Origin of the sequence: Amycolatopsis sp. NPDC051903, from assembly GCF_044452505.1 — a bacterium.
In the GTDB taxonomy this organism is placed as follows: Bacteria; Actinomycetota; Actinomycetes; order Mycobacteriales; family Pseudonocardiaceae; genus Amycolatopsis.
This window is the reverse complement of sequence record NZ_JBITBT010000014.1, coordinates 113,625-167,930: the sequence shown is the minus strand read 5'-3', so window position 1 is coordinate 167,930 and position 54,306 is coordinate 113,625. Positions and strand designations below refer to the sequence as shown.

General features: G+C 72.3%; 60 protein-coding genes (2 of these 60 running past the window's edge). 38 read left to right on the top strand and 22 right to left on the bottom strand.

All coding sequences use genetic code 11. The features are described 5' to 3' along the window. The 8 genes from ACIA77_RS27425 to ACIA77_RS27390 all read left to right on the top strand — a co-directional run. Window positions 1-183: the final stretch of a hypothetical protein gene (locus ACIA77_RS27425; RefSeq protein WP_395888853.1), read on the top strand. The gene continues 240 nt to the left of window position 1, outside the view; the window shows 183 of its 423 coding nt (coding positions 241-423); the start codon falls outside the window, past its left edge; its stop codon occupies window positions 181-183. Further along, entirely contained in the window at window positions 152-775 is a 624-nt protein-coding gene (locus ACIA77_RS27420; protein WP_395888852.1) for an HD domain-containing protein, read from the top strand. The genes ACIA77_RS27425 and ACIA77_RS27420 overlap by 32 nt, the downstream gene beginning before the upstream one ends. Window positions 776-862: 87 nt before the next feature. Beyond that, on the top strand, window positions 863-1,354 hold the full coding sequence (locus tag ACIA77_RS27415) for a DUF1269 domain-containing protein (RefSeq protein ID WP_395888851.1): 492 nt from the start codon (window positions 863-865) through the stop codon (window positions 1,352-1,354). 21 nt (window positions 1,355-1,375) lie between these two features. Beyond that, the gene (locus ACIA77_RS27410; RefSeq protein WP_395888850.1) at window positions 1,376-2,680 is read left to right on the top strand and encodes a hypothetical protein; all 1,305 of its coding nucleotides are present in this window, start codon (window positions 1,376-1,378) and stop codon (window positions 2,678-2,680) included. A 12-nt stretch (window positions 2,681-2,692) separates the two neighbouring features. Continuing rightward, window positions 2,693-3,145, top strand: coding sequence for a hypothetical protein (locus ACIA77_RS27405; RefSeq protein ID WP_395888849.1), 453 nt, complete (start codon window positions 2,693-2,695; stop codon window positions 3,143-3,145). Continuing rightward, on the top strand, window positions 3,129-3,590 hold the full coding sequence (locus tag ACIA77_RS27400) for an RDD family protein (protein WP_395888848.1): 462 nt from the start codon (window positions 3,129-3,131) through the stop codon (window positions 3,588-3,590). The genes ACIA77_RS27405 and ACIA77_RS27400 overlap by 17 nt, the downstream gene beginning before the upstream one ends. A gap of 117 nt (window positions 3,591-3,707) precedes the next feature. After that, window positions 3,708-4,442 carry an SDR family oxidoreductase gene (locus ACIA77_RS27395; protein WP_395888847.1) on the top strand — a complete coding sequence of 245 codons (735 nt, stop codon included), beginning with the start codon at window positions 3,708-3,710 and terminating at the stop codon, window positions 4,440-4,442. After that, a complete protein-coding gene (locus tag ACIA77_RS27390) occupies window positions 4,439-5,434 on the top strand; it encodes an RNA polymerase subunit sigma-70 (protein WP_395888846.1) in 996 nt (331 codons plus the stop codon). The genes ACIA77_RS27395 and ACIA77_RS27390 overlap by 4 nt, the downstream gene beginning before the upstream one ends. A 47-nt stretch (window positions 5,435-5,481) precedes the next feature. On the opposite strand, the gene ACIA77_RS27385 is transcribed toward ACIA77_RS27390, so the two are convergent. After that, a complete protein-coding gene (locus ACIA77_RS27385) occupies window positions 5,482-5,850 on the bottom strand; it encodes a YciI family protein (protein ID WP_395888845.1) in 369 nt (122 codons plus the stop codon). Window positions 5,851-6,068: 218 nt separating this feature from the next. On the opposite strand from ACIA77_RS27385, the gene lexA reads away from it, so the two are divergent. After that, on the top strand, window positions 6,069-6,725 hold the full coding sequence (lexA, locus tag ACIA77_RS27380; RefSeq protein WP_395888844.1) for a transcriptional repressor LexA: 657 nt from the start codon (window positions 6,069-6,071) through the stop codon (window positions 6,723-6,725). 57 nt (window positions 6,726-6,782) lie between these two features. Here the strand turns inward: lexA and ACIA77_RS27375 are convergent, their stop codons facing one another. Beyond that, on the bottom strand, window positions 6,783-7,532 hold the full coding sequence (locus ACIA77_RS27375; protein ID WP_395888843.1) for an SDR family NAD(P)-dependent oxidoreductase: 750 nt from the start codon (window positions 7,530-7,532) through the stop codon (window positions 6,783-6,785). 15 nt (window positions 7,533-7,547) lie between these two features. After that, window positions 7,548-9,848, bottom strand: a complete 2,301-nt coding sequence (locus ACIA77_RS27370; RefSeq protein WP_395888842.1) for a glycosyl hydrolase family 95 catalytic domain-containing protein — start codon at window positions 9,846-9,848, stop codon at window positions 7,548-7,550. A 261-nt stretch (window positions 9,849-10,109) separates the two neighbouring features. On the opposite strand from ACIA77_RS27370, the gene ACIA77_RS27365 reads away from it, so the two are divergent. Then, on the top strand, window positions 10,110-11,099 hold the full coding sequence (locus ACIA77_RS27365; protein WP_395888841.1) for a LacI family DNA-binding transcriptional regulator: 990 nt from the start codon (window positions 10,110-10,112) through the stop codon (window positions 11,097-11,099). Between the two features lie 172 nt (window positions 11,100-11,271). Further along, window positions 11,272-11,664 (top strand): Lsr2 family protein, encoded by a 393-nt coding sequence (locus ACIA77_RS27360; protein ID WP_395888840.1) that lies wholly within the window; start codon window positions 11,272-11,274, stop codon window positions 11,662-11,664. A 132-nt stretch (window positions 11,665-11,796) separates the two neighbouring features. Here the strand turns inward: ACIA77_RS27360 and ACIA77_RS27355 are convergent, their stop codons facing one another. Next, a complete protein-coding gene (locus ACIA77_RS27355; RefSeq protein ID WP_395888899.1) occupies window positions 11,797-12,366 on the bottom strand; it encodes a TIGR03086 family metal-binding protein in 570 nt (189 codons plus the stop codon). 126 nt (window positions 12,367-12,492) lie between these two features. Here ACIA77_RS27355 and ACIA77_RS27350 point away from each other — a divergent pair, with 126 nt between their 5' ends. The 12 genes from ACIA77_RS27350 (at window position 12,493) to ACIA77_RS27295 (ending at window position 23,285) form a co-directional block, all read left to right on the top strand. Further along, on the top strand, window positions 12,493-12,837 hold the full coding sequence (locus ACIA77_RS27350; RefSeq protein ID WP_395888839.1) for a cupin domain-containing protein: 345 nt from the start codon (window positions 12,493-12,495) through the stop codon (window positions 12,835-12,837). A gap of 304 nt (window positions 12,838-13,141) precedes the next feature. Continuing rightward, on the top strand, window positions 13,142-14,113 hold the full coding sequence (locus ACIA77_RS27345; RefSeq protein ID WP_395888838.1) for a dihydroorotate dehydrogenase: 972 nt from the start codon (window positions 13,142-13,144) through the stop codon (window positions 14,111-14,113). A 49-nt stretch (window positions 14,114-14,162) separates the two neighbouring features. Next, entirely contained in the window at window positions 14,163-15,410 is a 1,248-nt protein-coding gene (locus ACIA77_RS27340; RefSeq protein ID WP_395888837.1) for an MFS transporter, read from the top strand. Between the two features lie 14 nt (window positions 15,411-15,424). Next, window positions 15,425-16,222 carry an IclR family transcriptional regulator gene (locus tag ACIA77_RS27335; RefSeq protein WP_395888836.1) on the top strand — a complete coding sequence of 266 codons (798 nt, stop codon included), beginning with the start codon at window positions 15,425-15,427 and terminating at the stop codon, window positions 16,220-16,222. Further along, a complete protein-coding gene (locus tag ACIA77_RS27330) occupies window positions 16,219-16,656 on the top strand; it encodes a hypothetical protein (RefSeq protein WP_395888835.1) in 438 nt (145 codons plus the stop codon). Before ACIA77_RS27335 ends, ACIA77_RS27330 begins: the two co-directional genes overlap by 4 nt. A 29-nt stretch (window positions 16,657-16,685) precedes the next feature. Beyond that, window positions 16,686-17,159 (top strand): hypothetical protein, encoded by a 474-nt coding sequence (locus tag ACIA77_RS27325; RefSeq protein WP_395888834.1) that lies wholly within the window; start codon window positions 16,686-16,688, stop codon window positions 17,157-17,159. Beyond that, window positions 17,156-18,451 (top strand): Zn-dependent hydrolase, encoded by a 1,296-nt coding sequence (locus ACIA77_RS27320; protein WP_395888833.1) that lies wholly within the window; start codon window positions 17,156-17,158, stop codon window positions 18,449-18,451. Before ACIA77_RS27325 ends, ACIA77_RS27320 begins: the two co-directional genes overlap by 4 nt. Beyond that, window positions 18,448-19,305 (top strand): dihydroorotate oxidase electron transfer subunit, encoded by an 858-nt coding sequence (locus ACIA77_RS27315; RefSeq protein ID WP_395888832.1) that lies wholly within the window; start codon window positions 18,448-18,450, stop codon window positions 19,303-19,305. Before ACIA77_RS27320 ends, ACIA77_RS27315 begins: the two co-directional genes overlap by 4 nt. After that, window positions 19,302-20,597: a dihydroorotase gene (locus ACIA77_RS27310; protein WP_395888831.1), complete on the top strand. Its 1,296-nt coding sequence runs from the start codon at window positions 19,302-19,304 to the stop codon at window positions 20,595-20,597. Before ACIA77_RS27315 ends, ACIA77_RS27310 begins: the two co-directional genes overlap by 4 nt. Beyond that, window positions 20,594-21,982 carry an aspartate ammonia-lyase gene (locus ACIA77_RS27305; protein WP_395888830.1) on the top strand — a complete coding sequence of 463 codons (1,389 nt, stop codon included), beginning with the start codon at window positions 20,594-20,596 and terminating at the stop codon, window positions 21,980-21,982. The genes ACIA77_RS27310 and ACIA77_RS27305 overlap by 4 nt, the downstream gene beginning before the upstream one ends. A gap of 76 nt (window positions 21,983-22,058) precedes the next feature. Beyond that, window positions 22,059-22,286 carry a three-helix bundle dimerization domain-containing protein gene (locus ACIA77_RS27300; protein WP_395888829.1) on the top strand — a complete coding sequence of 76 codons (228 nt, stop codon included), beginning with the start codon at window positions 22,059-22,061 and terminating at the stop codon, window positions 22,284-22,286. A gap of 99 nt (window positions 22,287-22,385) precedes the next feature. Next, window positions 22,386-23,285, top strand: a complete 900-nt coding sequence (locus ACIA77_RS27295; RefSeq protein ID WP_395888828.1) for a MurR/RpiR family transcriptional regulator — start codon at window positions 22,386-22,388, stop codon at window positions 23,283-23,285. Here ACIA77_RS27295 and proC read toward each other — a convergent pair. Together proC and ACIA77_RS27285 are read right to left on the bottom strand one after the other, a co-directional pair. Further along, the gene (gene proC, locus ACIA77_RS27290; protein WP_395888827.1) at window positions 23,282-24,088 is read right to left on the bottom strand and encodes a pyrroline-5-carboxylate reductase; all 807 of its coding nucleotides are present in this window, start codon (window positions 24,086-24,088) and stop codon (window positions 23,282-23,284) included. The two genes, ACIA77_RS27295 and proC, sit on opposite strands and share 4 nt — an antisense overlap. Continuing rightward, on the bottom strand, window positions 24,085-25,074 hold the full coding sequence (locus ACIA77_RS27285) for a proline racemase family protein (protein ID WP_395888826.1): 990 nt from the start codon (window positions 25,072-25,074) through the stop codon (window positions 24,085-24,087). Before ACIA77_RS27285 ends, proC begins: the two co-directional genes overlap by 4 nt. Window positions 25,075-25,220: 146 nt before the next feature. Here ACIA77_RS27285 and ACIA77_RS27280 point away from each other — a divergent pair, with 146 nt between their 5' ends. The 10 genes from ACIA77_RS27280 to ACIA77_RS27235 all read left to right on the top strand — a co-directional run bounded on the left by ACIA77_RS27280 (window position 25,221) and on the right by ACIA77_RS27235 (window position 34,253). Beyond that, complete coding sequence (locus tag ACIA77_RS27280; RefSeq protein ID WP_395888825.1) at window positions 25,221-26,462, top strand: carboxypeptidase-like regulatory domain-containing protein; 1,242 nt, start codon at window positions 25,221-25,223, stop codon at window positions 26,460-26,462. Between the two features lie 73 nt (window positions 26,463-26,535). Further along, on the top strand, window positions 26,536-26,982 hold the full coding sequence (locus ACIA77_RS27275) for a MarR family winged helix-turn-helix transcriptional regulator (RefSeq protein WP_395888824.1): 447 nt from the start codon (window positions 26,536-26,538) through the stop codon (window positions 26,980-26,982). A 102-nt stretch (window positions 26,983-27,084) separates the two neighbouring features. Beyond that, window positions 27,085-27,723 (top strand): HD domain-containing protein, encoded by a 639-nt coding sequence (locus tag ACIA77_RS27270; protein WP_395888823.1) that lies wholly within the window; start codon window positions 27,085-27,087, stop codon window positions 27,721-27,723. Window positions 27,724-28,459: 736 nt separating this feature from the next. Further along, window positions 28,460-28,717: a hypothetical protein gene (locus ACIA77_RS27265; protein WP_395888822.1), complete on the top strand. Its 258-nt coding sequence runs from the start codon at window positions 28,460-28,462 to the stop codon at window positions 28,715-28,717. Window positions 28,718-29,029: 312 nt separating this feature from the next. Further along, window positions 29,030-29,446 carry a hypothetical protein gene (locus ACIA77_RS27260; RefSeq protein ID WP_395888821.1) on the top strand — a complete coding sequence of 139 codons (417 nt, stop codon included), beginning with the start codon at window positions 29,030-29,032 and terminating at the stop codon, window positions 29,444-29,446. A 74-nt stretch (window positions 29,447-29,520) separates the two neighbouring features. Further along, window positions 29,521-30,351, top strand: a complete 831-nt coding sequence (locus ACIA77_RS27255; RefSeq protein WP_395888820.1) for a peptidoglycan-binding protein — start codon at window positions 29,521-29,523, stop codon at window positions 30,349-30,351. Window positions 30,352-30,465: 114 nt separating this feature from the next. Beyond that, entirely contained in the window at window positions 30,466-31,293 is an 828-nt protein-coding gene (locus tag ACIA77_RS27250; protein ID WP_395888819.1) for an LLM class flavin-dependent oxidoreductase, read from the top strand. 110 nt (window positions 31,294-31,403) lie between these two features. Next, a complete protein-coding gene (locus ACIA77_RS27245; RefSeq protein WP_395888818.1) occupies window positions 31,404-32,072 on the top strand; it encodes a hypothetical protein in 669 nt (222 codons plus the stop codon). Between the two features lie 5 nt (window positions 32,073-32,077). Beyond that, window positions 32,078-32,965 carry a hypothetical protein gene (locus ACIA77_RS27240; RefSeq protein ID WP_395888817.1) on the top strand — a complete coding sequence of 296 codons (888 nt, stop codon included), beginning with the start codon at window positions 32,078-32,080 and terminating at the stop codon, window positions 32,963-32,965. 67 nt (window positions 32,966-33,032) lie between these two features. Next, window positions 33,033-34,253, top strand: a complete 1,221-nt coding sequence (locus tag ACIA77_RS27235; RefSeq protein WP_395888816.1) for a TetR/AcrR family transcriptional regulator — start codon at window positions 33,033-33,035, stop codon at window positions 34,251-34,253. Between the two features lie 118 nt (window positions 34,254-34,371). On the opposite strand, the gene ACIA77_RS27230 is transcribed toward ACIA77_RS27235, so the two are convergent. From ACIA77_RS27230 to ACIA77_RS27215, 4 genes are read right to left on the bottom strand one after another with little or no spacing between them, the layout of a single operon-like run. After that, complete coding sequence (locus ACIA77_RS27230) at window positions 34,372-35,145, bottom strand: enoyl-CoA hydratase/isomerase family protein (RefSeq protein ID WP_395888815.1); 774 nt, start codon at window positions 35,143-35,145, stop codon at window positions 34,372-34,374. Continuing rightward, entirely contained in the window at window positions 35,142-36,647 is a 1,506-nt protein-coding gene (locus ACIA77_RS27225) for a class I adenylate-forming enzyme family protein (RefSeq protein WP_395888814.1), read from the bottom strand. Before ACIA77_RS27225 ends, ACIA77_RS27230 begins: the two co-directional genes overlap by 4 nt. Continuing rightward, window positions 36,648-37,796 (bottom strand): acyl-CoA dehydrogenase family protein, encoded by a 1,149-nt coding sequence (locus ACIA77_RS27220; RefSeq protein WP_395888813.1) that lies wholly within the window; start codon window positions 37,794-37,796, stop codon window positions 36,648-36,650. A gap of 25 nt (window positions 37,797-37,821) precedes the next feature. Further along, window positions 37,822-39,096 carry an MFS transporter gene (locus ACIA77_RS27215; RefSeq protein WP_395888812.1) on the bottom strand — a complete coding sequence of 425 codons (1,275 nt, stop codon included), beginning with the start codon at window positions 39,094-39,096 and terminating at the stop codon, window positions 37,822-37,824. A gap of 202 nt (window positions 39,097-39,298) precedes the next feature. On the opposite strand from ACIA77_RS27215, the gene ACIA77_RS27210 reads away from it, so the two are divergent. Beyond that, on the top strand, window positions 39,299-39,622 hold the full coding sequence (locus ACIA77_RS27210) for an STAS domain-containing protein (RefSeq protein WP_395888811.1): 324 nt from the start codon (window positions 39,299-39,301) through the stop codon (window positions 39,620-39,622). Here ACIA77_RS27210 and ACIA77_RS27205 read toward each other — a convergent pair. Together ACIA77_RS27205 and ACIA77_RS27200 are read right to left on the bottom strand one after the other, a co-directional pair. After that, window positions 39,619-39,927: a protease inhibitor I42 family protein gene (locus tag ACIA77_RS27205; protein WP_395888810.1), complete on the bottom strand. Its 309-nt coding sequence runs from the start codon at window positions 39,925-39,927 to the stop codon at window positions 39,619-39,621. The two genes, ACIA77_RS27210 and ACIA77_RS27205, sit on opposite strands and share 4 nt — an antisense overlap. Window positions 39,928-40,100: 173 nt before the next feature. Next, a complete protein-coding gene (locus tag ACIA77_RS27200) occupies window positions 40,101-41,147 on the bottom strand; it encodes a PAS domain S-box protein (protein WP_395888809.1) in 1,047 nt (348 codons plus the stop codon). Between the two features lie 104 nt (window positions 41,148-41,251). Here ACIA77_RS27200 and ACIA77_RS27195 point away from each other — a divergent pair, with 104 nt between their 5' ends. Beyond that, on the top strand, window positions 41,252-42,277 hold the full coding sequence (locus ACIA77_RS27195) for an NADPH:quinone reductase (protein ID WP_395888808.1): 1,026 nt from the start codon (window positions 41,252-41,254) through the stop codon (window positions 42,275-42,277). Between the two features lie 7 nt (window positions 42,278-42,284). On the opposite strand, the gene ACIA77_RS27190 is transcribed toward ACIA77_RS27195, so the two are convergent. Beyond that, window positions 42,285-43,199 carry an SDR family NAD(P)-dependent oxidoreductase gene (locus ACIA77_RS27190; protein ID WP_395888807.1) on the bottom strand — a complete coding sequence of 305 codons (915 nt, stop codon included), beginning with the start codon at window positions 43,197-43,199 and terminating at the stop codon, window positions 42,285-42,287. A 55-nt stretch (window positions 43,200-43,254) separates the two neighbouring features. Between ACIA77_RS27190 and ACIA77_RS27185 the strand changes: the two genes are divergently transcribed. Together ACIA77_RS27185 and ACIA77_RS27180 are read left to right on the top strand one after the other, a co-directional pair. Beyond that, complete coding sequence (locus ACIA77_RS27185; protein WP_395888806.1) at window positions 43,255-43,833, top strand: TetR/AcrR family transcriptional regulator; 579 nt, start codon at window positions 43,255-43,257, stop codon at window positions 43,831-43,833. A gap of 117 nt (window positions 43,834-43,950) precedes the next feature. Next, on the top strand, window positions 43,951-44,328 hold the full coding sequence (locus tag ACIA77_RS27180) for a DoxX family protein (protein ID WP_395888805.1): 378 nt from the start codon (window positions 43,951-43,953) through the stop codon (window positions 44,326-44,328). Window positions 44,329-44,414: 86 nt separating this feature from the next. On the opposite strand, the gene groL is transcribed toward ACIA77_RS27180, so the two are convergent. The 9 genes from groL to ACIA77_RS27135 form a co-directional block, all read right to left on the bottom strand. After that, window positions 44,415-46,106: a chaperonin GroEL gene (groL, locus tag ACIA77_RS27175; RefSeq protein WP_395888804.1), complete on the bottom strand. Its 1,692-nt coding sequence runs from the start codon at window positions 46,104-46,106 to the stop codon at window positions 44,415-44,417. A 45-nt stretch (window positions 46,107-46,151) separates the two neighbouring features. Continuing rightward, window positions 46,152-47,177, bottom strand: a complete 1,026-nt coding sequence (locus ACIA77_RS27170) for an NAD(P)-dependent alcohol dehydrogenase (RefSeq protein WP_395888803.1) — start codon at window positions 47,175-47,177, stop codon at window positions 46,152-46,154. Continuing rightward, window positions 47,174-47,911 carry a metal-sulfur cluster assembly factor gene (locus ACIA77_RS27165; RefSeq protein WP_395888802.1) on the bottom strand — a complete coding sequence of 246 codons (738 nt, stop codon included), beginning with the start codon at window positions 47,909-47,911 and terminating at the stop codon, window positions 47,174-47,176. The genes ACIA77_RS27170 and ACIA77_RS27165 overlap by 4 nt, the downstream gene beginning before the upstream one ends. Beyond that, window positions 47,911-48,948 (bottom strand): amidohydrolase family protein, encoded by a 1,038-nt coding sequence (locus ACIA77_RS27160; protein ID WP_395888801.1) that lies wholly within the window; start codon window positions 48,946-48,948, stop codon window positions 47,911-47,913. The genes ACIA77_RS27165 and ACIA77_RS27160 overlap by 1 nt, the downstream gene beginning before the upstream one ends. Before the next feature lie 45 nt (window positions 48,949-48,993). Further along, complete coding sequence (gene mimD / locus ACIA77_RS27155; RefSeq protein WP_395888800.1) at window positions 48,994-49,365, bottom strand: propane 2-monooxygenase effector subunit MimD; 372 nt, start codon at window positions 49,363-49,365, stop codon at window positions 48,994-48,996. Beyond that, window positions 49,362-50,531, bottom strand: coding sequence for a toluene hydroxylase (locus ACIA77_RS27150; RefSeq protein ID WP_395888799.1), 1,170 nt, complete (start codon window positions 50,529-50,531; stop codon window positions 49,362-49,364). Before ACIA77_RS27150 ends, mimD begins: the two co-directional genes overlap by 4 nt. A gap of 73 nt (window positions 50,532-50,604) precedes the next feature. After that, window positions 50,605-51,654 (bottom strand): FAD-binding oxidoreductase, encoded by a 1,050-nt coding sequence (locus tag ACIA77_RS27145; RefSeq protein WP_395888798.1) that lies wholly within the window; start codon window positions 51,652-51,654, stop codon window positions 50,605-50,607. Window positions 51,655-51,775: 121 nt separating this feature from the next. Continuing rightward, window positions 51,776-53,428: a methane monooxygenase gene (locus tag ACIA77_RS27140; protein ID WP_395888797.1), complete on the bottom strand. Its 1,653-nt coding sequence runs from the start codon at window positions 53,426-53,428 to the stop codon at window positions 51,776-51,778. Window positions 53,429-53,594: 166 nt separating this feature from the next. Beyond that, on the bottom strand, window positions 53,595-53,837 hold the full coding sequence (locus ACIA77_RS27135) for a hypothetical protein (protein ID WP_395888796.1): 243 nt from the start codon (window positions 53,835-53,837) through the stop codon (window positions 53,595-53,597). A 156-nt stretch (window positions 53,838-53,993) separates the two neighbouring features. Here ACIA77_RS27135 and ACIA77_RS27130 point away from each other — a divergent pair, with 156 nt between their 5' ends. Next, window positions 53,994-54,306 carry the 5' end (the start) of a sigma-54-dependent Fis family transcriptional regulator gene (locus ACIA77_RS27130; protein WP_395888795.1) on the top strand. Its footprint extends 1,526 nt past the window's final position, so 313 of the gene's 1,839 nt are visible here — the first part of the coding sequence; the start codon lies at window positions 53,994-53,996; the stop codon falls past the right edge of the window.

Genomic DNA, 54,306 nt, shown 5'->3' with positions numbered 1-54,306 from the left:
CTGCTCGCCAAGGCGTGGTGGGCGCGCTACCCCGCCGTCGCGCTCGCGGCCCTCAGTGCGGTCGCACACCTGGCTTTCCTGCCCGCGGCACCGTTCTGGGCGATCATCGTGCTCACCCTCGACGTGCTGGTCATCTGGGCGCTGATCGCCCATGGCGACGACGCGCTCAGCCGCCGCTCCTGAGGCGGACACCCGGCCGCACGGCTCGCTGATCCGCTGGGCGGCCGGCGTGGCGCAGCACCACCTCGCGCGCGAGCTGCCCCGCCGCTGGGCCCACGTGCAGGGCGTCGCGGCGTGCGGCCGGAAGGTCGGCTACGCGCTGCTGCCCCAGGACGAGAAAGAACTGCTCGTGGCCGCGGCGCTGCTGCACGACGTCGGGTACGCGTCCGCGCTCGTGACCTCCGGCTACCACCCGCTCGACGGCGCCCGGTTCCTCATCGAGGCCGCGGCGCCCGACCGGCTGGTGCACCTGGTGGCGCACCACTCCGCGGCCATCTTCGTCGCCGAGCAGCGCGGCCTCGCCACCGAACTCGCCGAGTTCACCGACGAGCGGACCGTGCTGCGCGACGCCCTGTGGTTCTGCGACATGCACGTCAGCCCCGGCGGCCACCCGACGTCGTTCGAGGAGCGCATCGCGAGCATCCGCGCGCGCCACGGCCCCGACTCGCACCTCGTGCGCGCGCTCGACGCGGGCGGGCTCAGCGCCCGGCGGGACGCCGTCCGGCGCACCGAGCTGCGGCTCGGCGCCGCGGCCGCCCGGAAGCGCTCACGGTGAGTCTCACCCCGTGGGGGCGAGGCGCCCGGCCACCCGCGGGGCGACGGTGAACCACGGCGCAGACCGGCGACCCGACAGGAGACCACTATGACGACGCTGACGGTGTGGAAGTTCGACAGCCCCGAGGGCGCGGACAACGCGGTCACGACCCTCCAGAGCCTGGCCAAACAGGAACTCATCTCGATCCACGACGCGGCGACCGTGTCGTGGCAGGAGGGCGCGAAGAAGCCGAAGACGCGCCAGCTGCGCAACCTCACCGCCGGCGGAGCCATGAGCGGGATGTTCTGGGGCATGCTGTTCGGCCTGATCTTCCTGGTGCCCTTCCTCGGCGCCGCGATCGGCGCGGCCACGGGTGCGCTCGCCGGATCGCTGACCGACGTGGGCATCGACGACGACTTCATCAAGTCGGTGCGCGACAAGATCACCCCCGGCACGTCGGCACTGTTCCTGATGTCCAGCGACGCCGTGGTGGACAAGGTGAAGGCCACGGTCGAGGCGGGCGGGCACAAGCCCGAGCTGCTGCAGTCCAACCTGTCGGCGGAGCAGGAGGCTTCGCTGCGGGAGATGATGTCGAGCTGACCTCGTGCGAGGGGGCCGGTCATGGCCGAGAGCACTGAACACCTCACCCCGGTGACCGAGGACGAACGGGCCGAGCTGGAACGGCTCCGCCTCGAGGTCGCCGAACTGCGCACGACCCGCGCCCGCCGGCCCTGGTTCAGCTGGCGGCCCGTGGTGTCGTCGATCCTCATCGTGCTCGGGTGCATCCTGGCCCCGCTCGCGCTCACGTCGGTGTGGGTGAACAACCAGATCTCCGACACCGACCGCTTCACGGCCACCATGAGCCCGCTGATCCGCGACCCGTCGGTGCAGGCCGCCGTGACCAACCGGGTCACCGACGCGATCTTCACGAACATCAACGTGCAGGGCATCGCGACCGAGGCCGTCAACGCACTCGCGGCCCAGGGCGTCCCGCCGGCCGTCACCGACCGGCTGGACGCCCTGACCGGTCCCCTCGCCTCGGGCGTGAAGAGCTTCGTGCACGGCCGCGTCGGAAACCTCGTGGCGAGCGACCAGATCGCGCAGGCGTGGGACCGCATGATCGCCGTGGCCCACACCCAAGCCGTCGCGGTGCTCAGCGGATCGGCCTCGGCGATCGCGATCCAGGGCGACAAGGTCGTGGTCGATCTCGCGCCGTTCATCGACGCGGCCAAGCAGCAGCTGGCCGCCGACGGGCTCACCGTGGTGAACCGGATCCCCGAAATCCACCCCACCATCCCGGTCGCCGACGCGGCCGGCCTGGTGAAAGCGCGCTCGTGGTACACGACCTTGGACCGGGTGGCGACGTGGCTGCCGTGGATCGCGATCGTGCTGCTCGCCGCCGGCGTCTACATCGCCAAGCACAAACGGCGGGCGCTCGTGGGTGCCGGGCTCGGGTTCGCGCTGAGCATGCTGGTGCTCGCCATCGGGCTCGCGATCGCGCGCTCGATCATCATCGGCGAAGTACCGAGCCAGTCGGCGGCGCCCGTCGCGGCGTCGTACGACATCGTCGTGCGCTTCCTGCGCGACGGCCTGCGAACCCTGTTCGCGGTCGGGATCGTGGTGGCGCTCGGGGCCTTCCTCGCCGGCCCGTCGTCGACCGCCGTCCACATCCGCCAGGGCGTGGTCAAGGGGCTGGCGTGGCTGCGCTCGCGCAGCGGGCTGCGCGCGACCGGCCTCGGCAAGTGGGTGCACACCTACCGCGTGGCGCTGCGCGCCGGCGCCGTCGCGATCGCCGTGCTGGTGTTCCTGTTCCTCAACCAGCCGAGCGGGCTCGCCGTGCTGCTGATCGCCATTGTGCTGCTGGTGGTCCTCGCCGTGATCCAGTTCCTGGACTACCCCGGCGACCGGCCGGCCGAGACCAGCTGAGAGGGGGACGTCGTGAACGACGTGCGGCCTTCCCCCGACCGCGTCGTGGCGCTGGGGGCCGTCGCGCTCAAGGCCGGCTGGTGGGCGTCCGGTCCCCTGCGGCGGCTGGGCTGGGCCGTGCTGACGGCGGCGGTGCCCGAGGACGTGGCGCGCCGCGCCCTGCGGGACGCGGTGACCGCGGTCGCCGGGACCGTGCTCGAGGCGGTCGACGTGACGGCCCTGGTGCGCGACCACGTCGACCTCGACGCGCTGGTCGCCGAAGTCGACGTGGCGGCGGTGGTCGCGCGGGTCGACGTGAGCCGCCTCGTGGCGGCGATGGACCTGCCCGAACTGGTGCGGCAATCGAGCGGAACCGTGACGGGGGAAGCGGTCCGGGGGGTGCGCACCGCCGGGGTCAGTGCCGACGACACCGTGACGCGGGTCGTCGAGCGGGTGCTGCGGCGCCGTGGTGAGCGGCCCGCCTGACCGGCCGGCGGGCATCGTCACGCGCTCGGTGGCAGCGGTGGTCGACGCCGCCGTCGTCGGCCTGGCCGAGGCCGCCGTGTACTTCGCGGTGGCGGCCGTGAGCTACGCCGCGGCGCCGTGGTCGTTCCAGTGGCCCGCGCCACCGCCGGTGTTCACGGGCGTGCTCGGCGGGGTCTTCGCGATCGGGTACCTGACCGTCTCGTGGCGCGCCCTCGGCCGCACGTACGGCGACGCGCTGCTGGGGCTGCGCGTGCTCACGGCCGGGGGTGAGCGGCTCGGCTGGCCGCGGGCCGCGCTGCGGGCGCTGTTCTACGTCGTCTTCCCGATCGGCCTGCTGTGGGTCGCGGTGAGCCCCTGTCGCCGGTCCTTGCCGGACGTCGTCCTCCGGACGACGGTCCGCTACGACTGGACCACCCAGGGCGTGTCCACAAAGGACGCCGTATAGGCCGTTATACGACTCTCGGGCCGATGTGACTCACGTCACTCCTCCGCGCCGACGGTTTTCCGCGGCCCCGCCGGTCTTGATGCGGACTGGTTCTCCAACCGCGCAAAGGAGTGTCCGATGGCGTTCGAGACTGCAGTGGTGACCGGGGCGAGCCGCGGGTTCGGGCGGGCGATCGCCGCCGCGCTGGTGGCGGGCGGCGTGCGGGTCGTGGGCATCGCGCGAGGCGAGGCCGACCTGCTCGCCGTGCGCGAGGAGCTCGGCGAGCTCTTCACCCCGCTGGCCGCCGACGCGACCGACGGGAAACTCGCCGAAGCCGTGCTCCACGAACACCGGCCCGGGCTGCTCGTGCTCAACGCCGGAGCCACGCCGCACATGGCCCCGGTCCAGGACCAGACCTGGGAGACGTTCAGCCGCAACTGGCACGTGGACACGCGGCACGTGTTCGCGTGGACGCGGGCCGCCCTGCGGGAGCCGCTCGCGCCGGGCAGCGTGGTCGTGTCGCTCTCCAGCGGGGCCGCCCTCGCCGGGTCGCCGCTCAGCGGCGGGTACGCGAGCGCCAAGGCCGCGATCCGCTACCTGCGTGGCTACGCCGCCGGCGAAGCCGAACGCGCCGGGCTCGGGCTGCGGTTCCTGACGCTGCTGCCCCAGCTGACTCCGGCGACCGGGCTCGGCTCGGCGGGAGTCGCCGGTTACGCGGCGCGCGAGGGCGTCGACCCGGACGAGTTCGTGCGGGACCGCCAGCCCGTGCTCACGCCGGAGCAGGTCGCCAAAGCCGTGACCGACCTCGCCGCTGATCCGGACGCCGCGCCGGAGCACGTGGTCGGCGGTGCCGGGGTGCGGCCGCTGCCGTGAGCACCGCCTACAGTGGACTCCCGCGCACCCGGGGAGAAACCACGATGCCGTCGGACGCCGAGTTCACCGCCGTGACCGAGCCGTTCCGGCCGGAGCTGCTCGCGCACTGCTACCGGATCCTCGGCTCGGTGCAGGACGCCGAGGACCTGGTGCAGGAGACCTACTTGCGGGCGTGGCGCGGGTTCGCCGGCTTCGAGGGCCGTTCGTCGGTGCGGCGCTGGCTGTACAAGATCGCCACCACCGCGTGCCTCACGGCGCTGGAAACCCGCGCCCGGCGGCCCCTGCCGTCAGGCTTGGGTGCCCCGGCGGACGACCACCGCGTGGCGGTCGCCCCGCGTGAACCCGCGGTCGCGTGGCTGCAGCCGGCGCCGGACTTCGCCGCGGCGGGCCCGGCGGCCGACCCCGCGGTGGTCACAGCCGCCCGCGCGGGCGTGCGGCTGGCCTTCATCGCGGCGCTGCAACTGCTGCCCGCGCGGCAGCGGGCCGTGCTGACCCTGCGCGACGTGCTCGCGTTCCGCACCGCCGAAGTGGCCGAACTGCTGGACACCACGACCGCGGCCGTCGACAGCGCGCTGCGCCGCGCCCGGGCACACCTCGCCGACGCCGCGCCGGTCGAGGACGACCTCAGCGAGCCGGCCGCGGACACCCACCGGGCCTTGCTCGAGCACTACGTCGACGCCTTCACCCGCGCCGACGCCGACGAGCTGATCCGGCTGCTGCGCGCCGACGTCGAGCTGGAGATGCCGCCGATCCCGACGTGGTTCAGCGGCCGCTCCGCCGTCGTCGGGTTCCTCGCCGCCCGCGTGCTGGCGCGCGACCGCTGGCTCCTGACCCCGACGCGGGCCAACGGTCAGCCGGCGGTCGTCGTCCACCACCGCGCCGACGGGAAAGCCGTGCCCTACGGCGTGCAGGTCCTGACCGTGCGCGGCGATCGCATCGCCCGCCTCACCTCGTTCAACGACCCGGCGCTGGTGCCGGCGTTCGCCCGGTGACCGGGGAGCCGGTCCACCCACCCCTCGGGAGCGGACCGGCCCCCGCGTCACGCGGACGGGATCTCGTCGAACTCGACGACCTGCCGGACCTCGACCTCGATCTCGCCGTCGAACAGCGCCGCGTACGTCTTGGCGTAGGCGACGGCCTCTTCGCGGTTCGGGAAGTTCACCAGCGCGAACCCGCCGATGACCTCCTTGGCCTCGGTGAACGGGCCGTCGGTCGCCTTGATCGCACCGTCGGGCGATTTGCGCACCAGCGCGCCCTTTTCGGACGGGTGGACGCCCTCGGCCGTGATCAGGATGCCGTTGTCCACCGCCTCCTGGATGAACTCGCCCATCTTCTTCACGAACTCCGGGCTCGGGTTCCACGCCGCCGAGTTCTGCTCCGACAGCCGGTGCATCATGAGAAACCGCATGTCCACTCCCTGTCACATCTGGGCCGGGATCCGGATCCGCCCGGACTCGCTGACCGGCCCACACCGACGCGTCGAACGGCCGCACCCCCGATCGACACCCGGCCGCGAACATTTTCGAGGAACCTTCCACCGGGGACCAGCCGCACCGCCGGGGGAACTCGCGCGACGCACCGGACCGGTCCCCGGCCCGCGGCGCGGTGCCCTCTACGATGCGGAGCGTGACCACCTACGACGACACCTTCGACCACCTCGACCCCTCGTCGCTGCCGTTGCGGCAGCAGCAGATCCTGGTCACGATCCGGGATTGGGTGGTCCGCGAGGGCTACGCGCCGAGCAGCCGCGAGATCGGCGAGGCGGTGGGCCTGCGGTCGTCGTCCTCGGTGTCGAAGCACCTGGCGGCCCTGGAGGACAAGGGTTATCTGCGGCGCAGCAGCTCGATGTCGCGGCCGATCGACGTCCGCGCGTTCCTCACGGGCCCGGCCGCCCAGGAGGGCGGCGAGGACTCGGTGCCGGTGCCCGTCGTCGGCCACATCGCGGCCGGTACGCCGATCGCGGCGGAGGAGCACGTCGACGACATGCTGACGCTGCCGCGCGGGCTCACGGGCCGGGGCACCGTGTTCGGCTTGCGCGTGCGCGGCGACTCGATGATCGATGCCGCGATCTGCGACGGCGACATCGTGGTGGTGCGCCAGCAGCCCGAGGCGCACTCGGGCCAGATCGTCGCGGCCATGATCGACGAAGAAGCCACCGTGAAGGTCTACCGGCGCCGCAACGGGCACGTGTACCTCGAGCCCCGCAACCCGGCCTACGAGGTGCTCGACGGCGACCGGGCCGTGGTGCTCGGCATCGTCGTCTCCGTGCTGCGGAGTGTTTGACCGGCACTCTTCAACCGGCACTCTTCAACCGGCACTCTTCAACCGGCACTGGGGTGATCACCGCATGAACAAGCCGCCGTTGATGTCGAAGGTGGCGCCCGTGATGTACCCGGTGGCCTCGCCGCACAGGTAGGCGACGAGGTCCGCCACCTCCTCGGCGCGGCCGAACCGGCCGACGGGGATCGCGGCCTCCGCGGCGCGCAGCTGCTCGGGGTCCAGTTCGTCCATCACCGGCGTGCGGGTCGCCGCCGGCGCGACCGCGTTGACCGTGACGCCCGAAGGCGCCAGCTCCTTCGCGAACACTTTGGTGAGCACGAGGATCCCGGCCTTCGACGACGCGTAGTGCGCGCCCGCGACCAGCCCGCCCTGCTGCCCCGCCAGCGAAGCCAGGTTGACCACCCGGCCCCAGCCGCGCTCGCGCATCCGCAGCGCGAACTCCCGCGTGAGCAGGAAAACGCCGCGCAGGTTGGTGGTGAGCACGTCGTCCCACTCGGCCGGCTCGATGTCCCACACCGACCGGCTCTGCGTGCGAGCCGCGTTGTTCACCAGGATGTCCGGCGCGCCGAACCGCTGCCGCACCTCGGCGGCCACGGCCCGCACCGCCTCGGGATCCCGGACGTCGACCTCGAACGCCGCCGCGGTCTCGGCCGCGGCATCGAGTTCGCGGGCCCGCGCGGCGGCGCTCGGCGCGTCCACGTCGAGCAGCGCCACGCGGTGCCCCGCTTCGTGCAGCCGCGCCGCGACCGCGGCCCCGATCCCCCGCCCGGCCCCGGTCACCACGGCCGTCCTGCGCTCGTCCGTCCCCATGCGGCGCACGCTAGATCACGGCAGGCCCCACGGCGCGCCCGGCCCGCTCGACGCCACGGGCCGCACCGCGAAGTCCGGCCGGTCTCCCGCGCGGTACACGAAAACGTTCTCACCGCGCGCCAGCTCCACCCGCACGTCGCCGTTCGGCGCTCGGCGCCACCGCTTCGCACGGCCCCGCGCATCGGTGACCGCGAGCTCGCCCTCGATCCCCGGCCGCAGCACGCACGGCGCGCCGGCCTCGCTGTGGACCTTGAGCCAGCGCGTCTTCCCGGCTTCGCGCGCCGCGCTGAGCAGGAACGCGCCCTCGGTGCGGAAGTCGCGCAGCGCGACGTCGCCCCACGACGCGGGGACCGCGGGAAAGAGCCGCAGCACCCCGTCCCAGCTCTGCACCAGCATGTCCTGCATCGACTTCACCGCCGACAGCGGCGTTTCGATCACCGGCCCCGACTCCTGGTACATCGTGTTCGGCTCGAGGTAGCGCTTCTGCAGTTCGTCGAGGTACCCCGCCGCCTGGTCGCCGCGCAGCATCGCCGCGGAGATCGACGCGGCGCCGGTGAACGAATAGCCCTGCAGCGCGCCCTCGAACCCCACCCAGTGCGCGAGCGACTTCTCGATGAGCGCGCGGTTCTCCGGCTGCTCCCACGTGATCTCGTAGAGCGGGTAGACCTGCAGCAGGTGCGAGTAGTGCCGGTGCGACTTCGCGAAGGGCACGCCGGCGCCGATCATGTACCCGTTGCCGTCGACGGCGTAGGGCGCGAGGTTCGCCAGCACGTCGCGCCACCGCGGTGCCAGCGGGTCGGCGACGCGCAGTTCGCGGGCGAGGTCGAGCAGCGTCCGGCAGCCCCAGCGCAGCAGCGCGAGGTCGTAGGTGCAGTCGGGGGCGCCCACGCCGTACTCGGGGGAGAACGTGGGAGGCAGGTGCAGCTTGCCGTCGGTGCCCGGTGCGAGGAAGTGCAGGTAGTAGCCGATCGCCTTGCGCAGCAACGGGAACAGCGTTTCGCGCAGCAGCCCGCGGTCCAGGGAGTGACGGTAGGAGAGCCACACGTTGTGCAGGGCCCAGGTGAGGTTGCCGACCTCCGGCACGGGCGGGTCCTGGCCGGGGACGCCGACGGGGAACCCGCTGGTGGCGTCGGAGATCCCGTTGTCCAGCGTCAGGTCGGTGGTGCGGGGAATGCCCGCGGAGTCGGCGCGGTACGGCTCGGCGAGCTGCCCCGACAGGTTCGCCCGGTACTGGCCGAGCGCGCGGCTCACGGCGTCGAGTTCCAGGTGGTTGGAGCCGTGGATGAGCCAGTACTCCAGCTGCACGTTGAGGTTCCACCACGTGGCGGGCCACGGGGTGTTCTCGAGCCACGGGCCCGAAGTGGCCATCACCGGGGCGTCGCGGCGCGCGGCCGAGGCGAGCTTGTACAGCTGGATCCAGTAGAAACTCTGCAGCCGGGTGTCGGGCAGCGACACGAAGCTGCGCCGGTAGTGGTCGTGCCACCAGCGGCGGTGCTCGCCCGTGAGCGCGCCGAACTCGCCGGCGGTGCGCACGGTCCGCAGCGCCCGCGCGGCCGACGTGCGTTCGGGGTGCGACCAGGCCACCGACGCGTACAGGGTCCGGGCGCCGCCGCGGGTCACCTCGCGCCAGGCCGTGACGTGCTCACCGCCGGCCAGCAGGGGCTGTTCGGCGAGGCTGCTGTCGCCGGCCCGTCGCACGGTCGCCGGCGGATTCGCGACGTACCCGGCGGGCGGCGCCTTCTTCCACACCGGGTCGGCGCGCGGGCTCACGGCCTCGGCGGGGTGGAACGTCCAGCGGAACCCGCGTTCGCCCTCGCTCGGGCGGACCTCGACGGCGAGCAGCGGCTGTCCCGTGTGGACGATCGCGCGCAGCGCGAGGCTGCCGGCCGCCGTGGTGATGGTGCCCGTGAGCTCCGCGTGCCACAGGTCCAGCCGCCAGTCGACGCCCGTGATCGCGCCGACGGGTTCGAGGGTGAAGGAGCCGATCGGCAGCCGGGCGAGCCCGAACAGCGCCCCGTACTGGGGCCGGTGGTCCTGCACCTCGCTGTGCTGGACGGTGAACCGCACGGCGTTCTTCCCCGGCTCCGCGTAGACGCCCGAGCCGAGGAACCCGTTGCCGAGGAACGGCCCCTCCGTCCATGCGGCGGGCAGCCGCCGCCACCGCAGGTCCGCGGTGGCGAGGAACGCGGCCCAGTCGAAGTCGTCACTGCCCGGCTCACTCGCGGCGGTCGCTGCAACGGCTGCACTGCCTCCGGCCGCGGTCGCCGCGAGCCCGGCGAGCGCGCCGCCGAGCACCGTCCTGCGCGAAACGTCCATCTCGACCTCCAGACTTCGGCGGCGGGGGTCGGCTCCAAAACATAGGATGTCTACCCCGGGTTGTCGAGACTCCACTCGCCATTGCCGACGAGGTCCGCCCATTCGTCCGATGACTGGTTGACCAGCGCCGGCCGGACGAGTAGAACGAGCGGCGGTCCGCGGCGCCGGGGACCGGGCGGGGCGGACGTCACCACCCCGGCGAACCCGGGCAGCCCTACAATCGGGCCGCAGCCGCGCCGCGGTGGTGGGCAAAGGAGGACCGTGCCGGTCACGATCCGGGATGTCGCACGGCGGGCAGAGGTGTCGGTGGCCACGGTGTCACGGGCACTCGGCTCCCCCGACCGAGTCAGCGCGGTGACGCGCGCCCGCGTGCTCGAGATCGTGCGCGAGCTGGGGTACCGGCCGAGCCCGGCGGCGCGCAGCCTCATCACCGGCAAGACCGGCGCGATCGCGATCGTGGTGCCGGACCTGGGGAACCCGTTCTTCACCGGCGTGCTCAAGAGCGTGCAGGCGCAGGCGCGCCGGACCGGCCACGCCGTGCTCGTCGGCGACAGCGACGAGGACCCGGCGACCGAGCAGGAACTCGTGCGCACGATGGCGAAGCAGGCCGACGGCCTGCTGCTGTGCTCACCGGGGATCGACGACGCCACCATCACCGAACTCGCCGGCCTCACACCGCTGGCGCTGCTGAACCGGCGCGTCACCGGGATCGGCGCGACGGTGATGGACAGCGCGGGCGGGATGCGCGAGATCGTGGCGCACCTGGCCGGGCTCGGGCACCGGCGCTGCGCCTACCTCAACGGCCCGCTGACGTCGTGGTCCAACAGCGAACGGCTGCGCGGACTGCGGTCCGCGGCCGCCGAGCACGGGGTCGAGATCCGGGAACTCGGCCCGTTCGCCCCGCGCTACGAGGACGGCGCTCCGGCCGCCGACCAGGCGCTGGCCGCCGGGGTCACAGCCGTGCTCGCTTACAACGACGTGATGGCGCTGGGTGCGCTGGCGCGGCTGCGCGAACGCGGGGTCGCGGTGCCGGGCGAGGTGAGCGTGACCGGGTTCGACGACCTCGTCTACGCGGCGGTCTCCGCTCCCCCGCTCACCACCGTCGCCATGCCGCTGGCCGAATCGGGCCGGCGCGCGGTCGAGCAGGTACTGGCCCACTCGGCCGGGGAAGCGGCCGGGCGGGTCGTCACGGAACTGCCGACGCGGCTGGTCCTGCGCGCCTCCACGGGCCCGGTGCGCGAAAACAGCTGAGCAATTCTCGGCGGCGCGATGCGGAAATGCGGAGAAATGACCGGGCACTCCTGCGGGTAACTCCGGGAATTCCCGGGCCGGGTCCCCCTATCCACTGTGGATAGATGTTACAGTGCTTCGAAAGCCACCGAAAACGTGGCGGCCGGCCACTTTCGAGGAGGAATCACCGCCGATGGCGCACAAGGTCCTGGTCCAGATGGTGGACGACATCGACGGCGGCGTCGCGCACCAGACGGTGCCCTTCGGTCTCGACGGCGTCCAGTACGAAATCGACCTCTCCGACGAGAACGCCGAAAGCCTGCGCGAGGAGTTCGCCCGCTACATCGCCGCGTCGCGCCGCACCGGCGGCCGGAAGGTCCGCCAAGGCACGGCTTCGGCCACGCCGACGCCCGCGGACCGCGAACGCTCGCGCGAGATCCGCGCATGGGCCGCGGAGAACGGCTGGAGCATTTCCGAACGCGGCCGCATTCCGACCGACGTGATCACCGCGTTCGAAGACAGCCGCAGCGCCGGCCCGAAGCCCCGCTCGCGCGGCGGCCGCAAAAAGGCCACCGCGAAGGCGTGACGCCGGAACCGGGCAACTCGGGCACGCCGACAATTCCGGAACGGCTGATCGCCTGCGGAAATGCGGCGCACCCGGGCCCGCCGGAATGATCTCGAGTGGATCAGAACCCGGCGTTCCCGGGGGCCGCCGCGGTCAGCCGATCGGGCCCGGCTCGCGGCCGAGGAATGCGAGCAGTCGCTTCGTTTCACCGGCGTCCGCGGGCGGCGTGACTTCCGGCCCGAAGAACTCCGGCCGCCGCAGCGGGATCGACCGCGCCCACGTGAACACGATCGCCACCAGCCGCTGATCAAGCGACACGGGCACCCCGGCGGCGCGGGCGACGTCCCAGGTGTGCACGAGCGTGTCGGCGACGAACGCCGGCAGCACGCTCGCCAAGACCACCTCGCCGCCGTCGATCCGGGCCACGCGCGAAGGCACGTCAGCCCCGAGCCCGGCCGCGGTGTCCGCGTGGGTCCTGCGCCACGCGGCCGCGGCATCGCCGGGGCACAGCACACCCGGGTCCGGGGCACCGGGCTGTCCCGCTGTCTCCGGGTAGTCCGCGCGGGTCGCCCACGCCCACAGCTTCCGCCGGCCCCACAGCACGTGGCCCGCGACGTCGCGCGCCGTCCACGCCGAGCACGGCGACGGCGCGTCCCAGCGGTCCGCGGGCACCCGCGCCACCACCTCGCCGAACCCGTCCTGCGCCACCCGGTACTGCTCCATCAGGTCCACACCCGCTCCCTTCACCGATCGCCGTCACCCCTGCGACCACCGGCGGGCCGCGAAACCGACAGCCCGGCGTCGCGAATTCCGGTCCCGGGAGCGCCCCGCGGGGCTACCGTGGTCGGAATGACCGATTCGACCACCAGAGAAGACGCCGCTGAAGCCCAGGCCGCGCTGACGCGGAACGTCGAGGGCCACGAGGTCGGTGCGGGCGTGTCCATCATCCGCGAGAGCACCGACGTCGAGGGCTCCGGTCCGCGCCTGCACAGCCACCCCTACCGCGAGACCTTCGTCATCCAGCGCGGCCGCGCCCTCTTCACGATCGGCGACGAACAGCGCGAAGGCCGTGCGGGAGACGTCCTCGCCGTACCGGCCGGGGTGCCGCACAAGTTCGCGGTCCTCGGGCCGGGCCGCTACGAAGCCGTGCACATCCACGAGAACGACCGGTTCGTCACGGAGTGGCTCGAATAGGACCGTCCGTCCACTCGCGACGGCGCAGTGCCGTGCACCCAGTGGTGTTCGCATTCGCACATTTGTCACACCGCCGCACCCACCCGCGCCCAGGCCCCCGAAGCGGGCCCTGACCTGCGGAACGTCCGTGACACCCGCCCGAGGCGTTTCCGCCTCGCGGAAGCCGGCCCGGCCCACACCACCGCGTGGTGAAAACCGCGCCTCACCAGCGCCGGGGCACCGGCTGCGGACAGCCTTGACACCGCGCGGGCCGCCACCCATCCTCACAGCTTCAGTTTCCGTTCGATGGAGGGTGTGATTCCGCATGACGGAGGTGCTGGAGCGGCCGGCGAGCGACGATCGCGACCGGCTGTTCGCCACCGCGCCCGAGGCGGTGGTGGACCTGTCGGTCCCGCTCGGCCCGCTGACGCTCGCGAACCCCGTGATGCCCGCCTCCGGGTGCTTCGGACCCGAGCTCGGCCCGCTGCTGCCGGTGCGGGAGCTCGGCGCCGTGGTCACCAAAACGGTGTTCGCGCAGCGCCGGTCCGGCAACCCGTCGCACCGGCTGACCGAGAGCGCGCTCGGCATGCTCAACAGCGTCGGCATCCCCAGTCCCGGCACGAGCCGGTTCGTCCACGAAGTGCTGCCGCGCTACCGCGAGTTCGGCGTCCCGGTGATCGCGAGCGTCGGCGGGCTGTCCGTCGACGAGTACTGGCACGTCGCCGACGAGCTGGCCGGCGCGGAGTGCGCGGCGTTCGAGGTCAACGTCTCCTGCCCGAACCTCGAGCACGACGGGCTCATGATCGGCGCCGACCCCGCCGCCGTCGAGGCCGTGGTGGCCGGCGTCGTGGCCCGCACGCCGTTGCCGGTGTTCGTGAAGCTCACCCCGGGGGTCACCGACATCGGCGAGATCGCCCGCGCCGCCGAGCGCGCCGGCGCCACGGCCGTGACCGTCAGCAACACCTTCCCCGCGCTGGCCGTCGACGTCCGCACTCGCCGCGCGGTGCTCGGCAACGGCACCGGCGGCCTGTCCGGTCCCGCCGTGAAACCGCTGGCGCTGCGGCTGGTCTGGCAGGCCGCGACCGCCGTCGACATCCCGGTGATCGGCTGCGGCGGCATCAGCAGCGCCCGTGACGTCGCCGAGTTCCTCATCGCCGGTGCCACCGCCGTCCAGGTCGGCACCGCCACGTTCACCCGCCCCTACGCGATGGTCGACATCGTGCGCGACCTCGCCCGCACCTGTGCCGAGCTCGAGGTGACCGCCGCCTGCGAGCTCATCGGAACCCTGCGCGCCTGACCCCCTGATCCCCCGCTTTCCCCCCGACGTCGTGAGGAGTGCCCCGCCCATGTCCGACGAAACGCTCACCGGCAGCACCGCGCCACCCGCCGCGGCCGCGACGAGCACGCGCTACGCCCGCAAAGCCGTGTTCGCCTCGTCCCTCGGTTACGCGATGGACGGCTTCGACCTGCTGATCCTCGGTTTCGCCCTCTCGGCGATCTCCGCGGACCTCGGGCTCAAGCCCACCCAGGCCGGCTCGCTCGCGACCATCACGCTCATCGGTGCCGTCGTCGGCGGCATCGCCTTCGGCGTGTTGTCCGACCGGATCGGGCGCGTGCGCGTGCTCACGTACTCGGTGATCTTCTTCGCCGTGTTCACCGGCCTCACGGCGATCTCCAGCGGCTACTGGGAGATCGCGATCTTCCGGTTCCTCGCCGGCGTCGGCATCGGCGGTGAGTTCGGCATCGGCATGACGCTCGCGGCCGAGGCGTGGCCGGCGGCGAAACGCGCCCGGGCGACGTCGCTGGTCGGCCTCGGCTGGCAGGCCGGTGTGCTGCTCGCGGCGCTGGTCTCGGCCCCGGTGCTCACGGCGTGGGGCTGGCGCGGGCTGTTCCTGCTCGGCGCGTTCCCCGCCGTCGTCGCGATCGTGTTCCGCTCGCGGCTGCACGAACCCGAGCAGTTCACCCGCCACCGCGAGAGCCAGGCTGGAAAGCCGAAGGTACCGCTCAAGCTGCTCGTGGCCGACGGCCCCACCACGCGCGCGACGATCGGTGTCCTCGTGCTCACGTCGGTGCAGAACTTCGGCTACTTCGGCATCATGACGTGGCTGCCCACCTACCTCGCGACGCAGTTCGGCTACAGCCTCACGAAGTCCGGGCTGTGGACGGCCGTCACGGTGGTCGGCATGGGTGTCGGCATCCTGGCGTTCGGCGAGCTGGCCGACCGGATCGGGCGGCGCAAGACGTTCTGGCTCTTCCAGGCCGGGGCCGCGGTGTCGGTCCTCGGCTACAGCCAGCTCTCCACCCCGTGGGCGCTGATGGCGGGCGGCGCGATCATGGGCGCCTTCGCCAACGGCATGATCGGCGGGTACGGCGCGCTGATGGCCGAGCTCTACCCCACGGCGATCCGCGCCACCGCGCAGAACGTCCTGTTCAACCTCGGCCGTGCGGTCGGCGGGTTCGCCCCGATCGTCGTCGCGCTCGTCGCCGGCAGCTACGGCTTCGGTTTCGCGATCGGGGTCCTGTCCGTGATCTACGTGGTCGACATGGTCGCGATGGTCTTCATCCCCGACCGGCGCGCCGAGCGGCTCGCCTGAGCGGAAGGGTTCGCATGCAGGTCGTCATCCGCGCCTTGTCCGTGCTTCGCGCACTCGCGGCGAAGGGCAAGGGCGCCACGCTCCAGGAGCTGCACGAAGAGCTCGACATCCCCGTGGGCAGCGCGCACCGCGTGCTCACCACGCTGGTGGAGGAGAACTTCGTGACCCGCTCCCCCACCAACAAGCGCTACTTCCTCGGCCCGGCCGCGCGCCAGCTCGGCGAACCGGCCCAGCAGCGCACGGCTCTGCTGGCCAGCCCGCACCAGGCGGTGGTCGACGCCGCCGAGGGCAGCGGCGAGACGGTGTTCCTCACCGAGCTCATCGGCGCCCGCGCGGTGTGCGTGGCGCTCGTGGAGGGGCGCCACCCGCTGCGGCTGTTCGTGCGCATCGGCCAGGAGATGCCGCTGCACGCCGCCGCGTCGAGCCGCAGCCTGCTGGCTTACCTGCCCGAGGCCGCGGCCCGGCGGGTGCTGGAAACCCAGCCGCTCGACGCGTTCACACCCGACACACCGACCACAGTGGACGAACTCGTCGAGCACCTCGCGCTCGTGCGGGCCCGCGGCTACGACATCTGCGACGACGAGCTGGACCGCGGCGTGTGGGCGGTCGCCGCACCCGTGTTCACGTCGACGGGCGCGGTGGCGGCGAGCGTCACGCTCGCCGCGGCCGGCGGCCGGATGCGCGAAGGCGACGCGCGGGCCGCGGCGACCGACGCGGTGCTCACCGCCGCGCACGAGCTGTCGGCCGAGCTCGGGTTCACCGGCGGCGCGGTCACCACCGCCACCGGCGGCGCGGCGAGGAGCGCGCGATGAGCCTCGACCAGGACCTGGCCACCGCGCTCGACACCACGGGGGTGTTCGTGGACGTCGCCCGCCGCCGCGCGGAACTGCGCGCGGACCTGCTGGCCGTCGGCGCCACCGCGTTCGCCACGCGGCCCGCGCTCCTGCGGCGCGCCGCCGCTCTGCTCGCGGCCGGGCTGCCGGCCGCCCTCGACCGGCTGGTGGCCGGCGACGGCCCCGACGCGGTCGCCCTGGCCACGGCGCTCGCGCTGCACACCGGGCTGCCGGTCACGATCACCGGCCCGGACGGCGCGCGGGGCGAGGTGCACCGCGGCGACCGCGTCGCGGTGGTCACGCCCCGCGCCGACCCGGCCGCCACGCTGGCCGCCCGGGTGCGCGCGGCCGGCGCCGAAGCCGTCGCCACGCTGAGCGTGTTCGCCGCCGACGGCACCCCTGCGTTCGCCTGAATCCCTTCCCCCACTTCGGAGAACCCGTCATGACGACTCCCGTGCAGGACGCGGGCGCGGCCGTGCGCAAGCTCGGCGTCAGCCCCGACACCTACGGACCCACGCTCAACACCCACCTCGACCCCGCCGCGACCGAGCTCGTCGGCACCGCGGTGGCCGAACTGCTCGCCGCGCACCCGGTGGACCAGGTCGCGGTGTGGCACGGCGCCGACGACGCCGTGCTCGCCCACGTGGTCGCCCGCCGCCTCGGCGCCGTGGTGACCCGCGTGTCCGAACTCGAAGGCGTGGTCGGCTTCTACCCGCCCGTCACGGCCGGCACGCGCGTGGCCCTGCTGGGCACCGCGTGGCAGCCCGCCCGGCTGCGCACGCTGCTGAACCTGGCCGCGACCGCGCACGCCGAGGTCACCGCGGTGGCGGCCGTCCTCACCACGCCCGCGCTCACCGACGTGACCGGCCCGCCGGCCGTCGCCCTCCTGGCCGAACCGCCGGAGGCGCTCCGATGACCACGTCCACTGTGGACTTCCGGTTGCGCGCCGACGAAACCCGGCTCGCGCAGTGGCTGGACGAGTTCGCGGCACTGTCCGAACCGGACTCCGGCCCGGGCGTGACCCGGCTCGCGCACACCCCGCTGGAGCGGCGGGCGCACGCGCGCTTCGCCGACCACGTCACGGCGCTGGGCCTGACCGTGCACACGGACGCCGCGGGCAACACGATCGCCGAGCTCCCCGGCACCGCACCGGGTGCGCCCGCGCTCGGCACGGGTTCGCACCTGGACAGCGTGCCGAACGCCGGCGCGTTCGACGGCATCGCCGGCGTGGTCGCCGCGATGGAGACCGCGCGGCTCTACACCGAGCACGACGTGCGCCCGGCCCACCCCGTGCGGTTCGTCGTGTTCGCCGCCGAAGAGGGCGCGCGGTTCGGGCAGGCCTGCACCGGCAGCCGCCTCGCGGCCGGCCTCACCACCGCGGCCGATCTCGACGCGAAAGCCGACGCCGACGGCGTGACCCTGGCCGAGGCGATGCGCTCGGTCGGGCTCGACCCCGCGGGCGCGGCGAGCGCGCGCTGGCAGCCGGCGGACTGGGCGGCGTTCCTGGAGCTGCACATCGAACAGGGCAGTGTGCTCGAGTCGACCGGTCTCCCGCTCGGCGTCGTCGACCTCATCTCCGGCAGCACCCGCTTCCGGCTCGACCTCACCGGCCGCGCCTCGCACACCGGCGGCACCCCGATGCACCAGCGCGCCGACACGCTCGCAGCGGCCGCGGAGATCGTGCTGCTCGTCGAGTCGATCGCCACCGACAGCCGCCACCACGGCACGCGGGCGACCGTCGGCCGGCTCGACTCGGCGCCCGGCTCCATCACCACGATCGCCGGGCGGGCGCAATTGCACGTCGACGTCCGCGACGTCGACGGCGACCGCCAGCGCCTCACCTCCGCGGAGATCGTCGAACGCGCCGGCGCCATCGCCGCACGCCGCGGAGTCGGGTTCAGCGCCCACGCGCTGGCCGACGCCTCCCCCGTGCTGCTGCCGCGCCAGATCACCGACGTCGTCGCCGCCACGTGCGCCGAACTCGGCTACGCGCAGCGGGTCCTGCCCAGCGGCGCGAGCCACGACGCGCAAATGGTCAACCACATCACGCCGACCGGCATGATCTTCGTGCCGAGCCGCGACGGGATGAGCCACAGCCCCGACGAATGGACCGACGTCGCCGACCTCGCGCGCGGCACCGAAGTGCTCGCCCACAGCCTGCTCGCTCTTGACAGCGCTTTCCCCGTGCCCGGTTCGGAGGACGCATGACCACCGCACTGCGCGCCGTGCGCGACCACGTGACGCCGCTGCCCGCGACCGGCGCGGACCAGCCGGCCCCGACGTGGCACCACGCCGAGGTGCTGGAGCACCGCCCGGAAGCCGACCGCTACCAGTACCTGCGGCTGCACGCCCCGACCATCGCCCGCACCGCGGCCGCCGGCCAGTTCGTCATGCTCACCGCCGCGCGCCGCGGCGAACGCGGCCCCGTGCTGCCGCGGCCCATGGCGATCTACCGGCGCGACGCCGAAGCGGGCACGATCGAGGTCGTCTACGGCGTGGTCGGCGACGGCACGCGCAAACTCACCACGTTCGCCGCGGGTGAGCCGATGCTCGTGGTCGGCCCGCTCGGGCGCGGGTTCGCCGTGCCGGCGGACACCGGGCGCGTGCTGCTCGTCGGGCGTGGCATCGGCACGTGCTCGCTCACGACCGTGGCGCAGGACCTCGCCGGCAGCGCCACGGCACTGGTCGCGGTCGCCAGCGGGCGCACGCCGGAAGCCCTGATCGGCGCGCAGTTCTACCGCGACTGCGGCGCCGAGCGGGTGCTCACCGTGACCGACGCCGAAGGCACCAGCGGCGTCGAGCACCTGCGCGGGCTCCTGACGTCCACTTTGGACGCGGCACCGCCGCGGCGGATCCTGACGTGCGGGTCCGACCGGCTGGCCTGGCTGTGCCGCGAGCTGGCCGACCGCTGGGGCGCCGAAGTGCAGGTGTCGCTCGAGGCGCACATGGCGTGCGGGCTGGGCTACTGCCACGGCTGCGCCACCGGCACGCGCAGCGGCCCCGAGGAGTCGCCGCTCATCTGCAAGGACGGCCCCGTCTTCCGGCTCGAGAGCGCGCGATGACGGCGCTCGGGAACGTGGTCCTGTCGGGGGTCGCGCCGCTCGGCGGCGACCCCGTGGACGTCGTCGTGCACGACGGCCGGATCGCCGAGCTCCGGCCCGCCGGCACCACACCGGCGCCGGATCGCGTCGACGGCGAGGGACTCGTGCTGCTGCCCGCCTTCGTCGACCTGCACACGCACCTGCGCGAGCCGGGCGGCGAGGAAGCCGAGACCATCGCGACGGGGACCGCCGCCGCGGCGGCCGGCGGCTACTCCGACGTGTTCGCCATGGCCAACTGCTCACCCGTCACCGACTCCCCCGAGCGGGTCGCGCACGTGCTCGGCCTCGCCGAGCGCACCGCGTCGGCTCGCGTGCACGCGGTCGGCGCGATCACCGAAGGCCTTGCGGGACAACGGCTCGCGCCGCTGGCGGCCATGGCCGAGGCGGGCGCCCGGATGTTCTCCGACGACGGCCGCTGCGTCGACGACCCCGTGCTCGTGCGCGAGGCGCTCGCCGTCGCCGCGCGCACCGGCACCGTCATCGCGCAGCACGCGCAGTGCGGCCGGCTCGCCGGCGCCGGCCAGATCAACGCGGGTCCCGCCGCCGAGCAAACCGGCCTGCCGCCGTGGCCCTCGACAGGTGAGGAAACGATCGTCGCGCGCGACGTGGTGCTGGCGGCCGACGCCGGCGCCGCGCTGCACGTGTGCCACGTGTCCACGGCCCGCACGGTCGCCCTCGTGCGCTGGGCCAAGGCGCAGGGCTGGCCGGTGACGGCCGAGGTGACCCCGCACCACCTGCTGCTCACCGACACCGAAGCCGCGACCGAGCAGACCCGTTACAAGGTCAACCCGCCGCTGCGTTCGGCGCAGGACGTGGCCGCGCTGCGGGAAGCGTTGCGCGACGGCACGATCGACGCCGTCGCCACCGACCACGCCCCGCACCCCGCCGCGGCGAAGGCCGCCGACTGGTGCGGCGCGCCGTTCGGCATGACCGGGCTGGAGACGGCGCTCGCGGTCGTCGCGGAAGTGCTCGGCGCGGACTGGGCCCTCGTGGCCGAGCGCATGGCCCACGCGCCCGCGCGGATCGGCGGCATCGCCGGCGTCGCGGGCCGCCCGCTCGCCGCCGGCGAACCCGCGACGTTCACGCTCGTCCACCCGCGGGCGCGCTGGACGGTCGACCCGGCCGACACCGCCGGCCGCTCGCACAACACGCCGTTCGAAGGCCTGACCTTCACCCACCGGCCCGTCGCGACCGTCGTCGCCGGGCACGTCACCGCCGACCGCGGCGGGCTCTTCCCCGGGAGCACCCGATGACCACCACCCGCACCGAACGCGACCTGATCGGCGAGCTCGCCGTGCCGGCCGAGGCGTACTACGGCGTGCACACCCGCCGCGCCACGGCCAACTTCCCCATCAGCGGCCGGCCGCTGGCCACCCACCCGGAGCTCGTGGTCGCGCTCGCCCGCGTGAAGCACGCGGCCGCGCTGGCCAACCACGACGTCGGCCTGCTGCCCGCGGGCAAAACGGAGGTGATCGTCGCCGCGTGCGAGGAGATCGAGGCCGGCCGGCTGCACGAGGAGTTCCCCGTCGACGTGATCCAGGGCGGTGCCGGCACGTCGTCGAACATGAACGTCAACGAGGTCGTGGCCAACCGCGCGCTGGAGCTGCTCGGCCGGCCGCGCGGGGACTACGCGCACCTGCACCCGATCGACGACGTGAACCTCGGCCAGTCGACCAACGACGTCTACCCCACCGCGGTCAAGCTCGCGGTGCACGCGGCCGCCACCGAGCTGCTCGGCGCGATGGCCGAACTGCGCGCCGCGCTGCACGCCAAAGGCCGCGAGTTCGCCGGCGTGGTGAAGATCGGGCGCACGCAGCTGCAGGACGCCGTGCCGATGACGCTCGGCCAGGAGTTCACCGCGTTCGCCGTGACGCTGGGCGAAGACGAGCAGCGGCTGGCCGAAGCGCTCACGCTGCTCACCGAGATCAACCTCGGCGGCACCGCGATCGGCACGGGCCTCAACGCGCACCCCGACTACGCGCGCCTCGCGTGCGCGCACCTCGCCCGGCTGACCGGGCTGCCGCTCGTGACCGCCGGCGACCTCGTGGAGGCGACGGCGGACGCCGGGGTGTTCGTGCAGCTGTCGGGTGTGCTCAAGCGCGTCGCGGTGAAGCTTTCCAAGACCTGCAACGACTTGCGGCTGCTCTCGTCGGGGCCGCAGGCCGGGCTGAACGAGATCCGGCTGCCGAAGGTGCAGGCCGGGTCGAGCATCATGCCGGGCAAGGTCAACCCGGTGATCCCCGAGGTCGTCAACCAGATCGCGTTCGAGGTGATCGGCAACGACACCACCGTGACGCTGGCGGCCGAGGCCGGGCAGCTGCAGCTCAACGCGTTCGAGCCGATCATCGCGCACTCGCTGCTGAAGTCCCTGCGCCACCTGCGCACCGGCGCCCGCACGCTCGCCCGCCGCTGCGTCACCGGGATCACCGCCAACACCGAGCAGCTGCGCCGCCGGGTCTTCGAGTCGATCGGGCTCGTGACCGCGCTGAACCCGGTGATCGGCTACGAAGCGGCGAGCGCGCTGGCGAAGCGGGCGTCGGCCACCGGCCGGTCGATCCACGAGCTCGTCGTCGAGGACGGCCTGCTCACCGCGGAGCAGCTCGACACGCTGCTGGGCCTGCCGTCGCCGACACCGTGACGACGGTCACCGTTCACCTCTGGTTCACCTGGTTGTACTGCAATGAAACCTCCATCGGGTGACAGCAGGAGGCGCCATGAGCACGCACGCCCTCGAAGCCGCGGCGCCGGAGCAGGCCGACCCCCACTACGTGCACCTGGAGGCCCGGCTCGGCAGTGACTTCGCGGCCGCGGGGGCGGTGTCGGTGCACGAACTCGTGGAACGCGAGCGCGCGCGGTTCCGCGAGGCGCCGATCCAGGCGTTCGTGCCGATCCTCGTCGAGCGCGCTGTGCGAGCGGCGCTGACCGACCGGCCACTCGCCTGAGCCGGGTGGCGCGGCCCTGAAAATTCAGCCCGGCACCGTCCACTGTGCACTGTCCGCCTGCGCGGCGGGAGCGGGACCGGCGCTGGGTAGGCTCGGGGCGTGACCGCCCGTGACGAGAAGGCCGATCCGCTCAGCGCCCGCGTGGCGGAGCGGTTCGCCGAGCTGTCCCCCGCCGAGCAGCGGGTGGCGGACTACCTGACGCGCCACCAGCAGGCGATCCTGCTCTCCACCGCCGGCGACCTCGGCGCGCTCAGCGGCACGAGCGACGCGACCGTGGTGCGCGCGGTGAAAGCGCTCGGCTACTCCGGCCTGCCCGAGCTCAAGCGCGAGGTCGGCAAGCACGTCGTCGGCGACACCAACCCCGCGACGCGGCTGCGGGAGCGCATCGAGCAGACCGGCGGCGATCCGGCCGCGCTGCTCGACCAGGTCCTCACCGAGTCGGTCGAGCGGCTCACCGAAACCCGCCGGCTGCTGGCCACGCCCGAGTTCACCGCCGCCGTGGACCTGCTCGACGGCGCCGAAGAGGTGCTCGGGTACGGCCTCGGCCCGTCCGAGCTGCCGATGCGCTACCTCGTGACCCGGCTGCACCGGCTCGGCCGGCGCGCGTGGAGCACGTCGGCCACCGGGTTCCGGCTCGCCGACGACCTCGTGCGGCTCACGGCGGGCGACCTCGTGGTGCTGAACGCGCCCGACCGCGTGCTGCACGACATCAAGACGCTCGTCGAGCACGCCCGCGAGGTCGGCGCGCGCGTGCTGCTGATCACCAACTCGGTGCGGCCCGCGCTCGCCGGCCGGGTCGACGTGACGCTCACCGCCGTGCAGTCGCTCAGCGGCCTGTCCCACGACGGGCTCGGCGCGTCGCTCGTCGTCGACTGCCTGCTGGCCGGGCTGGCGCGCAAGGACCCCGAGGCCGTCTCGCAGCGGACGGACCTGCTCGCGGCCCTGCGCACCGCCCTCGCGCCGCGGGACCTGCGCCCGCGGCGGCCCGGCCGGCCCTAACGGCCCATTTCGCTCGCCCGGTCCCGTGCGGCCTCGATGGCCGTCATCACGGCCGCGCGCACGCCGCGCTCCTCGAACTGCCGGATCGCCGCGATGGTCGCGCCGCCCGGGCTCGTCACGGCCGCGCGCATCCGCACCGGATCGGCGCCGGGCTGCTGCAGCATCTCGGCGGCGCCGGCCGCGTTCGTCTTCACGAGCTCTTCGGCGAGCGGCCGCGGCAGGCCCAGCAGGATCCCGGCTTCGATGAGCGCTTCGGTGAGGAAGAAGTAGTACGCGGGACCGCTTCCGGACAGCGCGGTGATCGCGTCCATCCGGCTCTCCTCCACCCGCACCACCTTGCCGACGGGGTCGAACATCGCCTGCGCGCGGTCGAGTTCGGCGTCGCCCGCGTACGTGCCCGCGCTGATCGCGACGAGACCACGGCCGACCGACACCGGCGTGTTCGGCATGCAGCGCACCACGGCCGGCTTGCCGGGCAGCAGCGCCTCGAGCCGGGCGATGCGCACCCCGCCGACGGCGGAGACGAACAGCTGCTCGTCGTTCACGTCGTCGGCGACGGCCGTGAACAGGTCGTCGACGTGGTACGGCTTGACGGTCAGCAGCACAGTGCCCGCCGAGCGGATCGCCGGGCCCGCCTCGGCCGTGGCGACGCCGTAGCGCTCGCGCAAGTACGCGGCGCGCTCCTCGGCGAGTTCGACCACGACGACGTCGGCCGCCGTGAACGTCGGATCCGGTCCGGCGAGCATGCCGGCGAGCAGCGCTTCGCCCATGTTGCCGCCGCCGATGATGGCCAGTTTCGTCATCGCAGGGTGAACCCCGTTCCCAGTTCGTCGTGCGGGTCGAGGCTGAACACGCTCTCGCCCGTGCGGTGTGCGGTGCCTTCGATCTCCGTCACGACACTGCCGTTCTCGCGCGTCGCGAGGATGCGGCCGGTGAAGGTCGTGCCGATGATCGAATCGTGGGTGAGGACGTCGCCCTCGCGCAGCCGGCCCTCGGCGGCGAGCAGCGCCAGGCGCGCGGAAGTGCCGGAGCCGCAAGGGGAACGGTCGACCTGACCGTCGGCGAAGACGGTCACGTTGCGCTGGCGCGGGCCGGGCCCGGTGTCGCCGAGGTCGTCGTGGAAGATGACGCCGTAGACGCCGCTGAGCCGGCTGTCGGCGTGGCGCGCCCATTCGGTGCCGCTCAGCGCGGCCTTGATCTCGCGCCCGGCCGCGACGAGGTCGGTGTGGTGCTCGGGCACCACGGCCAGCCCGACCGAAGAAGCCGGGACACAGGCGTAGATCGCGCCGCCGTACGCGAGATCCACCTTGACCGGCCCGAGTTTCGTGGCCACCTCGACGTCGCGGCCGACCACGAACGCATCGACGTTGCGGAAGGCCACCGTCCGCACCTCGCCGCCTTCGGTCGTCACCGCGGCGACGACGCGACCCGAGGGCACGTCCATCGGCACTTCGGTCACGCCGTCGCGCACGGCCTCGACGCGGCCGGTGCGCACCGCCCACGCGCCGAGGGCGATCGTGCCGTGACCGCAGGCGGTCGAGTAGCCCTCGCGGTGCCAGAACAGCACACCGAAGAGCGAGCCCGGAGTTTCCGGTGGCACGAGGAAACACCCGTACATCGCCGCGTGGCCGCGCGGTTCGTTCACGAGCAGCTCGCGCACCGCGTCGATGCCCGGCGTCGAACGGGCCGACTCGCGCCGCTCGAGCACGGTCGCGCCGGGGATCTCCGGGGCCCCGGCCGTGACGATGCGGAAGGGTTCTCCCGCGGTGTGGTAGTCGGTGACGCTCACCGGATCCACTGTGGACACCTCTTTGTAGTGTTCATGACAGCAGACCATACATGGTAGTTTTCACTACGGGAAGACCTGTGAACGTCGTCACCGGGACCACCGCGCGGAATACTATTCGTGCACGAATAGTTGTAAGAAACATGAAGATGACCACGATCGCCCGGCACCGCTGGTGGTGGCAGCCGCTGGGGATTTCGCTGCTGCTGGTGCTGGTGTTCATCGGGCTCTACGTGGGGTTCCAGCGCAGCCCGCAGCCCTACCGGGTGCCCGTGGCGGTGGCCGGCGGGCAGGTGCGGAGCGGGCTGGCGGGAGCGGCCGGGCAGGCCGTCGACGTCGTGCCGGTGACCGACCGGGCGGCCGGCGACGCGCTGCTGCACCACGGCGACGCCGTCGCGACCCTGACGAGCCAGGCCGGGCACCTGCAGCTGGACGTGGCCGGTGCGAGCGGCGCGACGACGGTGTCGGCGGCCGAAAAGCTGGTGACCGCGTTCGCGCAGCACACCGGGCAGCGCCTGGTGATCACGGACGTGCTGCCGCTGTCGGTGTTCGACAGCAAGGGCATGTCGGGCTTCTACGTGGCGTTCGGCGTGACGCTGGCTTCGTTCGCGCTGGCGCAGAACCTGCTGGCGGCCGCGCGGCGGATCCGGCTGAGCCACCGCCTGACGGCGCTCGCGGGCTTCGCGGTGCTGTCGGGCATCGTCGCGGCGACACTGGCCGGGCCGGTGTTCGGCGCGCTGCCCGCGCCGTTCGTGCCGCTGGCGCTGACGCTGGGCCTGCTGTCCGCGTCGACGGCGCTCGCAACGAAAGCGCTGGGCACGTGGTTCGGCGCGATCGGCATCCCGATGTCGACGCTGCTGCTGATCACCGTCGGCAACTCGACGAGCGGTGGAGTGCTGGGCGTGAACCTGCTGCCCGAACCGGCGCGGTGGGTGTCGGCCGTGCTGCCGCCGGGTGCGGCGGTGCGCGCGCTCGCGGATCTGAACTACTTCCACGGCGCGCACCTGCTGGTGCCGGTCCTCACGCTCGTCGCGTGGTCGCTCGGTGCCACCCTGCTGATCCACGTGCGGGAGCGCGGCCGCGCGCCGCGCACCGTGCCGCAGCCCGTCGGCGGCCTCGCGGGCCGCGTGAACGCCCCGGCGGTCGTCGTGGTGACGGACCCGCTCGGCGCCGTCACGGCCCGCGCCGAAACCGATTCGCGCGGCCGGTTCCACCTGGCCGGCCTCACCCCCGGCGAGGTGACGCTGACCGCCGTCGCCGACGGGTGCCAGCCGGCGACGCGCGCGCTGACCGTCGCGGCGGACACCACCGCGACGGCCGACCTGACGCTCGTGGCGGCACCGCGCCACGCCGAACCGGCGGTGGTCGCCGCGTACTCCCCCGCGGCATGAGGCAGCCTTGAGCACGGCCACCGCGATCCGGCGGTGGCCTCGGGTGGCCGGGAACGCGGGAGGCCGACACACCATGGACACCGATCGGCACGCGGACGCCGAAGCCCCCGAGCGGCCGCTGGGCGAGGCGCCGCTGTACCTGCTGCGGCACGCGTTGCGCAGCTACACGGCGGTCTGGCAGGACACCGTCCGGGAGCTGACTCCGCCGCAGTACGCCGCGTTGCGGGCGTTGCGCGCGTCCCCGGACCTCGACCAGGCCGCGCTCGCGGAGAGCACCGGCACGGACCCCGCCACGCTCACCCCGCTGCTCGCCCGCCTCGAAGATCGCGGGTACCTCGCGCGGCGCGTCGATCCGGCCAACCGCCGGCGCAAGCTGCTGCGCATCACCGACGACGGCGTCCGGGTGCTGCGCCGCGTCGCGCCGCTGGTGGCCGCGACCGAGGAGGCGGTGCTGGGCGAGCTCACCGACGAGCAGCGCACCACGTTCACCGACGTCCTGCGCCGGGTCGCACGGCGCTGATGTCCCTATCGGTGGGGTTCGTGGCCCGTGCGGACGGGGCGGACCCGGGGGTCGCGGCGGCATGCTTCGAGGACCACCCAGTTTCTCGAAGAGGGAGTCGTGATGACCGAGACGATCGCCGGGATCACCGTGCCGGACACCGAACTCGTCGCCGAGGTGACCTCGCTGATCCGCGAGAAGTCCACCGAGCTGCTGTTCAACCACTCGCGCCGCGTGTTCCTGTTCGGCAGCCTGCAGGCGCGCGCCCTCGGCATCGACCCCGACCCGGAACTGCTCTACGTCGCCGCGCTGTTCCACGACACCGGCCTCGTCCCGCCGTGGCGCGGTGAGCAGCAGCGCTTCGAACTCGACGGCGCCGACCACGCCAAGGAGTTCCTGCTCGCGCACGGCCGGTCCACCGCCGACGCCGACGTGGTCTGGACCGCCATCGCCCTGCACACCACGCCCGAGGTGCCGTACAAGATGGCGCCGGAGATCACCGCCACCACGGCCGGCGTGGAAACCGACGTACTGGGCCTCCACCTCGACCGCCTGTCCCGGGCCGACCTCGACGCCGTCACCGCCGCCCACCCGCGCCCGGACTTCAAGCGGCAGATCCTGCAGGCGTTCAAGGACGGCTTCGCCCACCGCCCGGACTCGACCTTCGGCACCGTGAACGCCGACGTGCTGGAGCACTTCGTGCCGGGGTTCAAGCACACCGACTTCGTCGACGTCATCGAGAACTCCGACTGGGCGGAGTGACGCCAACCCCGGTCGCTGCCGCGTCCCGCTCCCCGCAGACACGGCGGCGGCCGGTGCCCGCGGATTCGCTACCGCAGAGGGCGCGAAGGGTCCGCAAACCGACCTGGCACCGGGGATCAGCTCCACCGCGCTCATGGCCGCCACGACCCGCGCGATCGCAACCCCCACCGCCGACCCGCTGTCCCGCGCCGCTGTCCCGCGCCGGCAGGACGCCGATGCCGCACCGGCCGAGTGACCGGACGAACCAGACCACGTACACACGCCGGTCTGGACCACCACCGGCCCCCGCGCACCACCGATCAAGAGTTTCCGCCCCTCCCCGCCCCTCCCGGCCCCGAGACAAAGCCCCGCCCTCCCTGGGGGCTGACCCCGTTCCAGGATATCGGCCCCCACTGACAAAATCCGCTGAGCCGGCACGGAAGGCCAAGGTTGTCCACAACCGACCTTCGATGTGGACAAGCACCCCGAAATCCAGCGAATGCCTTGGCAAGAAAGGAAAATCACTTCGCCAACGTGCGATGCTGGATCACCATCGCGGCCGTTCGGCGCGGTCACCCGACCGCTCGACGATCACTCGCCTGAGTCGTCGGCGAGGGCGCGCGCCCCACCCGGGGCGCGGCTTGCCCGCGGCGGTGCAGACCGAGTTCGAACCCTCGGCACGCACCCGGACCCCCGGACGGCATCTCGTGTACTCGACGCGCTGTCGGCACCCGGCAGCCGCTTCGGGATCGAAATGATGCCGGGACAGGAAGCCGACCAGGTGCGCGAACACGCGCTGTTCGAGACGTCGGCGGACAAGACCGGCGCGCACCTCGGCCGGCTCTTCGACACCGATCCCCGCCCCGATTCACCCCGCGCGCTGCGCGCTGCCGGGTGGACGGTGACGAGCTCGCCGGTGGCGGAGTTCACCGCCCGCTACGGCCGGGGCCCGGATCCCGGCGTCGACGACCCGATCCGCCGGACCCGCTTCGTGTTCGGGGAGAAAGTGTGCTGAGCAAACCGGTCGTGCGCGCAACCCGTCCTGTCGTGATCGAGCCACGCCGGAGGAAAAGGCCCGACCGTCCTCGCGCGGTGAGCGCGCCCAGCGGGCCGAGAGCCCGCCGTCGGGAAAACCCTGAAACCCTTCGCTGGTAACACGCCGAAGCGGCGCGAGCCGGGTGGTTGCGCCACGCGCTGTCGACCGAACCAGCCGACCGGCCCGCGGCCGAAGCGGCGATCAGCGTCCGCCACGCCCTCGCGGACCAGCCGGGGCCGACGATTCCCGTGCGGCGGCAAGGGAAATCGTGCCCCGGACGCGGCGCTGTCGATGGCGCACGGGCCTACGCTCGAAGGCCTGATCGCGAACGCGCTGGCCGCACTGCGGCGCAAGCTGGACCACAAGATCGGGTTCGTCGCGAACCCGTGGCCCGGCACCCCGCCGCCCGAGGATCTCCTCAGCGTGCTGGACCACCTCGAACGCCGAACCGCCGTCCCCGTGCTCGACGGGCTCCAGGGCGCCGCGGGCCGCAACCCGCACACCCTCGTCGCCGATCCCGGCACGTGCCGGTGGACCGCGGCGGTGCGCGATCCACTCGGGCTCGGCATCGCGGCGTTCGAGAACACGGCGCCGGTGTACCTGATCCACCCCGAGCACGGCGGCAGCGGCGTGGCGCCGGGCAGCTGGCTCGTGCGGCGCCAGCAGGAGGGCGACACCGCCCGGACCCGGCGGCTGATCGCCGACTGACCGCCGGGTTTGTACGTCCCTTGTATCCCGATCCGTGATCCTTCGTCCGGAACGACCCCGGACGAGGAGGATGGATGATCGCGAAAGCCGCCGCGCTGACGGCGCTCGTGGCCGCGGCGCTGGGCATCGCCGGACCGGTGCAGGCCGGTGCGGCGACCGAGCTGCCGGCCGCGAACATGGAGGCCGTGCTGAAGGCCGCGCAGATCGACCCGCGGCGCACGGACAGCACGCAGACGCCGGGGGCGCACGACAGCGTGCTGCTGGTCGAGCAGGCGTTGCGGGACAAGGGTTTGCTCGACGCGCAGTGGGTCGACGGGTACTTCGGCACCACGACGATCACCGCGTACTCGCAGTACCAGAAATCCTTGGGGTACACGGGAATCGACGCGTCGGGGCTGCCCGGGCGGACGTCGCTGGAGAAGCTCGGCGCCGGCCGCTACACGGTGACAGCGGTGCTCACGCCGGGCAGCCACGTGACCTACCACGGCGTCACGCTCAACACGCGCACGAAGGCGATGCTGGTGGCCGCCGAAGGGCTGCTCGGCCGGCAGTTGAGCCTCACCCAGGGTTCGTACAACCCGGGCGGGGTCGACGCGTCGGCGGGCACGCACGACGGTGGCGGCGCGTTCGACGTCTCGGTGGCGGGCATGTCGGCCGCGACCCGCACGAGCGTCGCCGAGGCGCTGCGGCAGGTCGGGTTCGCGGCGTGGATCCGCACGCCGGAGCAGGCCGACTGGGGTTACCACATCCACGCGATCGCGATCTCCGACCCGGACCTGTCCTCGGGCGCGCAGCACCAGGCCGGCGACTACTACCTCGGTCTCAACGGTCTCGCCGGCCGCGGCCCCGACGACGGCCCGGTGGTGAACCCCAAGCTGACCTGGGAGGAGTACCAGCGCGGCTGAACCCACCGTGTCCTCGCCGGCCCGGGAAGCGGTCCGGCGCCGGCGAGGACACGGTGGCCAGGTGCGGCGCTCGGTGGTTGTATCGAGGGCACCGTCAACCTGGGGAGTGGTGCCATGTCGAAGAAGGCGTTCCGGTTCGGAGTGGTCGCGGCCGCGGAAGGCGGCGGCGCGAAGTGGGTCGAGACGGCCCGTCGCGCGGAGGAACTGGGGTACTCGACGCTGCTCTCGCCGGACAACTTGAACCTGCCGTCGGCGACGATCGCGCTGGGCGTCGCCGCGGCGGCGACCACGACGTTGCGCGTGGGTTCGTTCGTGCTGGCGAGCCCGTTGCGCACGCCGCGAGCCGCGGCGTGGGAAGCCCACAGCCTCACCCAGCTCACCGACGGCCGGTTCGAGCTCGGCCTGGGCACCGGCCTGCCCACGATGAAGCAGCAGGCCGAGGAACTGGGCCTGCCCTACGGGACGGGGCCGGAGCGGCTCGACCAGGTGTCCGAGACCATCGACCACGTCCGGCGCCTCGACGGCACCGCGCACACCCCGGTGATGGTCGCCGCCGGCGGGCCCAAGGCGCGCCGGCTGGCGGCGGCCAAGGCGGACGTCGTCACGCTCGCCGGCGGGGTCTTGACCACGCGCGAGGAGATGGCCGGCTACGTCGACGAGGTCCGCACCGCGGCGGGCGAGCGCGCCGACGCCATCGAGTTCGCCCTCAACCTCTTCGTGGTCGGCGACGAGGCACCCCCGTGGCTGAGCCGGTTCCTGGGCGGTCTGGACGTGAAGACGCTCGTCGAACAGGATTCGCTGACGGTGCTGCGCGGCGACGTCGACGCCATGGCCGCCGAACTCGAGCGGCGGCGCGAAGAGCTCGGTGTGTCGTACTTCAGCGTCAACGGCGCGTTCCTCGAGGAGTTCGCACCGCTCGTGGAGCGCCTTTCCGGGAAGTGACGCCCGTCCACTTCGGACCCCGCGGTGGTTGAAACCTCGTGACCGTTCCGTGTCCCGAGTGGTGTTTTCTCCTGCTCCGCCCGCCTTACCGTGGGTGAGAGGTGGGTGCCATGTCACTACGTCACCGGACCGGCGCCTTGCTGGGTGCCGCTTTACTCACGCTGGCGACCGCGTGCGGCGCCTCGGGCCCGGGCGGGCCGGCTTCCGGCGGCGGCGCCGGCACGGCGACCACTGAGGCCACGGCGACCACGGACTCGAGCCCGAGCACCGAGGGCACGGGAACCGAACAGCCGCTGCCGCCCGGCAAGGGCGGCTCAGTGCAGCTCGCGGGTCTGCCGATCGGCGGCGGCAACGACGGACAGGGCAAAGACGACTGCGTCGGAGTCAGCCTGCTCGACAGCGCGGTCCCCGAGGGCGCCGCCATCGTCGTGGGTCAGGTCGACGCCGGTCCCGGCGACGTCGTGACGACGGCCGGCGGTTCGTGCGACTCCGCCCCACCGTGCGCGTCCTACACCTTCACGTCGCAGGCCAACGCGTGCTCGGTCGCGATCACCTGGCGCAAGCCCGGCGACGACGGCTGGCTGGCGATGCGGGGCACCGTCACGTGCGGCGGCGACCAGAGCGCGTGCGACCTCTTCCGCAGCGAGCTCACCGAGCAGCCGCTCACCTTGACGAACCCGCTCGGCGCCACGACAACGACCACGACCACCCGATCTTCGCCGGAGACCTCCGAGACGACGGCTTCCGAAACCACCACCGCGTCGACGACCTCGGGCTGAGCGCCGTGCCCGACGAGGGAGAGGTCCCCGGCCGGCTCGAGCACTGGATCCGGGCGGCCGGCACCGTCGTCGCGCCCGCGACCCTGGTGTCGGCGCTGCTGTTCTACTTCGGCTACGTCTCCACCCGTTCGCAGTACGAGTACTTCGGCGTCGACGTCGACACGATCGGCCTGGCGACGCGGGACTACGTGATGCGCAGCCCGCAACCCCTGCTGACGCCGCTGCTCGTGCTCACGTTCGCGAGCGTGGGCGCACTGGCACTGCATTCGGCGGTGCAGAAGCGCATCGCGGCAGGCGAAAACACGGCGCGGATCCGCGCCGTGGTGCGCGCGGGCACCGCGGCCGGCCTCACGCTCCTGGCGGCGGGGGTCGTTTTGCTGCTGCTGTACGCGGTTCTGCGCGACTGGCTCTCCTACCCCCTGGTCACCCCGCTGCTCATCGCCGCCGGCGGCGTGCTGGTCGTCTACGGCTGCCGCGTCCTGCGACGCCTGGACACCGGGGCGCCGCCCGCGTCGACCGTGCGGCGGGTGTCGCTGGGACTGGTGCTCGTGGTCGTCGCGGTGAGCCTGTTCTGGACGACGGCGACGATCGCGCAGTGGTCCGGCCGCGGCGTCGCGATGGCCCAGGCGCGCGACCTCGACGAGCTGCCCAGCGTGATCGTGGACACGAAAGAACGGCTCTTCCTGCGCAGCCCGGGGATCGAGGAAACCGCGCTGCCCCCGTCGGAGGGCCAGAGCTTCCACTACCGCTACCGCAATTTGCGGCTGCTCGTGCACGGACAGGACCGCATGTTCCTGGTGTCGCGCACGTGGTCGGCGAGCGACACGACGCTCGTGGTGCCGTTCGACGGATCCGTGCGCGTGCAGTTCCAGTTCCAGAACCAGCGGCCCTGACCACGGTTCACGGGCCGCAGCCGCGCGGGCCCGCTAACCTGGTGGGAACGACACGGGGAGGAGCACGGTGGGCCGGGCGGAAGTTCGCGGGACGAAACGGCAGCCGACGCCGTCGGCGCGCCCGAACCGCCGCGCCGAGCTGCTCGCCGCCGCCGCGCGGTTGTTCCGCGAGCGCGGCTACGGCGGTGTGTCCGTGGCGGACATCGCCGAGCAGGTCGGCATCACGGCCGGCGCCGTGTACAAGCACTTCCCCGACAAGCGCGCGCTGCTCGCCGAGCCGATCCGCGAGATGGTCCTCACGTGGCGCAACCGCGAGGTGCTCGCGATCGCCGAGGGCGGCGCGCCCGACGTCGTGCTGCGGCGCCTCGCGACCTCGGTGGTCGGAGTCGCGCTGGAGCGCCCGGACGTGGTGCGCCTGTGGCACCAGGAAGCCCACTACCTCACCAGCGAAGTGCGCGAAGAACTGGTGGCCGTGCGCGTCGAGGGCGTCGGCCTGTGGCTGCGCGTGCTCGTGGACGCGCGCCCGGAACTGACCACGAGCCAGGCGGAGTTCCGCATCCGCGCCGCGCTGGGCCTGCTCAACAGCGTGCCGGGGCTGCCGGCGCGGCGGCTGGCCGACCACGCGGCAACGCTGGAAACCGTGCTGCTGGCCACGCTCCTGGCGCCGGAGCCGCCGGCGCGGCTGCCGGAAATCCGCGTGGTGGACCGGGAATCCCGCGCCGCGGCGGAGCACACGCGCGGGCGCGCCATCCTCGACGAAGCGGCGAAGCTGTTCCGCGACCGCGGTTACCACGCGGTGGGCATCGACGACATCGCGGCGGGCGTCGGCATCGCGGGACCCTCGATCTACAGCCACTTCCCCAGCAAAGCCGCCGTGCTCACCGCGGTCGTCGAGGAGATCGCCGACGAACTCTGCTGGGGCGGCGCCCTCGCGCTGGCGTCCGGCGGCACCGCCCACGACGCGCTCGAGCTGCTCGTGACCACGCACGTGCGCACGGCGCTGGCGAAGAGCGACCTGATCGCCGTGTGGATGACCGAAGAACACCACGTGCCGCACGACCTCGGCGAGGCCGTGCGCCGCGACCGCAAGCGCTACCTGGACTACTGGGTCGGTGCCGTGCTCGCCGTCAACCCCGGGGTCGAGGAGGCGGCCGCGCAGACGGCGAGCCTGGCGGTGATGGAGCTCATCGACGCGGTCGCCCGGTCCCGCCGGTTCGCGGCGGTGCCGCAGCGTCCGGAGTGGACGGTGGGGCTGGCCCTGGCCGCGCTGACGAGCATCGCGCCCTGAGCAAGGTCTACAGTAGACGCCGAGGGCGGGAGCGGACCTTCCCCCTCGGAAAATCCGCTCCCGCCGCCGGTTTCTCGGTCAGCCTCCTCGCCCGTCGGCTGGTTTGGGGGCGGGCGAGTCAGTCGCTCGCGCGTTCGCTGCCCTGCCAGCGGTCGGAACCCTTGCGGGCGAACGACCACAGCTGCGCGCTCTGCTCCAGCGGCACCGCCGCCGGCCACCCGATGGCGGGCGGGCCGACCTCGGCGCGCAGGCTGCGGATCGCGGCGCGGGTGAGGGCGGGATCGGTGCCGCCGCGGGCGGCGAGGGCGAGGGCGCGCGGTTCGACCTCCGCGTCGGGCCGGGCTTCGTAGGCCAGGCCGAGTTCGACGGCGCGCAGCCCGCTCACCGTCTCCCCCAGCACGCCCAGCACGGTCGCCGCCTCGGGGGTCACGACGCGGGTCAGCAGGGTGTAGTGGCCGCCGCCCGGGTGGACGCCCAGGCGCGTGAACCCGGAGGCGAGCCGGGCGTCTTCGGCCACCACGCGCACGTCGGCGGCCAGCGCGAGGTTCATGCCCGCGCCCACGGCCCCGCCGCGCACGGCCGCGACGGTCGGCACCCGCACGCGGCCGAAGCGGAGGAACGCGTCGTAGATCCGTTGCGTGGCGCGGATTCCCTCGTCCGACGCGGGCGCCGCCGAGATCGCCGCGAGCTCGTCGCGGTCGCCGCCCGAGCAGAAGTAGCCGCCCGCGCCCTGGACCACGGCGGCACCGATCGAGAGGTCGGCGTCGATGCGGTCGCACGCGTCGATCAGCGCGCCCGCGAGCGCGCCGTCGATGGCGTTGCGTTTGTGCGGCGCGTTGAGGGTGAGCACGGCGACGCCGTCGCGCACCTCGAACAGCACGGGTTCGGTCACGAGCGGGCTCCCCTGAGGTCGACGTCGTCGGATTCGTGCGTGCGCAGCAGGGCCGAGCGGACCTTCTGCGTCGCGGTCTTCGGCAGGGCCGGGCGCACCGAGACGTAGCGCGGCCAGGCGAACTTCGGGAGCTTGCCCTCGAGGAACGCGGGCAGCCCGAGCGGGTCGAACTCGCCGCGCGGCACGATCACGGCCCGCACCTCCTGGCCCACGACCTCGTCGGGCACGCCGACCACGGCCACCTCGTCCACGGCCGGGTGCCCCGCGATCGCGGCTTCGACGTCGGAGGGAAGCACGTTCTCGCCGGCGCGGCGGATCATGTCGTCGGCCCGGCCGTGGAAGACCAGGTAGCCCTCGTCGTCCAGGGCGCCCAGGTCGCCGGTGTGGAACCACAGGTTGCGGAACTTCTGCAGCGTCAGCTCGGATTTGCCGTGGTAACCGTCGAAGAGCACGAACGGCTCCCGCGGGCGCACGCAGATCTGCCCCGGTTCGCCGGGCGCCACGGGCGCGTCGTTCGCGTCGAGGATCGCCAGCTCCATGTCGGGCCGGACGGTACCGCAGGTGCCGCGGCGGCGCTGCCCGAGCCGGTTGGCCGTGACCCAGCCACCCGTCTCGGTCATGCCGTAGAGCTCGTGGACCTCCACGCCCACGCGGTCCTCGATCGTCGTCCACAGCCCGAGCGGCGCGCCGCCGCCCGTGCAGAAGCGGAGCTTGTGCGGCGGGACGTCACCGGGGAGCTTGCGCACGAGCATGGCCAGCATCGTGCCGACGTAGGTGAACCCCGTGGCTTCGTACCGGATCGCCTGCTCGAGGAACCTCGCCGGTTCGAACTTCTCCAGCAGCGCCAGCGAACAGCCCGTGGCGATCGCCGTCATCACGGCGTACACCTGCGGGTTGGTGTGGAACAGCGGCAGCGCCACCATGATCCGGTCGTCGGCGCGGATCCCGATCGCGGCCGCGAGCTCGCGCCCGCCGGCGAGGAACGCCCCGTCGGACAGCACGGCGCCCTTGGGCGGGCCGGTCGTGCCCGAGGTGTAGAGCAGGCTGCTCTCGGCGTCGGGCTCGGCCGGGTGCAGCGGGTGCGGCGCGAGCCCGGCGACGGACTGCTCCAGCTCGTCGGCCGTGGCGAACGCCAACGTGTGCCCGGGGTCGAACCCGGCGTCGGCCACGAGCCGCTCGACGCTCGGGGTGTCGCCGGCCGCGAACTCGATGCCCGCGTCGGCCACGACCTGGCGGATGTGCGCGCCGGTCGCCTGGTTGTGCAGCGGCACGCACGTGGCGCCGAGCCAGCGCAGCGCGAACCACAGGTACGGGAACGTCGGTGTGTTGCCGCACGCGAGCAGCACCCGGTCGCCCGGCCGCACGCCGTTTCCGTGCAGCAGCGTGGCCGTGCGGGTGACCACGTCGAGCAGGCCGGCCCAGGTGATGACCTTGTCGTCCTGCAGCAGGAAGGGCGCGTCGCCGCTCGCCTCGCACCGCTGCCGCAGAGTTGCCGCGAACATCTACCGATCCTCCACCCTGACGGCCTTCACCAGGCTCTTCGCGACGGTGTTCTTGAGCACCTCGGCCGATCCCCCGGCCACCTCGTACGCCTTGGCGTCGCGCAGGTAGCGGCCGAAGGGCTGCGTTTCGCGGGTGCCGTGGGCGCCGCACACCTGCACGGCGGTGGAGGCGACCTTCGTGGCGAGCGAGGCCGCGAGCAGCTTCGCCGACGACGACGAACGCGCGATGTCGCGGCCCGCGTCGAGGTCGCGCGCGGCCTCGTACGTCAGCAGCCGGGTGGCGTCGATCTGCGCGGCCAGCTCCGCGAAGTACCACTGGATCCCCTGGAAGTCGAGGACCTTCGTGCCGAACGCCGAGCGCTGGTCCACGTACTGCAGCGCGCCTTCGAACGCGGCGCGCGCGATGCCGAGGCTGATGCCGGCGGCGAGGGTGCGGGAGTTGGCCAGCGTGACCATCACCTGCTTGAGCCCGCGGCCCTCGGTGCCGATGAGGTGGTCGGCGGGCACCTCGACGTCCTCGAGCACGAGGTTCACGTGCGGGCCGTTGCGCAGCCCGAACGTCTCCGCGTCCTGGCCCTCGTAACTGGACACGCCCGGGGTGTCCTTGGCGACGGCGAACGTCGACACGCCCACGGGTGTCTCGGCGAGCACCACGAACAGCTCGGCGGCCGCGCCCGAGGTGATGAACGCCTTCTCGCCGTTGAGGACCCAGCCGCGCTCGGTGCGGTGCGCCTTGGTGTCGAGCTGGCGGATGTCGCTGCCGTGCGCGTCCTCGGTGAGCGCGAACGACGCGGGCAGCCCGCCGGCGTAGCGCGGCAGGTAGCGCTCCTTGAGCGATTCCTCGCCGTAGAGCTCGATGCAGCGCTGGCTCTGGAAGATCGTGATGAGCGAGATGCCCAGGATCGCGCTGGCGCACGAGAGTTCTTCCAGCACGGCCAGCAGTTCGGTCATGGGCCGGCCCCCGCCGCCGTGGCGGGGGTCCAGCGTCATCGCGTTCCAGCCGCGTTCGGCGGTGAGCCGCACGAGGTCGAGCGGGTAGCGGTCGTCGCGGTCGAGCGCGTCCGCGACGGGAGCCACGTGCTCGCGGGTGAACTCGCGGGCTTCGAGCGCGAGGCGCTCGTCGACGTGGTCCCTCCACAGGTGCTGCAAATCGGTCCCCTTCCTCGAACCCGGTTCATTCGACCGAGGTGATGGCCCGGCCGGAGCGGTCGGCCAGGAACAGCGCGGTGATCATCATCAGCGCGACGGCGAACAGCCCGGTCGAGATGCCGCCGCCGAGGCCGTAACGGGCGGCGAGCAGGCCCACGACACCCGGGCCGAAGCTCGCGATGCCGCGGCCCACCGAGTAGCAGAAGCTCGAGCCCGTGGCGCGGATCGGCGTCGCGAACAGCTCGCCGAACCACGTGCCGAACACGGCGAAGTAGCCCAGGCCGAAGGAGATCACGAAGTACATCGCGATCACGGCCCCGGTCGAGGCGCCCGTGGCGATCAGCACCGCGAACGCGATGAACGCGACCAGCTGCACCGACGCGAAGGCCAGCAGTGCCTTGCGCCGGCCCCACGCGTCGCCCGCCGCACCGGCGGCGACGTAGGACACGAGCGAGATCGCGGCGCTGACGTAGAGCACCGTCTGCGTCGGCCCGGCACCCAGGTGCAGGCCGGTCTTGAGGAACGTCGGCATCCAGGACGAGTAGACGTAGTACGAGTACTGCGCCCCGAACACCACGATCGTGCCGAGCACGACCATCTTCAGCGCGTTCTTCCGGAACAGCAGGGCAAGCCCGGCGGTGGCGGGTTCGCGGGCCGCGGTGGTGCCGCCTTCCGCGCGCACGCGCTGCAGTTCCAGCCACTGCTTCGACTCCGGGCACGCGAGCCGGATCGCGATCGCCGCGAGGGCGGGCAGCGCGCCGATGGCGAACGCCCAGCGCCAGTTCGGCACCGCGCCCGCGACGAAGATGCCGATGGCGTAGGCCGGCCAGATCGCGGCCTGCACCGCGCCGCCCGCGAGGCCGCGGCGCTTCGGCGACCACGCCTCGTTGAGCAGGGCGAACCCGATGGCCCACTCGCCGCCGATGCCGATCCCGGCGATCATCCGGCACACCACGAACAAGCCGAAGTTCGGCGCCAGCGCCCCGAGCCCGGTGCCGATCGCGAAGATCCAGATCGTCCACGTGAGCACGCGGCGCCGGCCGAAGCGGTCCGCGAGCGGGCCGAACAGCACGCCGCCCACCGCCGTGGCGGCGAGCTGGGCCGTGAACACCGCGCCCACCGCGGCCGTCGAGACCCCGAACGTCTTGCCCACGTCGCCGGCCACGAGCGACAGGATCACCAGGTCGAAGTACTCCATCCCCCAGCCGCTGACCGCGGCCGCGATGATCAGTCCCCGCTCTCTACGGGTGTAGGCGGACCCGGCCACGCTGGCCGGCGCGTTGGTCGCCACTTCGGACATCGGCCACCTGCTTCTTTGCGGGAGGTGAATACTGGTTAGGCGGACGGTAACTGCTCGTTAGTCAGAACTCAAGGGCACCCGGGTCACGGATCGGGAGCGGGCGTGGCGCGGACGACGGATCCCCGCGGCCGTCCGGCTGACGTACGATGAAATCCCCGAATCCCGGCCCGGCCGGTGACCCCTTGGCGGCAGGAGGCGCAGAATGACTCTGCGCAGTGTTTTTCTCGACGGCGAACTGATCCTCACCGTCGACGGCGCGCTCGACGGTAGCCTCGCCCGCGACTACCGCCGCGTGACGGAAGAGGCGCTCTCGCACGACGCGAGCCGCGTCGTGGTGGACCTCACGCGCACCACCTCGGTCGACGGCAACGGCTCCGCGATGCTCGCCGCGACGGCGGCCGCGTGCGTCTCCCGCGACGTGCACTTCATCCTCGCCGTGCCCGGCGGCGTCGAAGCCGACGTCACGGATCCCGAGCAGGTCGGCCTGACGCTGGGCGGCGTCGAAACCTGGCGCGACGCCGGTTAACCGACCCGCACCGTCACGCTGAAGCGCCGCGTCACCGCGTCCGGCGCCCAGGGCCGGGCCTCCCGCAGCCGGACCACCGTCTCCCCCGGTTCATCGGCGTGCAGGACGAAGACGTGCGCACCGGTCGCGCCGGCGCGGCTCAGCGCCGGGTCCAGCGACTCCTGTCGCACGTGGACGGTGGAGCCGAGCGGCTCGATCATCCACAGGTAACCGGTTCCGGGGTTCTCCGGCAGGCGCAGCACGAACTCGTCGCCGGGCTCGAGCGCCAGCTCCCGGCCGTCGTCGTCGATCGTCAGCACGTGCATGCGCGCTCCCGCCCGGCGCCGTCCTGTCCGTCGGCCGGTGGTGAGGGGCGCCCGTGCACCCGGTGTACCTCCGGGCCGCGAAAGGTCACCAGGCTCCTCACCCCTCTGCCGACGCGGAGTTTTGTGGTGCACCGGTTCCCACTGGGTGTTCGCGCGACGGACCGGCGCCGGGCTCAGAGCGGGAACTCCGCCACCAGCAACGTCGGGCCGCCGACGGGTGAGTCGATCGTGAACTGGCCGTCCAGGGCGTCGACGCGGTCGGCGAGACCGGCGAGACCCGAGCCCGAGCCGCCCGGGGCCGCGCCGCCGACGCCGTCGTCGTGGACCTCGACGGTGAACTGCGGTTCGCGGGCCGTCACCGTGACCACGACGTGGGACGCGTGAGAGTGCTTCACCGCGTTGGTCAGAGCTTCGGCGACGAAGAAGTACGCGCACGCCTCGAGCCCCTCGGTGAGCTCGACCTCGACCGCGCCGGTCACGAGCACCGGCAGGGCGGACCGCGCGGCGAGGGCCTTGAGCGCGGAGACGAGCCCGCGCGAGGCCAGTGCCGCCGGGTGGATGCCGGAGGCGAGCTCGCGCAGCTCGTCGATCGCCCGCTGCGTGTGCTCGGCGGCCTCGTCGAGCAGCCGCCGGGCGCGCGCCGGGTCGGTGCCGAGTTCTTCGCGGATGAGCCGCAGCTCCAGGAGCAGGCTGACGAGCTGCTGCTGCGCGCCGTCGTGCAGGTTCCTCGCCAGCTGCCGCCGGACCGCGGTGGCGCTCTCCATGATGCGGCGCCCGGTGGCCCGCGACTCGGCCGCGCGGATCCGGGCCGCGTCGCGCTCCCGCAGCGCCTGCTCGGCCGCCCGCCGTTCGGTCGTGTCCACGAACGCGACCACCGCGCCCCGGCCGTCCGGCAGCTCCAGCGGCGCCGACCGCCACGCGATCGGGATCATCGAGCCGTCGCGCCGGAAGAACCAGTCGTCGTCGCACCGGACGGACTCGCCCGACATCCGCGGTCTCAGCAGCGGGCACTGTTCCGCCGGGTACACCGAGCCATCGGGGCGGTGGTGGTGCACCGTCTGGTGGCTCGGTTTGCCCTTCAGCTCGGCGAAGTCGTCGTACCCGAGCACGGCCACGGCCGCCGGATTGGCGAAGACGAGCTCGCCCGCGTGATCGACCACCCACACCGGTTGGGGCACCGTGTCCAGGATCAGCTCGAGCAGAGCGTGAGGAGACTCCACGGCACCCTCCGAGCGGTGTGGGCGACGGCCACCCCCACGGTACCCACCGGCGCCCCGAACCGAGGAGGCGGAATACGCGGACCCGCGACGGGTTTGCACCGGGCATGAGAGCTGTCACCTACACCCGCGTCGGCGGGCCGGAAGTGCTGTCGGTCGTGGAGCGGGACCTCGTGGAGCCGGGGGCGGGCGAGGTGCGCGTGCGCGTCGTCGTGTCGGCGGTGAACCCGACGGACTGGAAGCAGCGGCGCGGGCCGGGCGAGCTCACCGGGCCCGCGGTGCCCAACCAGGACGGCGCGGGCGTGGTGGACGCCGTCGGGCCGGACGTCTCGGAGTTCGCCGTGGGCGATCGCGTGTGGGTCATCCTGGCGGCGGCGCACTCGCCGTTGTCCGGGACCGCGCAGGAGTACACCGTGCTCCCGGCTTCGCGGGTCGTGCGCCTGCCCGACGACGTCGGCTTCGACGAAGGTGCCGCGTTCGCCATCCCGGCGCTGACCGCGCACCGCGCCCTGACCGTCGCCGAGGACGGGCCGGCTCGGCTCGGCCCGGGCGCCCTCGCGGGCCGCACCGTGCTCGTGACCGGTGGCGCGGGCGCCGTCGGCAACGCCGCCATCCAGCTCGCCCGCTGGGCCGGCGCCACGGTGCTGACCACCGTCTCCACCGACGAAAAGGCCGCGCTCGCCCGCGCGGCCGGGGCGCACCACGTGCTGCGCTACACCGCCGCCGACCCGGCCGCCGAGATCAAGGCGCTCGCGCCCGAAGGCGTGGACCTCGTCGTCGAAGTCGCCGCCGGGGTCAACGCGGGCCTGCACGTCGAGGTCCTGCGCCCCCGCGGCACCGTCGCGGCCTACGGCGACGACCGCGGCACGGGCACCCTGACGCTCGACTTCCGGCAGAACCTGTGGCTCAACACGCGCTACCAGTTCCTGGTCCTGTACACGGTCGGGCTGGACAAGCTGCGCGCCGGCGCCGAGGACGTGACCACCGCACTGCGCGCGGGTGCCCTGCGGCTGGGCGATTCGCGCGGGTTGCCCGTACACCGGTTCCCGCTGGCCGAGACGGCCCGGGCGCACGAGGCGTCGGAGCAGGGCATCACCGGCAAGGTGCTCATCGACGTGGCTCCGGCCGGCTGAGGGTCCTTCACGCGGGCGCGGTGACGAAACCGGGGTCCACTCCGGTCAGTTCCGCGCTCGCGGCCCACAGCCGCGCGGCTGTCTCCGCGTCGGCGAGCGGGCCCTTCGCGCGTTCGAGCCGGGGGCGACCGCGCAGACCGAAAAAGCGCGGTCCCCACAGCTGTCCATTGCGGACGGACGGGTCGAGTGCCGCGTGGACAGCCGGGCGGGCGCCGGCGTGTTTTCCCTGCAGCACCAGGCCGGCGGGTACCGCGCGCAGGGCCTGCGCAGTCGTGCGCACGTGGACGGGCGGACGGGACGGAGTCAGCGCGTCGAGCGCGCCGCCGGGGTGGACCGCGAGGCCGGCGGCACCGCTGCCGGCCGCTTCGAGGCGGCGGGCGAGTTCGAAGGCGAAGAGCAGCTGGGCGAGCTTCGAGCGTTCGTAGGCGCGCTTCGGGTCGTACGACCGGGTGCTCTGCAGGTCACCGAGATCGAGGGTGGCCGAGCGGGCCGTGAAGCTGCCCTGCGTGACGATGCGGGCCTTCGCGAGCCGGGGCCACAGCAGCGCGACGAGGGCGAAGTGGCCGAGGTGGTTGGTGGCGAACGTCAGCTCGTGGCCGGCGGCGGTCTCGCGCCGGATCGGGTCGGCGAGCAGGACGCCCGCGTTGAGGACGACGACGTCGAGGTGGTCGGCCGGCACCGCGGCCACGGAGGTCGTGAGCGAGGACAGGTCGGCGAGGTCGAGCGGCACGCACGCGACCCGGGCGCCCGGCACCCGCGCGCGGATCGCGCCGGCGGCGGCCCGGCCGCGGGCCGCGGACCGGCTGCCCAGCACCACCTCGAGCCCGGCCGCCGCCAGGTGTTCGGCGATGAAGTAGCCGATGCCCGCGTTGCCGCCCGTCACCAGTGCCGTGCGCATGATCGCCCCCAAAACTATAGTCATTCTGATTTCATAGTCATTATGACTTCAGCACCGCTTGGGCGCTAGGATCTCCGGCGTGACGGACACGGGGCGCCGCGAGCGCAAGAAGGCCCGGACCCGGCGGGCTCTCGACGAAGCAGCCCTGCGGCTGTTCCTCGAGCACGGCTACGACCACGTCACCGTGGCCCGGATCGCCGACGAGGCCGACGTCTCGGTGGCCACGCTGTTCGCCCACGTGCCCGACGGCAAGGAGGCGCTGATCTTCGACGACGGCACCGAACGCCGCGAGGGCGTCGTCGCGGCGGTGCGCGACCGCGCGCCCGGCGAGGAGGTGCTCACGGCGCTGCACCGGTTCTTCGCGAGCCGCGGGCCCTTCGCCGCGCAGCTGCCGCCGGAGCTGGAGCGCAAGCGCGCGCTGATCGTGAACACACCCGCGCTGCGCGGCTACGCCCGGCGGCTCTGGATCGCGTGCGAGGTGCCGCTGGCCGAAGCGATCGCCGAGGCCGGCGGGCTCGACGCGACCGACCCGTCCGTGCGCGCACTCGCCCGCTTCGTACTGGAGATCCCCGACCTCACCGGCGCGGATCCCGACCCGCTCGCCGCGCTGGCCACCGTGTTCGGCCACCTGGCCCGCGGCTGGCCGGCCAACACCTGACTTTCGCAGGGTACCGAGCCGCCACCGGACCGGGTATACCAAATAGGTCTGGACCATTCAGGACGCGGCCGGCGGGCGACCCGGTCGCGCCCGCGCACTGTCCTGTGTGGAGGCACCATGAACCGGCTGGACGCGATCCGCGACCACGCGATCGGGCTCTTCCGCATCGTCATCGGGTTCCTCTTCGCGTGCCACGGCGTGAAGACGATCTTCGGGCTCCTCGGCGCCCACGCGCCGGCCGCCGTGGGGCAGTGGCCCGGGTGGTGGGCCGCGCTCATCCAGCTCGTCGCCGGCACGCTCGTGTTCCTGGGCATCGGCACGCGGGGTGCGGCGCTGCTCGGCTCGGGGTCGATGGCGTTCGCCTACTTCACCGTGCACGCGCCGAACAGCCTGTGGCCCATCCAGAACGGCGGCGAGCAGGCCGCGTTGTTCTGCTGGACGTTGCTGGTCCTCGCCTTCACCGGACCGGGCCGGTTCTCGCTCGGCGGGTGCTGAGCGCGCGGCGCGCGGGCCGGGCAGAGGAAGGCCCCCGCGCACCCGTACGGGGGTGAGGCGCGCGGGGGCCGTGGCTCGGCCGGGCTTCAGGCGACGCTCGGGCCCATCCCGAGCGACTGGGGTGTGCTGGCGTCCGGCGACGGCTGGTGCAGCCCTTCGTCCAGCGGCCCGAACTCCGTCATCAGCGCCGGGCTGCCACCCCACGGGGTCTGCTCCTCGGCGATCAGCGAGTTGGTGGTGAGCAGCAGGCCCGCCACCGAAGCGCCGTTCTGCAGCGCCGAGCGGCACACGCGCAGCGGGTCGATGATGCCCATCTCGACCAGGTCGCCGAAGCGCCCGTACAGCGCGTCGAAGCCCTCGTCATCGCGGAGTTTTCTCGTCTGCGCCACGATCTCCGACGCCGCGTAACCGGCGTTGCTCGCGATCAGCATCGCCGGCGCGCTCAGCGCCCGCCGCACGATGTCGGCGCCGATCGCGTAGTCGCCTTCGAGATCGAGGCCTTCCAGCACCTTTTCGGCGTGCAGCAGCGTCGCGCCGCCGCCGGCGACGACGCCTTCGGCGATCGCGGCCCGCGTGGCCGACAGCGCGTCCTCCACCCGGTGCTGCAACTCCTTGAGCTCGGCCGGCGTCGCCGCGCCGACCCGGATCACGGCCACCTTCCCCGTCAGCGCGCCGATCCGCTCGGTCAGCACGTCCTCGTCGACGCCGAACTGCGCGCGGGCCAGCTCCGCGCGCAACTGGTTCACGCGGAACTCGATGTCGTCGGCGGAGCCCGCTCCCCCGACGATCTGCGTCGCGTTCTCCGTCACCCGCACCTGCTTGGCGCGCCCGAGGTGCTCGATCTTCATCGTCTCCAGCGAGAACCCCGAGTGCTTCGACAACACGGCCCCGCCGACGACCGCCGCGAGGTCCTCCAGCTTGTGCAGCCGCCGGTCGCCGAAACCCGGCGCCCGCACCGCGACGGCCTGGAACGTGCGGTTCACGTGGTTGTGCACCAGCATGCTCAGCGCCGTGCCCTCCACGGTCTCCGCGATCAGCACGAGCGGCCGCGGGTTGCGCATCACCTTGTCCAGCACGGGCATCAGCTGCTGGACGTTCGTGATCTTCTCGGCGCACATGAGGATGTACGGGTCGTCGAGCACCGCTTCCAGGCGCCCGGGATCCGTCACCAGGTACGGCGACACGTAGCCGTTGTCGAATTCGAAGCCCTCCACGAACTCCACCGACATGCCGATGCGCGGCGACTCCTCGATCGTCACCACCCCGGTCTCCCCCACCGTGTGCAGCGCCTTGGCGATCACCGAACCGACGGCACCGTCGTCGTTCGCGGAGATCGCGGCCACCCTCGCGTAGTCCACTTCGGACTTCACCGGGTGCGCCATGGTCTCCAGGTGCTCCACGAGCCGCCCCACGGCCTGGTCGATGCCGCGCTTGACGAGCACCGGGTTGCCACCCTGGGCGATCGCCTTCATGCCTTCGCCGACGATCGCCTGCGCGAGCACGGTGGCCGTGGTGGTGCCGTCGCCGACGACGTCGTTGGTCTTGATCGCGGCTTCCTTCACCAGCTGGGCGCCCATGTTCTCGAACTGGTCGCGCAGGTGCACCTCGCGCGCGATCGTCACGCCGTCGTTGGTGACCACGGGCGAACCGGTGATCTTCTCGATGATGACGTTGCGCCCCTTGGGACCCAGCGTCGACTTCACGGCTTCCGCCAGTTTGTCCACCCCGGCCACCAGCAGGTCGCGGGCTTCCGAGCCGAAGCGAAGTTCCTTGGCCATGCTGCTCCTCCTGTGTGTGTGGACCCTGTGTTGTGGACCGGGGATTCAGGGGACGAGGATCGCTCGGCCCCGCACCCGGCCGGCGTCGAGGTCGGCCAGCGCGTCGAGCGCCGCGTCGAGCGGGTACTGCCGGGTGTGCAGGGTGACCTTGCCCGCCTGGGCGAGCACCATCAGCTCGACGAGGTCGTTGTAGGTGCCCACGAGGTTGCCCACGATGTTGCGCTCGGTGGAGATGATGTCGATCGTCGGGATGTCGATGTTGCTGCCGTAGCCGATCACGAAGTCCGAACCGTTGCGGCGCGTCATCGCGAACGCGTCCTGCTGCGCGCCCTGCTCGGCGACGAAGTCGAGCACGACCTCGGCGCCGTGGCCACCGGTCAGGTCGAGCACGGCCCCGACCTGGCTGCCGTCGGCGAGCACCGTGTGGTCGGCCCCGAGTTCCGCGGCCAGCTTGAGCGCCTCGGCGTTGCGGTCCACCACGACGACGGTCGCCGCGGTCAGCGCGCGCAGCGACTGGATGCCGATGTGCCCCAGCCCGCCGGCGCCGTTGACCACGCACACCGTGCCGGGTGGCAGCAGCGGCACGGCCTTGCGCACGGCGTGGTAGGCCGTGATGCCCGCGTCGGCCAGCGCCGCGACGTCCTGGGGCTGGGTGCCCGGGTCGAGCTTGATGCACGCCCGCGCGGAGGTGAGCAGGTACTCGGCCATGCCGCCGTCGGAGTCGATGCCGGGGAACGCGTTGTTCTCGCAGTGCATGTCGTTGCCGGCGCGGCAGGCGTGGCAGAGCCCGCACGTCGGCGTCGGGTGCAGGATCACGGTGTCGCCCACGGCCACGTTGGTCACCGCGGAGCCGACCTCGTGCACCCAGCCGGCGTTCTCGTGCCCGATCGTGTAAGGCAGGGCGACGCCGGACTTCTCGGCCCACTGGCCCTCGATGATGTGCAGGTCCGTCCGGCACACGCCGGCCCCGCCGATCTTCACGACGACGTCGAGCGGTCCCGCGGCCCTCGGTTCCGGTACGTCCTCGAGCACGGGCTGCTGGTGGTAGGAGTGCAACCGGACGGCCCTCATGGCGTCTCCTCCGTTTCGCCGATCTCCGGGTAGCGGACGCGCAGCATCCCGCGGCACACCCCCGAGTTCGCGTCCTGGCTCACCCGCGTGACGCGGGCCAGCCCCAGGTGCCGGCGCAGGTCCGCCGGCGAGACGGCTTCGCCGGTGCCCGGGTCGAGCACCAGCGGGTCGGTGTCTTCGCTGGGCAGGCCCAGCTCACGGCGGCGGCCCCGCAACCGCTCGCGGTCCGGGCCGTCCGGCGCGTCGCCGAGCGTGAGCTCCGCCAGCCGTTCGCGGTCCACGCCGGCGGACACCAGCCCGCGGCACACGCGGTCGGTGCCGGCGAGCACGGCCTTGCGGATGAAGTCCGCGCGCAGGTCGTCGAGCTCGTTCGCGGCCTCCCGGCCGAAGGACCCGACGAACCCCGCCCGCGCCGCGACGCCGTGGTTGATCACGTCGGCGGCGAAGTGGTCCTTCAGCCGCACCACGGCCCGCGTCACCCCCGGCACCGCCGACACCGCGTCGTAGGCGTCGGCCACCATCAGGAAGGCGAAGTTCGGTGCGCAGAAGTACGTCGGCAAGCACAGCTCGACGACCGCTTCACCGTCGGGGTCCACGGCGTGCGACGCCACGAACCCCAGATCGGTGAGCGGTGCGTCCAGCTCGGGGTCGCGCACTGTCCCCAGCGCCGACCAGACCGCCGCGGTGATCGCGGCGGCCTGGTCGGTGCGCGCGCCGGCGGAACCGGGCGCCATCACGGCGACGGGACCCCGACGGCCTCGACGGTCTCGGGCTTCTCCAGCCCCAGTCCTTCCGGCACCTCGATGCCGTACAGCCGGGCCGCGTTCAGCCCGAGGATCTTCTTCTTGGTCTCGACCGTGAGCTTCCCGTAGTCCGAGAACTCCTCGCCCTCGGGCATCTGCCAGTCGACGAAGCCCTCGACCTGCCACTTCGGTTCCCAGATGGCGTAGTCGGCGCCGAAGAGCATCTTGTCCTCACCGACCCAGAACAGCAGCTCTCCCATGACCTTCGCGAAGAAGCGCGGCCGCGCGTGCATCAGCCCGCCGATGACCACGGACAGGCCGGCGTAGACGTTGGGCTCCTGCGTCGCCATGAAGCAGAAGTCCTCGATCCGCGGCAGGCCGACGTGCTCGACGATGAAGTTGAGCTCCGGGAAGTTCGTGGCCGCGTAGTCCACGTCCTTCACGTCGAACGCGTCCTTGTCCAGCGGCCAGATCGTCGGTCCCTTGTGGACGTGGATGTTCTTCACGCCCAGTTCCTGGCACTTCTCCAGGTAGTACGCGGCCTCCGGGTCACGCAGGCTCCAGCCGCGCGAGTCACCGTGCCACTCGGCGGTGTAGAGCTTCACTCCCTTGCAACCCCAGCGCTTGACGCGCGCCTCGAACGCCTGCAGCCCCGGCTCGCCGTCACGCGGATCCCAGTTCGTGTTCACGATGAACCGGCCCGGGTACTTCTCCGCGAGCGCGCCGTTGACCTCCGTCGTGTTGAAACCCTCCTTGTACCACTGGCGGAGGCTGGTGGGCTGGAAGATGGCGATGTCCACGTGACCCGCGTCGAACAGGTCGTGCATCATCGTTTCTTCGTCGTACTTCTGGAACTTCTCGATGGGCCAGTGGGTCTCCTTCGGTCCCAGGCCCTGGTAGGCGTGGAAGCACTCGATCCAGCCCTTCGCGTACTCCTCCTGTCCCGGTATCCAGTTGGCCGGGCTCGCGTCCCAGAAGTGGGTGTGGCTGTCGACCACGAAGTACTTCTCGCCGTCCTTTTCGTACACGATGCTCCTCCCGGATTGGCTCGAGTGCGTCCCCGCTCGCTGCTGTTACGACCGGGCCACGAGGTCGAAGTCGAGGTACTCGGCTGCGTCCTCGGGGTTGGCGAACATGATGGTGCGGTCGTCGAGGTGGACCATGCGGCCGTAGTGGGTCGACATGTTCTCCTCGAACTCCGCCGAATTGAACCAGCCGTCCTCCTCGCCGGCGGCCTCGTCGATCTCGGAGTAGACCACGTCCATGCGGCCATCCGCGTCGACGCGGATCATCGAGGGCAGCGGCGTGATCGTCACGTTGTCCTTCCCGCCCATCACCTCCGCCACGATCACGCCGACCTGGTTGTTCATCAAGGTGAACCCGCACCGGTTCGACGCGGTGTTGTTGGACTTGAACGGGCTTTTCGCCGTCTTGAACGTGGTCACTGGCTGAGCTCCTTCGGTGCCTGCAAACCCAGGTCGGACAGGATGCCGCCGAAACGGCTCTTGGCGCGGTCGAGGCCGTCTTCGAACCGCATGGGTTTCGCGTCGGGCTGCGACCACAGCGGCTGCATCGTGCGCGCCGCGGACAGGCACTTGGGCACCCACGCCGACAGCCACTGGTCCAACAGCTGCCGGTTGTGGTCGGCGAACTCCTTGTCGTTGACGAGCAAATCGAACATCGCCTTGGTGTAGCGCAGGTCGCGCTCGGAGTAGTCGAACTCCTCCGCGCCGATGAGCGTCGGCGTCACGAAGTCGCCGTTGGCCGGCGCCGCCTGCTGCACGAGCCGGCTGCGGAAGAGCTCACCCACGAGCGGCTCGAAGACGATGTTCGCGGCGAAGATCGCTTCGCACCAGTCCCAGATCTCGGTGAGCGCCTCGGCCGTCTCGCGCACGCCCTGCCACGCCGGGTCCTCGTTCCACGTCTCGAGGTGCGCGGTGCCGTCGAACCCGTCGATCTCCTCGGACAGCGTGAGGTTGTACAGCGCGAGGTCCTGCGCCGCACGGATGCGGTGCATGCTGTTCACGGAGATCGCGTTGTTGTGCATGTTGGTCGGCGCCCGCCGGTTGGCGTTGGCGAACAGGTACAGCCCCAATCCGTGGTCCACGTGCATCCACGCACCGACGTGCTGAGCGACGAAGCTGACCCAGTTGGGGTTCCACTGCTCGAACGCCTTCGACTGACGGGCCGCGTCGACGTTCTGGTTGAGCTGGCGGACCACGTTGGCGTTGTAGCGGTAGAGGGTGAGCTCCCACTCCTCGTTGGGGTCGCGGAACTCGTGCCAGCCGAGCGCGGGCCACGGGTAGCCGGCGCCGCCGGAACCGGGACTGCGGACGGGCTCGGGCCGGTCCGAGCCCCACGCCTTGAGCGCGGTCCACTCGAGCGGGTAGCCGCCCTTGCCGTCGGAGAAGCCGTACAGCCAGCCTTGGCTCAGGTAGTGCCGCGGGTCGGGTTGCACCTCGACGGTGACGTCCTCGTAGTGGCTCTGCTTGCGCTTCTTCGGAGTGAAGTAGTTGAAGTGCCGCTCCGCCGAATCGGGGAACTCCCGGGCACCAGCCTCGGCATCGGTGAAGACGGGCTTGGGCACACTGCGTTCTGCCGTCGTTGTCATCGGTTTCTTTCCTTCGCGTCGGGCACGGGTCTCGTCGTTACCCCGATTTCTCGGTTTCCACCGGCACGGGCGCTCACGTCTCGTCCGCGTCGCCGGTGGTGGTGAACTTGTCGTAGAAGATCCGCTTCTCCGGCACGCCCAGCGCCGGCAGCAGCTCCAGGGCCGCCTCCACCATGGGAGGAGGCCCGCACACGTAGACGTCGGTGCGGCCCAGGTCGGCTTCGAGCCGCCGCACGACGTCGGTGATCATCCCGGTCTCGCCGTCCCAGCCGTCGCCGTCCGCCGGCTCCGACAGGGCCGGCACGAACCGGAACCCGGGAATCTTCTCCTCGAGGGCGCGCAGTTCGTCCTCGAAGCACAGGTCCCGCTCGCGGCGGGCGCCGTAGTAGTAGGTCGCCTTCCGCTCGATGCCGCGCTCGGCCATGGACCGCAGCAGCGAGAGGATGGGCGCCATGCCGGCGCCGCCACCGAGGAAGACCAGGTCCCGTTCCGGAGCGTCCCGCAGGGTGAACACGCCGAACGGGCCGGAGAGCTCCAACCGGTCCCCGACCGCAACGCCGGTGTCCAGGAACTGCGAGAACAACCCGTCCGGGTAGATCTTGATGACGAACTCCAGGAGGCCGGAATCCCGGCCGGGGGTGTTCGCCATCGAGAACGACCGGGTTGCTTCGTGTCCCGGGACCGCGAAATCGACGTACTGACCGGGGAAGAACTTGAACGCCGCGGCGTCCTCGAGCCGGACGACGAGCCGCCGGAGGTCGTGGGTGACCTCCTCCAGCGACACGACCTCGCCCGAGGTCTCCACGATGGGCAGTCCGGAGTGGATCATCTCCTCGTCGTAGTTGAGCAGTTCGATCGTCAGGTCCTCGTACGCGTGCGCCCGGCACAGGAGGGTGAACCCCTCCTCCTTCTCGAAGTCGGGCAGCGCGAAGGTCGAGTACTTGTCGTGCTCGAGGTCGTCACCTTCGAGGACGAACGACTTGCAGGAGGCGCACTGCCCCTCCTTGCAGCCGTGCATGAGCATCACGCCCTGTTCGGCGGCACCGCGCAGGATCGTCTGCTCCTCGTCGACCTCGATCTCGATCCCGACCGGCTCGAAGCGCACGTGGTGCTTGTTTCCCATCGTCTTCCCAACTGGACGATCGTGTCGGCTCGGGGTAGCACGCAGCACGGGGCGCCACCGGCGGCGACCGGGGCCGTGAGGGGCACGGCACCCGGTCGCCGGCGGTGACCGGTGAGTCCGATCAGGACGCCGCGCGAGCCGGCCGGCCGGCCGGGCCCTGGCGGTTGTAGTCGTCCTGGAACGCGGCCCGCTCCTCGGCGGTCATCTCGTTGAGGAGCACGTTCGGGCTCTGCAGCGGCGGGCACCGGCGCAGGTGGTCCAGCGTCCACATCTTCTTCGGGTCCAGGTCGAGGTGCGGCTGCGCGACCAGGGTCTTGCCGTCGTCACGGACGTAACCCATGTCGGAGACCACGTCCGCCCAGTTCCAGCCGTGGTAGAGCGTCTCCCACTCGCGCTTCCCGATCAGCTGGCCCATGTTCGGGGTCTCCCGGCCCTGGTACGTCGGGCGGAACGCCTCGACGTCGGTCCACCGGCAGGCCTCGTGGCAGTACGTCCGCCACTGGCCGTTGACCTCGGCCATGACCATGTCCTCGCGCACCAGGCACGGCACCATGCAGGTCCAGCACCGGTGCGGGTAGACGTAGTCGACGTCCTCGAGAGCGATCGGGTTGTGCCCGTTCGGGACCGACAGGCGGCTGTAGTTCTCCCACCACTTGCCGTACTTGTCGTACCAGCCCGGGTACTTGTACTCGAACCACTCGAAGTCCTCGTCCGTCATCGGGTCGATGCGCCAGTAGTTGGCGAGCCACCCGGTGGCGAAGAACTGTGCGACTTCGTGGACGTAACCTTTGTCCCAGATCTGCTTCCACGCCTCTTCGATGAGGTCGTGGGGAATGACCAGACCGTACTTCTCGAGCGGGACGAGGTAACTGCGGTAGTAGTCGTCGTAGATCCACCGGCGCCACATCTCCGCGTAGCTCTCGCGGTCCTTGCGGCGGTCCTTCGTGCCGTACTCGATGAAGGTGCCGATGGCCGCGTCGACGACGCGGTGGTTGTTCCACCACGCGTAGCGCAGGTCGCGCTCGAGCAGCTGGTGGTTGCTCTCATCGGAAAGTGCCATCAGCAGCGTGGCGTACCCGTTGCTGATGTGGCGCGATTCGTCGGACTGCACCGAGTGGAACACCGTCGGCAGCAGGTAGTCGCCGTTGGCGGCCGCCTCGGCGGGCATGGCGACGAACAGCGTGTTGGTGAACGCCGTCTCGGCCACGATCGTCAGGTAGATGCTCGCCGCGGTGATCGCGTCACCCGTGATGAACCCTTCGGCGAACTGCCGGCCGATCGTGCCGCAGTAGTCGTTCTGGAAGTTCCGCAGGCTCGAGTTGAAGCCGGCGGGGTCGATGTAGTTGTTCATGTACAGGCGCTTGAGGTTCTGCTGGATCGTCGAGTGCCGGACCTCGTCGATCATCTGGATCGCCTGGCCGTTGTGCAGCTCCGGGTTCGGCACGGTCCGGAACAGCAGCGGCATCGCCCGCGCGGCCGAGATCTCGGGCAGCGGGATGATCGACAGGAACAGCTTCTGCCACTCGAGCCACCGCTCCTGGACCTGGCGGAACATGTTGCCGCGGATGGCGCCGTCCTCGGCCCCGTAAACGCGGTGGTCCTTTTCCTCCTGCATCGGGAAGTAGGAGCGGAGCACCTGCTTGAGCGGGTCCTTCTTCTTGGCCTTCTGGAACGTGTAATCGGTTCCGTAGTGCGACACCGGCTGGTGGTACACCGGTTCCCACGACAGCTCCTGGATCTTCTGGTGGGCTTTCGCCACGCTCTGGCGGCTCATGGTTTCTCCTTACCCGTCGCGCCACGACGGCTGCTGGCTCGCCCCGGCCCGTACCGCGGTACCCGGTTCACCCGGCGGGACCGGAGCGCGAAGTCCTGCGCCCACGATTAGGGGGGCGGCCAGCCGAAACGCGAGTCTCAATACGAGACAACCGGCGGAGATTTTTTCAGCCGTCCTCCATCATGGTCGCTCGCAGCTGCGCCAGGTGCGACTCCTTCTCGTGCTGCAGGCGCACGTCGCCCTCCGCTGTGGGCGTGATGCCCAGCGCGCGCAGCAATTGCGCCGCCGGCTCGCCGGGCGGTCCCCCGGAGCCCAGCGTCGGGTGCAGTCCGATGTCGACGAGGTGGCGGAACACCACGTCGACGACCGTCCACGGGTTGTAGGTCTCCTCGCCTTCGTGTTCATCCATTCGGGTTCTCCTGCGGTCGTCGGGCAGACACCTCCATGAGAACCCCGCGCGCGCGAGGGGCGCGTCTCAACGTGAGACTCGCGCTGGACACGTGACCTAAGCTGGGCTCGACCCGGTACGCGACACGACGACGTGGGCAGCGACAGGAGGTCGACCGTGGCGACGAGTCCACCCGCACGACGCGAAGCTCCGCCCCCGAGTGCGATCCTCCCCGACGAAGACGGGCTGGCCCGCACCCGGATCCGGTTCCTCACGTCGGAATCCGTCGAGCCGGACCAAGTTCGCGAGGCGATCCTCGCTTCGTGGTGGCGGTCCCGGCACTTCCACGTGCCCGCCGACCGGATCGACCTGCCCTACCTCGGCGAGGTCAACCTCGACACCCCGCTGATCCACAGCGCGAAGCTCGTGATGCAGCGCCTCGGCGACCAGCTGGACGGGCAGCCGATCAGCATGATCCTCGCCGATCCGA

Excerpts from the sequence above, each read along its gene's own strand:
- ACIA77_RS27420 (WP_395888852.1), top strand. The coding sequence starts at position 152 with ATGGCGACGACGCGCTCAGCCGCCGCTCCTGAGGCGGACACCCGGCCG.
- ACIA77_RS27415 (WP_395888851.1), top strand. The coding sequence starts at position 863 with ATGACGACGCTGACGGTGTGGAAGTTCGACAGCCCCGAGGGCGCGGAC.
- ACIA77_RS27410 (WP_395888850.1), top strand. The coding sequence starts at position 1,376 with ATGGCCGAGAGCACTGAACACCTCACCCCGGTGACCGAGGACGAACGG.
- ACIA77_RS27395 (WP_395888847.1), top strand. The coding sequence starts at position 3,708 with ATGGCGTTCGAGACTGCAGTGGTGACCGGGGCGAGCCGCGGGTTCGGG.
- ACIA77_RS27385 (WP_395888845.1), bottom strand. The coding sequence starts at position 5,850 with ATGCGGTTTCTCATGATGCACCGGCTGTCGGAGCAGAACTCGGCGGCG.
- ACIA77_RS27375 (WP_395888843.1), bottom strand. The coding sequence starts at position 7,532 with ATGGGGACGGACGAGCGCAGGACGGCCGTGGTGACCGGGGCCGGGCGG.
- ACIA77_RS27370 (WP_395888842.1), bottom strand. The coding sequence starts at position 9,848 with ATGGACGTTTCGCGCAGGACGGTGCTCGGCGGCGCGCTCGCCGGGCTC.
- ACIA77_RS27360 (WP_395888840.1), top strand. The coding sequence starts at position 11,272 with ATGGCGCACAAGGTCCTGGTCCAGATGGTGGACGACATCGACGGCGGC.
- ACIA77_RS27355 (WP_395888899.1), bottom strand. The coding sequence starts at position 12,366 with ATGGAGCAGTACCGGGTGGCGCAGGACGGGTTCGGCGAGGTGGTGGCG.
- ACIA77_RS27350 (WP_395888839.1), top strand. The coding sequence starts at position 12,493 with ATGACCGATTCGACCACCAGAGAAGACGCCGCTGAAGCCCAGGCCGCG.
- ACIA77_RS27345 (WP_395888838.1), top strand. The coding sequence starts at position 13,142 with ATGACGGAGGTGCTGGAGCGGCCGGCGAGCGACGATCGCGACCGGCTG.
- ACIA77_RS27340 (WP_395888837.1), top strand. The coding sequence starts at position 14,163 with ATGTCCGACGAAACGCTCACCGGCAGCACCGCGCCACCCGCCGCGGCC.
- ACIA77_RS27335 (WP_395888836.1), top strand. The coding sequence starts at position 15,425 with ATGCAGGTCGTCATCCGCGCCTTGTCCGTGCTTCGCGCACTCGCGGCG.
- ACIA77_RS27330 (WP_395888835.1), top strand. The coding sequence starts at position 16,219 with ATGAGCCTCGACCAGGACCTGGCCACCGCGCTCGACACCACGGGGGTG.
- ACIA77_RS27325 (WP_395888834.1), top strand. The coding sequence starts at position 16,686 with ATGACGACTCCCGTGCAGGACGCGGGCGCGGCCGTGCGCAAGCTCGGC.
- ACIA77_RS27320 (WP_395888833.1), top strand. The coding sequence starts at position 17,156 with ATGACCACGTCCACTGTGGACTTCCGGTTGCGCGCCGACGAAACCCGG.
- ACIA77_RS27315 (WP_395888832.1), top strand. The coding sequence starts at position 18,448 with ATGACCACCGCACTGCGCGCCGTGCGCGACCACGTGACGCCGCTGCCC.
- ACIA77_RS27310 (WP_395888831.1), top strand. The coding sequence starts at position 19,302 with ATGACGGCGCTCGGGAACGTGGTCCTGTCGGGGGTCGCGCCGCTCGGC.
- ACIA77_RS27305 (WP_395888830.1), top strand. The coding sequence starts at position 20,594 with ATGACCACCACCCGCACCGAACGCGACCTGATCGGCGAGCTCGCCGTG.
- ACIA77_RS27300 (WP_395888829.1), top strand. The coding sequence starts at position 22,059 with ATGAGCACGCACGCCCTCGAAGCCGCGGCGCCGGAGCAGGCCGACCCC.
- proC (WP_395888827.1), bottom strand. The coding sequence starts at position 24,088 with ATGACGAAACTGGCCATCATCGGCGGCGGCAACATGGGCGAAGCGCTG.
- ACIA77_RS27280 (WP_395888825.1), top strand. The coding sequence starts at position 25,221 with ATGACCACGATCGCCCGGCACCGCTGGTGGTGGCAGCCGCTGGGGATT.
- ACIA77_RS27275 (WP_395888824.1), top strand. The coding sequence starts at position 26,536 with ATGGACACCGATCGGCACGCGGACGCCGAAGCCCCCGAGCGGCCGCTG.
- ACIA77_RS27270 (WP_395888823.1), top strand. The coding sequence starts at position 27,085 with ATGACCGAGACGATCGCCGGGATCACCGTGCCGGACACCGAACTCGTC.
- ACIA77_RS27265 (WP_395888822.1), top strand. The coding sequence starts at position 28,460 with ATGCCGGGACAGGAAGCCGACCAGGTGCGCGAACACGCGCTGTTCGAG.
- ACIA77_RS27260 (WP_395888821.1), top strand. The coding sequence starts at position 29,030 with ATGGCGCACGGGCCTACGCTCGAAGGCCTGATCGCGAACGCGCTGGCC.
- ACIA77_RS27255 (WP_395888820.1), top strand. The coding sequence starts at position 29,521 with ATGATCGCGAAAGCCGCCGCGCTGACGGCGCTCGTGGCCGCGGCGCTG.
- ACIA77_RS27250 (WP_395888819.1), top strand. The coding sequence starts at position 30,466 with ATGTCGAAGAAGGCGTTCCGGTTCGGAGTGGTCGCGGCCGCGGAAGGC.
- ACIA77_RS27245 (WP_395888818.1), top strand. The coding sequence starts at position 31,404 with ATGTCACTACGTCACCGGACCGGCGCCTTGCTGGGTGCCGCTTTACTC.
- ACIA77_RS27225 (WP_395888814.1), bottom strand. The coding sequence starts at position 36,647 with ATGTTCGCGGCAACTCTGCGGCAGCGGTGCGAGGCGAGCGGCGACGCG.
- ACIA77_RS27215 (WP_395888812.1), bottom strand. The coding sequence starts at position 39,096 with ATGTCCGAAGTGGCGACCAACGCGCCGGCCAGCGTGGCCGGGTCCGCC.
- ACIA77_RS27210 (WP_395888811.1), top strand. The coding sequence starts at position 39,299 with ATGACTCTGCGCAGTGTTTTTCTCGACGGCGAACTGATCCTCACCGTC.
- ACIA77_RS27205 (WP_395888810.1), bottom strand. The coding sequence starts at position 39,927 with ATGCACGTGCTGACGATCGACGACGACGGCCGGGAGCTGGCGCTCGAG.
- ACIA77_RS27195 (WP_395888808.1), top strand. The coding sequence starts at position 41,252 with ATGAGAGCTGTCACCTACACCCGCGTCGGCGGGCCGGAAGTGCTGTCG.
- ACIA77_RS27190 (WP_395888807.1), bottom strand. The coding sequence starts at position 43,199 with ATGACTATAGTTTTGGGGGCGATCATGCGCACGGCACTGGTGACGGGC.
- ACIA77_RS27180 (WP_395888805.1), top strand. The coding sequence starts at position 43,951 with ATGAACCGGCTGGACGCGATCCGCGACCACGCGATCGGGCTCTTCCGC.
- groL (WP_395888804.1), bottom strand. The coding sequence starts at position 46,106 with ATGGCCAAGGAACTTCGCTTCGGCTCGGAAGCCCGCGACCTGCTGGTG.
- ACIA77_RS27170 (WP_395888803.1), bottom strand. The coding sequence starts at position 47,177 with ATGAGGGCCGTCCGGTTGCACTCCTACCACCAGCAGCCCGTGCTCGAG.
- ACIA77_RS27165 (WP_395888802.1), bottom strand. The coding sequence starts at position 47,911 with ATGGCGCCCGGTTCCGCCGGCGCGCGCACCGACCAGGCCGCCGCGATC.
- ACIA77_RS27150 (WP_395888799.1), bottom strand. The coding sequence starts at position 50,531 with ATGACAACGACGGCAGAACGCAGTGTGCCCAAGCCCGTCTTCACCGAT.
- ACIA77_RS27145 (WP_395888798.1), bottom strand. The coding sequence starts at position 51,654 with ATGGGAAACAAGCACCACGTGCGCTTCGAGCCGGTCGGGATCGAGATC.
- ACIA77_RS27140 (WP_395888797.1), bottom strand. The coding sequence starts at position 53,428 with ATGAGCCGCCAGAGCGTGGCGAAAGCCCACCAGAAGATCCAGGAGCTG.
- ACIA77_RS27135 (WP_395888796.1), bottom strand. The coding sequence starts at position 53,837 with ATGGATGAACACGAAGGCGAGGAGACCTACAACCCGTGGACGGTCGTC.